This window comes from Comamonas sp. B21-038, from assembly GCF_022387135.1.
GTDB lineage: Bacteria > Pseudomonadota > Gammaproteobacteria > Burkholderiales > Burkholderiaceae_C > Comamonas > Comamonas sediminis.
In genome coordinates this window covers 3,878,374-3,936,044 of sequence record NZ_CP092462.1, presented here as the reverse complement: position 1 = coordinate 3,936,044, position 57,671 = coordinate 3,878,374, and the positions used below count along the sequence as shown (strand labels likewise).

Annotated in this window: 51 protein-coding genes and 1 pseudogene (2 of these 52 only partly in view); 24 read left to right on the top strand and 28 right to left on the bottom strand. The window is 62.5% G+C overall.

Translation table 11 applies throughout. From position 1 onward, the window contains the following. Positions 1-363, top strand: partial view of a class I SAM-dependent methyltransferase gene (locus tag MJ205_RS18020; RefSeq protein ID WP_239809714.1) — the 3' end only. It extends 903 nt beyond the left edge of the window; 363 of the gene's 1,266 nt are visible here — the last part of the coding sequence; the start codon falls outside the window, past its left edge; the stop codon is at positions 361-363. Between the two features lie 10 nt (positions 364-373). Continuing rightward, complete coding sequence (locus MJ205_RS18015; protein WP_116926167.1) at positions 374-709, top strand: DUF1840 domain-containing protein; 336 nt, start codon at positions 374-376, stop codon at positions 707-709. A gap of 84 nt (positions 710-793) precedes the next feature. Here the strand turns inward: MJ205_RS18015 and MJ205_RS18010 are convergent, their stop codons facing one another. From MJ205_RS18010 to MJ205_RS18000, 3 genes are all read right to left on the bottom strand, one after another. Beyond that, positions 794-1,780, bottom strand: coding sequence for a tripartite tricarboxylate transporter substrate-binding protein (locus MJ205_RS18010; protein WP_239809713.1), 987 nt, complete (start codon positions 1,778-1,780; stop codon positions 794-796). Positions 1,781-2,115: 335 nt separating this feature from the next. Beyond that, entirely contained in the window at positions 2,116-3,000 is an 885-nt protein-coding gene (locus MJ205_RS18005) for a response regulator transcription factor (protein ID WP_239809712.1), read from the bottom strand. Between the two features lie 2 nt (positions 3,001-3,002). Then, on the bottom strand, positions 3,003-6,383 hold the full coding sequence (locus tag MJ205_RS18000; RefSeq protein ID WP_239809711.1) for a hybrid sensor histidine kinase/response regulator: 3,381 nt from the start codon (positions 6,381-6,383) through the stop codon (positions 3,003-3,005). Between the two features lie 269 nt (positions 6,384-6,652). Between MJ205_RS18000 and urtA the strand changes: the two genes are divergently transcribed. The 15 genes and pseudogenes from urtA (at position 6,653) to MJ205_RS17925 (ending at position 21,585) form a co-directional block, all read left to right on the top strand. Further along, on the top strand, positions 6,653-7,900 hold the full coding sequence (gene urtA, locus MJ205_RS17995) for an urea ABC transporter substrate-binding protein (RefSeq protein WP_239809710.1): 1,248 nt from the start codon (positions 6,653-6,655) through the stop codon (positions 7,898-7,900). Positions 7,901-8,099: 199 nt separating this feature from the next. Continuing rightward, the gene (gene urtB / locus MJ205_RS17990) at positions 8,100-9,014 is read left to right on the top strand and encodes an urea ABC transporter permease subunit UrtB (protein WP_239809709.1); all 915 of its coding nucleotides are present in this window, start codon (positions 8,100-8,102) and stop codon (positions 9,012-9,014) included. Between the two features lie 23 nt (positions 9,015-9,037). Further along, complete coding sequence (gene urtC, locus MJ205_RS17985; protein ID WP_239809708.1) at positions 9,038-10,237, top strand: urea ABC transporter permease subunit UrtC; 1,200 nt, start codon at positions 9,038-9,040, stop codon at positions 10,235-10,237. A 14-nt stretch (positions 10,238-10,251) separates the two neighbouring features. Further along, a complete protein-coding gene (urtD, locus tag MJ205_RS17980) occupies positions 10,252-10,995 on the top strand; it encodes an urea ABC transporter ATP-binding protein UrtD (RefSeq protein WP_239809707.1) in 744 nt (247 codons plus the stop codon). A 10-nt stretch (positions 10,996-11,005) separates the two neighbouring features. Then, positions 11,006-11,695, top strand: coding sequence for an urea ABC transporter ATP-binding subunit UrtE (gene urtE, locus MJ205_RS17975; protein WP_133855172.1), 690 nt, complete (start codon positions 11,006-11,008; stop codon positions 11,693-11,695). Between the two features lie 75 nt (positions 11,696-11,770). Continuing rightward, a complete protein-coding gene (gene fmdA / locus MJ205_RS17970) occupies positions 11,771-12,994 on the top strand; it encodes a formamidase (protein ID WP_133855171.1) in 1,224 nt (407 codons plus the stop codon). A gap of 69 nt (positions 12,995-13,063) precedes the next feature. After that, a complete protein-coding gene (locus tag MJ205_RS17965; protein WP_239809706.1) occupies positions 13,064-13,432 on the top strand; it encodes a zinc ribbon domain-containing protein in 369 nt (122 codons plus the stop codon). A 947-nt stretch (positions 13,433-14,379) separates the two neighbouring features. After that, the gene (locus tag MJ205_RS17960) at positions 14,380-17,700 is read left to right on the top strand and encodes a hypothetical protein (protein WP_239809705.1); all 3,321 of its coding nucleotides are present in this window, start codon (positions 14,380-14,382) and stop codon (positions 17,698-17,700) included. 19 nt (positions 17,701-17,719) lie between these two features. Beyond that, positions 17,720-18,154 (top strand): hypothetical protein, encoded by a 435-nt coding sequence (locus tag MJ205_RS17955; RefSeq protein ID WP_239809704.1) that lies wholly within the window; start codon positions 17,720-17,722, stop codon positions 18,152-18,154. A 13-nt stretch (positions 18,155-18,167) separates the two neighbouring features. Continuing rightward, positions 18,168-19,196 (top strand): RHS repeat-associated core domain-containing protein, encoded by a 1,029-nt coding sequence (locus MJ205_RS17950; protein WP_239809703.1) that lies wholly within the window; start codon positions 18,168-18,170, stop codon positions 19,194-19,196. 3 nt (positions 19,197-19,199) lie between these two features. Continuing rightward, positions 19,200-19,493, top strand: coding sequence for a hypothetical protein (locus tag MJ205_RS17945; RefSeq protein WP_239809702.1), 294 nt, complete (start codon positions 19,200-19,202; stop codon positions 19,491-19,493). Between the two features lie 304 nt (positions 19,494-19,797). Continuing rightward, the gene (locus MJ205_RS17940; protein WP_239809701.1) at positions 19,798-20,193 is read left to right on the top strand and encodes an SMI1/KNR4 family protein; all 396 of its coding nucleotides are present in this window, start codon (positions 19,798-19,800) and stop codon (positions 20,191-20,193) included. A gap of 308 nt (positions 20,194-20,501) precedes the next feature. Next, a pseudogene (locus MJ205_RS17935) lies at positions 20,502-20,657 on the top strand (DUF2750 domain-containing protein); the annotation flags it as partial. A 179-nt stretch (positions 20,658-20,836) separates the two neighbouring features. Continuing rightward, on the top strand, positions 20,837-21,121 hold the full coding sequence (locus MJ205_RS17930) for a hypothetical protein (protein WP_239809700.1): 285 nt from the start codon (positions 20,837-20,839) through the stop codon (positions 21,119-21,121). A 104-nt stretch (positions 21,122-21,225) separates the two neighbouring features. Beyond that, entirely contained in the window at positions 21,226-21,585 is a 360-nt protein-coding gene (locus MJ205_RS17925; protein ID WP_239809699.1) for a hypothetical protein, read from the top strand. Between the two features lie 602 nt (positions 21,586-22,187). Here MJ205_RS17925 and MJ205_RS17920 read toward each other — a convergent pair. The 9 genes from MJ205_RS17920 to MJ205_RS17880 all read right to left on the bottom strand — a co-directional run bounded on the left by MJ205_RS17920 (position 22,188) and on the right by MJ205_RS17880 (position 31,944). Further along, positions 22,188-23,447 carry a phenylacetate--CoA ligase family protein gene (locus MJ205_RS17920; protein ID WP_239809698.1) on the bottom strand — a complete coding sequence of 420 codons (1,260 nt, stop codon included), beginning with the start codon at positions 23,445-23,447 and terminating at the stop codon, positions 22,188-22,190. A gap of 107 nt (positions 23,448-23,554) precedes the next feature. Continuing rightward, on the bottom strand, positions 23,555-24,394 hold the full coding sequence (locus tag MJ205_RS17915; protein ID WP_239809697.1) for an ABC transporter ATP-binding protein: 840 nt from the start codon (positions 24,392-24,394) through the stop codon (positions 23,555-23,557). Positions 24,395-24,524: 130 nt separating this feature from the next. Further along, positions 24,525-25,838 (bottom strand): ABC transporter substrate-binding protein, encoded by a 1,314-nt coding sequence (locus tag MJ205_RS17910; protein WP_239809696.1) that lies wholly within the window; start codon positions 25,836-25,838, stop codon positions 24,525-24,527. 77 nt (positions 25,839-25,915) lie between these two features. Continuing rightward, entirely contained in the window at positions 25,916-26,980 is a 1,065-nt protein-coding gene (locus tag MJ205_RS17905) for a branched-chain amino acid ABC transporter permease (RefSeq protein ID WP_239809695.1), read from the bottom strand. Between the two features lie 14 nt (positions 26,981-26,994). Next, positions 26,995-27,924, bottom strand: a complete 930-nt coding sequence (locus MJ205_RS17900; protein WP_239809694.1) for a branched-chain amino acid ABC transporter permease — start codon at positions 27,922-27,924, stop codon at positions 26,995-26,997. A 22-nt stretch (positions 27,925-27,946) separates the two neighbouring features. Further along, positions 27,947-28,729 (bottom strand): ABC transporter ATP-binding protein, encoded by a 783-nt coding sequence (locus MJ205_RS17895; RefSeq protein ID WP_239809693.1) that lies wholly within the window; start codon positions 28,727-28,729, stop codon positions 27,947-27,949. A gap of 25 nt (positions 28,730-28,754) precedes the next feature. After that, positions 28,755-30,701, bottom strand: a complete 1,947-nt coding sequence (locus MJ205_RS17890) for an AMP-dependent synthetase/ligase (RefSeq protein ID WP_239809692.1) — start codon at positions 30,699-30,701, stop codon at positions 28,755-28,757. Positions 30,702-31,074: 373 nt separating this feature from the next. Next, positions 31,075-31,329 carry an acyl-CoA-binding protein gene (locus tag MJ205_RS17885; RefSeq protein ID WP_021028674.1) on the bottom strand — a complete coding sequence of 85 codons (255 nt, stop codon included), beginning with the start codon at positions 31,327-31,329 and terminating at the stop codon, positions 31,075-31,077. Between the two features lie 87 nt (positions 31,330-31,416). Continuing rightward, positions 31,417-31,944, bottom strand: a complete 528-nt coding sequence (locus MJ205_RS17880) for a DUF4822 domain-containing protein (RefSeq protein WP_239809691.1) — start codon at positions 31,942-31,944, stop codon at positions 31,417-31,419. A gap of 152 nt (positions 31,945-32,096) precedes the next feature. On the opposite strand from MJ205_RS17880, the gene MJ205_RS17875 reads away from it, so the two are divergent. Beyond that, positions 32,097-32,837, top strand: a complete 741-nt coding sequence (locus MJ205_RS17875; protein WP_021028675.1) for a Crp/Fnr family transcriptional regulator — start codon at positions 32,097-32,099, stop codon at positions 32,835-32,837. A gap of 56 nt (positions 32,838-32,893) precedes the next feature. On the opposite strand, the gene MJ205_RS17870 is transcribed toward MJ205_RS17875, so the two are convergent. Beyond that, positions 32,894-33,121 carry a hypothetical protein gene (locus MJ205_RS17870; protein ID WP_239809690.1) on the bottom strand — a complete coding sequence of 76 codons (228 nt, stop codon included), beginning with the start codon at positions 33,119-33,121 and terminating at the stop codon, positions 32,894-32,896. A 332-nt stretch (positions 33,122-33,453) separates the two neighbouring features. On the opposite strand from MJ205_RS17870, the gene MJ205_RS17865 reads away from it, so the two are divergent. After that, positions 33,454-35,103 carry a pseudouridine synthase gene (locus MJ205_RS17865; RefSeq protein ID WP_239809689.1) on the top strand — a complete coding sequence of 550 codons (1,650 nt, stop codon included), beginning with the start codon at positions 33,454-33,456 and terminating at the stop codon, positions 35,101-35,103. Between the two features lie 76 nt (positions 35,104-35,179). Here MJ205_RS17865 and MJ205_RS17860 read toward each other — a convergent pair whose 3' ends face one another. The 8 genes from MJ205_RS17860 to MJ205_RS17825 form a co-directional block, all read right to left on the bottom strand. Beyond that, positions 35,180-35,638: a hypothetical protein gene (locus tag MJ205_RS17860; RefSeq protein ID WP_239809688.1), complete on the bottom strand. Its 459-nt coding sequence runs from the start codon at positions 35,636-35,638 to the stop codon at positions 35,180-35,182. A gap of 9 nt (positions 35,639-35,647) precedes the next feature. Beyond that, entirely contained in the window at positions 35,648-36,952 is a 1,305-nt protein-coding gene (locus MJ205_RS17855) for an amidase (RefSeq protein ID WP_239809687.1), read from the bottom strand. A gap of 103 nt (positions 36,953-37,055) precedes the next feature. Beyond that, the gene (locus MJ205_RS17850) at positions 37,056-37,718 is read right to left on the bottom strand and encodes a hypothetical protein (RefSeq protein WP_239809686.1); all 663 of its coding nucleotides are present in this window, start codon (positions 37,716-37,718) and stop codon (positions 37,056-37,058) included. Continuing rightward, entirely contained in the window at positions 37,715-38,530 is an 816-nt protein-coding gene (locus tag MJ205_RS17845; protein ID WP_239809685.1) for a hypothetical protein, read from the bottom strand. Before MJ205_RS17845 ends, MJ205_RS17850 begins: the two co-directional genes overlap by 4 nt. After that, a complete protein-coding gene (locus MJ205_RS17840; protein WP_239809684.1) occupies positions 38,527-39,018 on the bottom strand; it encodes a hypothetical protein in 492 nt (163 codons plus the stop codon). Before MJ205_RS17840 ends, MJ205_RS17845 begins: the two co-directional genes overlap by 4 nt. A 12-nt stretch (positions 39,019-39,030) precedes the next feature. Beyond that, positions 39,031-39,702, bottom strand: coding sequence for a hypothetical protein (locus tag MJ205_RS17835; protein ID WP_239809683.1), 672 nt, complete (start codon positions 39,700-39,702; stop codon positions 39,031-39,033). Further along, complete coding sequence (locus MJ205_RS17830; RefSeq protein ID WP_239809682.1) at positions 39,702-40,322, bottom strand: hypothetical protein; 621 nt, start codon at positions 40,320-40,322, stop codon at positions 39,702-39,704. The genes MJ205_RS17835 and MJ205_RS17830 overlap by 1 nt, the downstream gene beginning before the upstream one ends. Positions 40,323-40,416: 94 nt before the next feature. Continuing rightward, entirely contained in the window at positions 40,417-42,570 is a 2,154-nt protein-coding gene (locus tag MJ205_RS17825) for a hypothetical protein (protein WP_239809681.1), read from the bottom strand. A 404-nt stretch (positions 42,571-42,974) separates the two neighbouring features. On the opposite strand from MJ205_RS17825, the gene htpG reads away from it, so the two are divergent. The 4 genes from htpG to MJ205_RS17805 all read left to right on the top strand — a co-directional run bounded on the left by htpG (position 42,975) and on the right by MJ205_RS17805 (position 51,605). After that, positions 42,975-44,924: a molecular chaperone HtpG gene (gene htpG / locus MJ205_RS17820; protein WP_239809680.1), complete on the top strand. Its 1,950-nt coding sequence runs from the start codon at positions 42,975-42,977 to the stop codon at positions 44,922-44,924. 907 nt (positions 44,925-45,831) lie between these two features. Continuing rightward, entirely contained in the window at positions 45,832-50,058 is a 4,227-nt protein-coding gene (locus MJ205_RS17815) for a DUF11 domain-containing protein (RefSeq protein ID WP_239812787.1), read from the top strand. A gap of 173 nt (positions 50,059-50,231) precedes the next feature. Continuing rightward, positions 50,232-50,783, top strand: a complete 552-nt coding sequence (xrtH, locus tag MJ205_RS17810; protein ID WP_239809679.1) for an exosortase H — start codon at positions 50,232-50,234, stop codon at positions 50,781-50,783. Positions 50,784-50,876: 93 nt separating this feature from the next. Further along, positions 50,877-51,605, top strand: a complete 729-nt coding sequence (locus tag MJ205_RS17805; RefSeq protein WP_239809678.1) for an exosortase H-associated membrane protein — start codon at positions 50,877-50,879, stop codon at positions 51,603-51,605. Positions 51,606-51,613: 8 nt separating this feature from the next. On the opposite strand, the gene MJ205_RS17800 is transcribed toward MJ205_RS17805, so the two are convergent. Further along, a complete protein-coding gene (locus MJ205_RS17800) occupies positions 51,614-52,819 on the bottom strand; it encodes an MFS transporter (protein WP_446715035.1) in 1,206 nt (401 codons plus the stop codon). Between the two features lie 224 nt (positions 52,820-53,043). Here MJ205_RS17800 and MJ205_RS17795 point away from each other — a divergent pair, with 224 nt between their 5' ends. Beyond that, positions 53,044-53,550, top strand: a complete 507-nt coding sequence (locus MJ205_RS17795) for a hypothetical protein (protein WP_239809677.1) — start codon at positions 53,044-53,046, stop codon at positions 53,548-53,550. A 6-nt stretch (positions 53,551-53,556) separates the two neighbouring features. Here MJ205_RS17795 and MJ205_RS17790 read toward each other — a convergent pair whose 3' ends face one another. The 6 genes from MJ205_RS17790 to MJ205_RS17765 all read right to left on the bottom strand — a co-directional run. Then, entirely contained in the window at positions 53,557-54,609 is a 1,053-nt protein-coding gene (locus MJ205_RS17790; protein WP_230770934.1) for a serine/threonine protein kinase, read from the bottom strand. 165 nt (positions 54,610-54,774) lie between these two features. Beyond that, entirely contained in the window at positions 54,775-55,194 is a 420-nt protein-coding gene (locus MJ205_RS17785; protein ID WP_239809676.1) for an organic hydroperoxide resistance protein, read from the bottom strand. Positions 55,195-55,235: 41 nt separating this feature from the next. Beyond that, entirely contained in the window at positions 55,236-55,706 is a 471-nt protein-coding gene (locus tag MJ205_RS17780) for a MarR family winged helix-turn-helix transcriptional regulator (protein ID WP_239809675.1), read from the bottom strand. 158 nt (positions 55,707-55,864) lie between these two features. Then, positions 55,865-56,668 (bottom strand): HpcH/HpaI aldolase family protein, encoded by an 804-nt coding sequence (locus tag MJ205_RS17775; protein WP_133855145.1) that lies wholly within the window; start codon positions 56,666-56,668, stop codon positions 55,865-55,867. A gap of 38 nt (positions 56,669-56,706) precedes the next feature. Next, positions 56,707-57,081 carry a hypothetical protein gene (locus MJ205_RS17770; protein ID WP_239809674.1) on the bottom strand — a complete coding sequence of 125 codons (375 nt, stop codon included), beginning with the start codon at positions 57,079-57,081 and terminating at the stop codon, positions 56,707-56,709. A 36-nt stretch (positions 57,082-57,117) separates the two neighbouring features. Next, positions 57,118-57,671: the 3' portion of a 3-hydroxybutyryl-CoA dehydrogenase gene (locus MJ205_RS17765; RefSeq protein WP_342395185.1), read on the bottom strand. It continues 343 nt past the right edge of the window; 554 of the gene's 897 nt are visible here — the last part of the coding sequence; its start codon lies beyond the right edge, outside the window; it ends in the stop codon at positions 57,118-57,120.

Here is a 57,671-nt window from a genome sequence, read left to right as displayed (position 1 = left end):
GGCGGCGAGCTGATCCATGTCAGCGCCGTGCTCGAAGAGATGGCCCACGCGGGCTGGGAGATGGTGGACACCGACAACCTGCGCCCGCATTACGCCAAGACCTTGTGGGCCTGGTCCGATGCCCTGGAGGCGCAGCTGGACGAGGCGCTGGCGATCCTCGCGCAAAAGGGCGACTCCGCGCAGGCCGCCAAGACCCTGCGCGCCTACCGCCTCTACCTGGCCGGCTGCGCCACGGGGTTTGAGCATGGCTGGGTGGCGCTGCACCAGATGCTGGCTGTCATGCCCGATGGGTCGATGACGACAGGCACCATGCCTGGTGCACAATCACAATACCCGTTCACCCGGGACTATATGTATCGATAAGGAGAGCGCCGTGCTATTCAAATTCAAATCACAGGCCACTGCAGACATGATCATGCTGGAGCCTGATGCCCGCAAGGTGCTGCAGATCATCGGCAAGGACGCCTCGCCACGCGGCATCATCACCACGGACCAGATTCCCCAAGCGATTGCCGCATTGCAGGCCGCTGTGGCTGCCGAAGACGAACGCGCCCAGGCAGCCAAGACGCAGGACCTGGACCAGGACCCCGAAGACGCCGACGGCCAGGATGTGAAGGCCAGTGTCGGCCTCAAGCAGCGGGCGGTGCCCTTCATCGAGATGCTGCGCCGCAGTGCGGCCGAGCAGGCCGATGTGGTCTGGGGCGGCTGACCGCCCAGCAAGCGTCTGATCCAACGAAAAAAAGACTGCCGAGGCAGTCTTTTTGCGTTGAACAGGTTCTGAGGTGTCGCGCGATCAGTCGGCGAAGGTGCCGGCCGCCTTGATGATCGGCGTCCACTTGGCGATCTCGGCCTGCACAAAGGCCTTGTGGCCTTCGGGCGTGATGCGCTGGTCGTTGGCCACGACGGCGCTCAGGTTCTCCGACTTCTTGATGAACTCGGGGTCCTTCAAGGCCACCTTCAGCGCGTCGTTGACCTTCTTCAGGATGTCGGGTGGCGTGCCCTTGGGGGCGTACAGGCCGTGCCAGATCGTCACTTCAAAGCCCTTGAGGCCTTCTTCCTGCAGGGTCGGCAGGTCCTTCAGCGATGGCGTGGTCAGGCGCTTGCTGGTGGTCACGGCATAGGCCTTGACCTTCTTGCCTTCGATCTGGCCGGTGGTGTTCGTGGTCTGGTCGCACAGCACATCGACCTGGTTGCCCATCAGGTCGGCAATCGCCGGTGCGGCGCCCTTGTACGGCACGGCGGTCAGCGGGATCTTCAGGGTGCTTTGCAGCAGCAGGCCGCACAGGTGCGAGGCGGAACCAATACCGGCATTGGCCAGGTTGACCTTGTCCTTTTCCTTGTTCAGGTAGGCAGCCAGTTCCTTGTAGTTGTTCGGTGCCAAGGTGGGCTTGCCGATCAGGGTCATCGGCACGTCGTTGATGATGCCCAGGTACTCGAAGTCCTTGGTCACATCGAAGGACAGCTTGCGGTACAGGATAGGGGCGGTGGCCACACCGATGTGGTTGAGCAGCAAGGTGTAGCCGTCGGGCTTGGCACGTGCGGCCTTGGCCATGCCGATGGTGCTGCCCGCGCCGTCGGCGTTGTCGATGACCACGGTCACGCCATTGAGGGGCTTGCGTAGTGCTTCGCCCAGATCGCGTGCGACGCGGTCGGTGGGGCCGCCTGCCGTGAAGGGCACGACGATGGTGATGGGCTTGTTGGGGTAGGAGGCGTCGGCATAGGCGCCGGTCGCGGTGGCGGCCGCCAGGGCCAGCGCAGTCCATTGCATCATCTTGTTCATAACGGCTTGTCTCTCTTGAAGGGAAAAAGAGTGCCATCCTACCGAGATCAGGCAGGGGTTTTTTCTAAGGTAAACCCTTGTTTTTCCTGAGTGTTTATCGTTGTTGGCCAGGCTCTTTTCCCGGAACTTAAAGCCAAATGGCCGCCGGGGTCAACGATGGTTTGCGATAGATGCTATCAATATTGATAGTTGAAATGTCGTTAGCCGTCGGCGAAATGTCGTGCAGCCAGAGGCAGTGATGGACATTTATTTGCGCTGGCGCAAGCGGCAGGCGCCTTTGGGCGCCACGCCAGACCGCTGCAATATCCGTAGCTTTTCTATGGCTTACGCGAAGCTTACGCGGTCAGGGAGCCGCTGGCGATGGCCGCTGCCGCTGCCCGGGTCTCCACGCCCAGCTTCTCAAACACATGCTCCAGGTGCTTGTTCACCGTGCGCGGGCTCATGCCCAGGATCTGTGCAATGTCCCGGTTGGTCTTGCCCTTGGCCAGCCAGCCCAGCACCTCGGTCTCGCGCGGGGTCAGCGACGCATCCTGCAGGCGCTGGGTGCTGGCACGCAGGTTGTCGGTGCCCACGCGCAGCACCAGCATGCGCTCGCCAATGCCCACCTCGCCCACCGGCTGGGCCAGCAGGCTGCTGCCGCCCAGCGGGTGCTGGGCCGTCGTATCCCAGGCCGATTGCAGCCAGGCCGTTGCCGCCGCTGTGCTGGCGCCAAAGGCCTGCTCCAGCCACAGTGCCGCCTGCGGCGAGCGCCAGGCGATGCGGCCCTGGCGGTCCAGCACCACCACCCCCATGCCCGCCACATCCACCGCCGCCTGGGCCATGCGGCCCACATGGGCGTTGTGCATATGGCGGGCCAGCCGCGCCAGCACCTCGGGCAGCTTCAGCGGTTTGACGACATAGTCCACGCCGCCGCAGGCAAAGCCTTCGACGATATGGTCGGTCTCGGACAGCCCGGTCATGAAGATCACCGGCACATGGGCCCAGGCGGGGTCGGCCTTGATCCTGCGGCACAGCGAGAAGCCGGTCTCGCCGGGCATCACGCAGTCCAGCAGCACTGCATCGGGCGTCGCGATCTCCAGGCGTTCCAGCGCCTCGGCCGCATTGCGGGCCACCAGCACCGTGTAGTCCTGCTGGCTCAGTGCTTCGCAGAGGAAGCCGAGGGTCTCGATGGCATCGTCGACCACCAGGACGACGCCGGCATGGGATGTGTGATGAGGCATGGCTAGGTATCGGGCGAGGACGCCGCGAGGCTTTCCAGGATGAACGGGAAATCGAAACGCTGGGCAGCGGCATCGAGCGCCTGCAGCGCATCGCGGCTATCGGGATGGCTGGCCTGGGCCGCCGCCAGCAGCTTGCGCAGGCCGGCGCCATCGCCAAAGCGTGCCAGCCGCGTGATGTCCGATTGCAGCTCGGCTGGCAGCGGGCCAGGCTGCGGGGCGGAGGGCAGTGCCGCCGGGGGAGGGGATACGGCCTTGTCCTCCAGCCACTCCAGCTTCAGCAGCCAGGCCAGGCTGTCCATCAGCTCGGACTCCAGCACCGGCTTGCCGACAAAGGCCTGGCAGCCGGCGCGCTCGAGCTGCTCGGGCTGGTTCTCGAACAGGTCGGCCGAGACGATGATGATCGGCAGATGGGCGGCGCTGTACTGCTGGCGCACCAGCGCAGCGGTCTGCCAGCCGCTCAGGTCATCCATGCTCAGGTCCAGCAGGATGGCATCGGGGGGCGCATCGCGGATGATCTCCAGACACTCGTGGCCGCTGGCCGCTTCGAGCACGGTAAAGCCCAGCGGAATCAGCACCCCGGCGATCAGCTGGCGGTGGATGGGCTGGTCATCGACGACCAGCAGCGTTCTGCGCGGGCCCTGGTAGCCGCCGATGAAGGGGCGGGCCTGGGGTTGGCCGGCCAGCGCGCGGGGTGGGGTGTGGACCTCGCTCAGGTACAGGCGCACCGAGAAGGTGCTGCCCTGGCCAGGCGTGCTCTGCAGGCTCAGCTCGCCGCCCATCAGCAAGGTCAGCATGCGGGTGATGGTCAGGCCCAGACCGGTGCCGGTGCTCGCGGCCCGGCGCCCGGCACTGCCCCGTTCAAACGGCATGAAGATGCGCTCATGGTCCTGCGGCGCAATGCCGATGCCGGTGTCGCAAATATCAAAGCGCACCACATCGCTGTGGCAGTTGACCTGCAGGCGCACGCTGCCGCTGTCGGTAAAGCGGATCGCATTGCCCAGCAGGTTGATCAGAATCTGGCGCAGGCGCTTGGCATCGGCGCGCACCCACGGTGGCATGCGGCCCTGGGTCTGCAGCGCAAACTGCAGGCCCTTGGCTTCGGCCTGGGGCCGCACCATGCGGTTGACCGCTTCAAGAAACTCGGGAAACTGCAGCGGCGCCGGGTCCAGCCGCAGGCGTCCGGCCTCGATGCGCGCCAGATCCAGCAGCTCGTCGATCAGCGAGTGCATGTGCTCGCCACTGTGCAGCATGGTGGTGATGCTTTCATGCGCGGGGCCGGGCAGGTCACTGCGCCGCAGCAGCAGCTGGGCATAGCCGAGGATGCTGGTCAGCGGCGTGCGCAGCTCATGGGCCATGCCGGCCACATAGCGCGATTTGGCCTGGTTGGCCGCCTCGGCATGCTCCTTGGCGGCCTGCAACTGCGCATCGGTGCGCTGGTGGGCCTCGATCTCCTGCAGCAGCATCTGCGTCTGGCGCTCCGACTCCTCGCGCGCCATGCGCCGGCTGTCCTTGGCCAGCACCAGCCACCAGGCATAGAGCGCACACAGCAGCGCCAGCAGCGAGAACGCCCGCACAAAGGCCCAGCGCAAATCGGTCTGCCCCGGCGCCAGGCTTTGCTGCATGTAGACGATGAACAAGGCCAGCGCCATCGGGCTGGTCAGCAGCAGCACCGTGCCTGCATAGGACGCCAGCCGAAAGTTGATGCTGCGCTGGATACGCTGGGGCAGCAGGCTTTCGTAGAGGCTGCGCCACTGCACCTGGGCCCGCGCGGTGCTGGGTTTGCAGCGGTCATGGCAGCGCGAATCGAGCGAGCAGCACAGCGAGCAGATGGGCGCGCCATAGGCGGGACAGGCGGCCATGTCGGCGCGCTCGAACTGGTTCTGGCACACGGCGCATTGCAGCTCGGGCGCTTCGAACAGCGCGGGCGGGCGGGCGATATACCAGCGCCCGCGGGTGAACCAGGCCAGCAGCGGCGAGACCAGCAGCGCAATCACCAGCGCAATATAGGGCGCAAAGGCGCTGGCCAGTTCACCCAGCAGCCCGCTGTAGGCAATGCCGGCGGCCAGCGCGGCAATGCCCATCGCGCCCAGCCCGACGGGGTTGAGGTCATGCAGGTAGGCGCGCCGGAACTCGGTGCCCGGCGGGCTCAGGCCCAGCGGCTTGTTGATGACCAGATCGGCCACCAGCGCGCCGACCCAGGCGACGGCGATATTGCTGTAGATGCCCAGCACCTTCTCCAGCGCGCTGAACACGCCCAGGGTCATGATCAGCATCGCGATCATCACGTTGAACACCAGCCACACGACGCGGCCAGGGTGGCTGCGGGTGATGCGCGAGAACACATTGGACCAGGCCAGCGAGCCGGCATAGGCATTGGTCACATTGATCTTGATCTGCGCCATGATGACGAAGATGAGGGTGACCCAGAGGGCGATGCCCGGGTCCTGGACCATCTTGCCAAACGCGCTGAGGTAGAGGTGGGTGGGGTCCGAGGCCTCGGCCACCGTGGAGCCAAACTGCAGCGCCACATAGGCCAGGTAGGCGCCGCCCAGCATGCGCGCGGCGCCCATCAGGATCCAGCCCGGCCCGCCCATCAGCACGCAAAACCACCAGCGGCCCCGGTTGGCGGCCGTCTTGCGCGGCATGAAGCGCAGGTAATCGACCTGCTCACCCACCTGCACGATCAGCGCGAAGATCACGGTACTGGCCGAGCCGAAATACAGCCAGTTGAAATCGGCGCTGCCCGAGGTCAGGCCCGACAGGCCCGGCAGCTCATGCACCAGCTGCGGCTGGGTGAAGGCCAGCCACAGATAGGGCGTCAGCAGCATCAGCGCCCACAGCGGCTGGGTCCAGGCCTGCAGCTTGGAGATGAAGGTCACGCCATACAGCACCATTGGTATCACCACCAGCGCGCACAGCACATAGCAGACCACCAGCGGCCAGCCCAGCGCCATCTGCACGGCCAGCGCCATGATGGCCGCCTCCAGCGCAAAGAAGATAAAGGTGAAGGTGGCATAGACCAGCGAGGTGATGGTCGAGCCCAGGTAGCCAAAGCCGGCGCCCCGGGTGAGCAGGTCCATGTCCAGCCCATAGCGCGCCGCGCAGACCGAGATGGGCCAGGCGGTCAGAAAGATCACGATGCCCATCACCGCAATGGCCCAGGCCGCGTTGCTGAAGCCATAGGCCAGGGTGATGGTCGCGCCGATGGCCTCCAGCGCCAGAAAGGACAGCCCGCCCATCGCCGTGTTCAGCAGCTGCCATTCGCTCCAGCGCCGCGCCTTCTGCGGCGTAAAGCGCAGCGCGTAGTCCTCCATGGTCTCGTCGGCCACCCAGGCGTTGTATTCGCGGCGGATCGGGAAGATCTTTTGGGAGGGCTTGGTCATCACAGGCAGCGTGCAGGCACCAGGGGCAGGGGACCCCCAGACCAAGCAATATTCAGGCCACACGAAGGAGGGCGCGGCCGGCGAGGCGCGGCCGGCGAGGCGGCGCCTGCCGAATGCAGCGCCCGCCCCTGGCGCGCAGCCGAGCACGGGGCGTCTACGCAGCGGCTACGTCAAATGACGTATGGGTGTTTCGGGGCCGCACTTTTAGAGTGATCAACAGGTTTCAACCCGTTACCGGTTCAACGCCTGAACCACTTGAGGAGAAAAGCATGTCTCAGGAATTCCAACAGTCGCTCCGCCGCCGCCGTCTCTTGCAAGGCCTGGGGGCCATCAGCATCGCGGGTCTGCCCATGCTGTCCCGCGCCCAAACGCCGCCTACTGCGCAGGTCAATACCAGCAAGCTCGCGGTGACCGACACCGAAGTGGTGGTGGGGCAGCTGCACTCGTCGACCGGCACGATGGCGATCTCCGAGACCGGCTCCATCCAGGCCGAGCAGCTGGCCATCGACCAGATCAACGCGATGGGCGGTGTGCTGGGCCGCAAGATCCGCGTGATCAAGGAGGACGGCGCCTCCGACTGGCCCACCTTTGCCGAAAAGGCCAAGAAACTGCTCATCAGCGACCATGTGGCGACCGTGTTCGGCTGCTGGACCTCGGCCTCGCGCAAGGCCGTGCTGCCCGTCTTCGAAAAGGAAAACGGTCTGCTCTACTACCCCACCTTCTACGAAGGCCTGGAGCAGAGCAAGAACGTCATCTATACCGGCCAGGAAGCGACCCAGCAGATTCTGTACAGCCTCGACTGGGCCAAGAAGGAAAAGAACGCCTCCAAGGTCTTCCTGGTGGGCTCGGACTACATCTGGCCGCGCACCTCGATGAAGATTGCGCGCAAGCACATCGAGACCTTCCAGAAGGGCAAGGTCGTCGGCGAGGAGTACTACCCGCTGAGCAATACTAACTTCAACTCGCTGATCAACAAGATCAAGGTGGCCAAACCCGATCTGATCTTTGCCGCCGTCGTGGGTGGCTCCAACGTGGCCTTCTACAAGCAGCTCAAGGCGGCGGGCATCACCGGTGACAAGCAGTTCCTGGTGACCCTGTCGGTGACCGAGGACGAAATGCTCGGCATTGGCGGCGAGAACTTTGCCGGCTTCTATTCAAGCATGAAGTACTTCCAGACGCTGGACAACCCCAACAACAAGAAGTTTGTCGAGGCCTTCAAGGCCAAGTACGGCCCCAAGTCGGTCATCGGCGATGTGACCCAGGCCGGCTACCTGGGCCCCTGGCTGTGGAAGGCCGCTGTCGAGAAGGCCGGCAGCTTCGATGTGGACAAGGTCGTGGCCGCATCGCCGGGCATCGAGCTGAACACCGCTCCCGAAGGCTACGTGAAGATCGACGCCAACCACCACCTCTGGAGCAAGTCGCGCATCGCGCAGGGCCTGCCGGACGGGACCTTCAAGGTGGTGTCCGAGTCGCCCGAGCTAATCAAGCCTGATCCCTTCCCCAAGGGCTACCAATAAACGTGGCCAACACAGCCCTTGATACGTCGTTGCTCGGCCTTGTCGTACTTTTTGTACTGCCTGCGGCCTCGCGCCTCGTCTCAACCGCAAACCTTCGGTTTGCTGGGCTGTGTTTGCCACTTACAAGCAAGGAGCGGGCCCCGAGGCATTGCCCTTGAGGCCCGCGATGCCGCCGACCACCACCCGACAAGAGAGCGCCATGACTTTTTCTGAAATGATGAATATCGGGCTGATGCAGGGCTTCGCAGGCCTCAGCCTGTTTGCAGTATTGCTGCTGATGGGCCTGGGCCTGGCGATTATTTTTGGCCAGATGGGTGTCATCAATATGGCGCATGGCGAGTTCATGACCATCGGCGCCTACACCGTGTTCATGGCCTCCACCCTGGTGGAAGCCCATGCGCCGGCATGGATGCCGTACTACTTTCCGCTGTCGATCGTGGCGGCCTTTGTGTTCGCGTTTGTGCTGGGCTGGCTGGCCGAGTGGGCATTGATCCGCCACCTGTACAAGCGCCCGCTCGATACCTTGCTGGCCACCTGGGGCCTGAGTCTGGGACTGCAGCAGGTGTTCCGCTCGGTGATCGGCCCCAAAGAGGTGAGCCCTACTTTGCCTGACTGGCTGATGGGCTCCTGGTCGCCCAGCGAGGGGCTGGACATTCCGATCAATGGCCTGTTTGTGCTGGCGCTGGCGCTGCTGGTGACCGCCGGCGTGCTGATTGCGCTGTACCGCAGCCGTTGGGGCCTGCGGGTGCGGGCCACGGTCAGCAACCGGGTGATGGCCAACGCCATCGGCATCAACACCAAGAAGACCGACCGCCTGACCTTTGCGATTGGCTGCGGGGTGGCGGGCATTGCCGGCGCCGCCTTCACCACCATCGGCTCGACGGGGCCTACCTCCGGTTCGCTCTACATCGTGGATTCGTTCCTGGTCGTCACCTTTGGCGGCGCCGCCAGCCTGCTGGGCACCGTGGCATCGGCCTTTGGCATTGCCCAGGTGCAGTCCATCACGGAGTTCTTCCTCAGTGGCTCCATGGCCAAGGTGCTGACCTTGTCCTTCATCGTCGTGGTCTTGATGCTGCGGCCCCAAGGTCTGTTTGCCAGCAAGGTGCGCCGCTAAAGCCGGTGGAAAGGATGACAACCATGAAAGATATGCGTGTGTGGCTGGAGCGCACCGGCCTGGGACATGTGGCGCTGCTGGCCGTGGTGCTGCTGGTGGTGTTCCCGCTGGCGCTCGATTCCTTCCGCCTGAACCTGGTGGGCAAGTACCTCTGCTACGCCTTTGTGGCCGTGGGCCTGGTCATGCTCTGGGGCTGGGGCGGCGTGCTGAGCCTGGGGCAGGGCGTGTTCTTTGGCCTGGGCGGTTATGCGATGGCGATGTTCCTCAAGCTGGAGGCCTCCGACAAGGCCAGCACCAGCATCCAGTCCACACCGGGCATCCCCGACTTCATGGACTGGAACCAGCTCACCGCACTGCCGCTGTGGTGGACGCCGTTTGAGCACCTGCCCTTTGCGCTGTTTGCCGTGGTGGCTGCGCCCGCGCTGCTGGCCTTCATCATCGGTTTTGCCATGTTCCGCCGCCGGGTGGGCGATGTCTACTTTGCGATCATCACCCAGGCCGTGGCGCTGATTCTCACCGTGCTGATCATCGGCCAGCAGGGCTACACCGGCGGCGTCAACGGCATGACCGACCTGCGCACCCTGCTGGGCTGGGACATCCGCACCGACAGCGCCAAGTACATCCTCTACTACGTCTGCTGCGGCCTGCTGCTGCTGTCGGTGGTGGCCTGCCTGTGGATCCAGAAAAGCAAGCTCGGCACCCTGCTGCTGGCGATGCGCGACAAGGAAGACCGGGTGCGCTTCTCCGGCTACGACGTGTCGATGTTCAAGGTCTTCGTGTTCTGCCTGGCCGCTGCAATCTCGGGCATTGGCGGCGCGATGTTTGCACTGCAGGTGGGCTTTATGTCCCCGTCCATCGTCGGCATTGTTCCGTCGATCGAGATGGTGATCTTTGCCGCGGTCGGTGGCCGCATGAGTCTGGTCGGTGCCGTCTACGGCGCGCTGCTGGTCAACTTTGGCAAGACCTATTTCTCCGAGACCTTCCCCGATCTGTGGATGTTCTGCATGGCCGGCCTCTTCATCGTGGTGACCATGTTCTTCCCCAACGGCCTGGCGGGCCTGTATGCGAGCAAGCTCAAGCCCATGCTGGCGCGGCGCGCTGCCAAGCCCGCCAGCCCGACCGGCCCAGTGGCCACCAGCACGGCTACCAAGCCCGTTACCACCACCGCCACCAGCAAGGCGCAGGAGCCGGTCAGCGGCAAGCCTGCGGCCGAAGGCGTCTGAACCAGGAGTGCGCAATGAGCAATACCGACTTTGCACTGGCGGTGGAGGGTTTGACAGTCTCCTTTGACGGCTTCAAGGCCATCGAGGACCTGACCCTCTATGTCGACAAGAACGAGCTGCGCGTGATCATCGGCCCCAACGGCGCCGGCAAGACCACCTTGCTGGACCTGATCTGCGGCAAGACCAAGGCCAGTAGCGGCAGCATCAAGTTCCAGAACCAGGAGCTGACGGGCATGGACGAGTACCTGCGCGTGCGCAAGGGCATCGGCCGCAAGTTCCAGACCCCGTCGATCTACGAGAACCTGTCGGTCTTCAAGAACCTGGAGGTCTCCTACCCAGAGGGGCGCTCGGTGTTTGGCGCGCTGCGCTTCAAGTGCACCGAGGCCGTGCAGCAGCGCGTGCAGGCGGTGGCGCAGGAGATCGGCCTGGACCATGTGCTGGAGATGGAATCGGGCCTGCTGTCGCACGGGCAAAAGCAGTGGCTGGAGATTGGCATGCTGCTGATGCAGGACCCGGAACTGCTGATGCTTGACGAGCCGATTGCCGGCATGAGCGCGCGCGAGCGCGAGCTGACAGCCGATCTGCTCAAGCGCATCTGCGTGGGCCGCTCGGTGATCGTGATCGAGCACGACATGGAGTTTGTGGCCCGCATTGCGCACAAGGTCACCGTCATGCACCAGGGCAAGATTCTGGCTGAAGGCTCGATGGAGGCCGTGCAGTCCGATCCCAAAGTCATCGATGTCTACCTGGGCCACTGAGGAGCCGCACATGCTGAAAGTCAACGATATCCACGTGGCCTACGGACAGAGCGAGGCGCTGCACGGCATCTCGTTCGAAGGCCGGCCCAATGAAACCCTGGCCATCATGGGCCGCAACGGCATGGGCAAGACCACGTTGTTCAAGGCGCTGATGGGCGTGCTGCCGCTCAAGAGCGGCGCGGTGCAGGTTGCCGGGCAGGATGTGTCGCGCGACGAGAGCTATCTGCGCGTGGCCAAGGGCATTGCCTATGTGCCCCAGGGCCGCATGATCTTCCCGACCCTGAGCGTCGAGGAGAACATCGAGACCGGTCTGGAGAATGCCCGCGACCGCAAGATTCCCGACGAGATCTATGCGCTGTTCCCGGTGCTGTGGGATATGCGCCGCCGCAAGGGCGGCAACCTCTCGGGCGGGCAGCAGCAGCAGCTGGCCATTGCCCGCGCGCTGGTCACCAACCCCAAGGTGCTGCTGCTCGATGAGCCCACCGAGGGCATCCAGCCGTCCATCATCAAGGACATCGCCAAGGCGCTCAACGAGATCCGCAAGATGCGCGAAATCACCATCGTAGTCTCCGAGCAGGTGCTGCATTTTGCGATGGATGTGGCCGACCGGCTCTTTGTCATCGAGGGCGGCCGCATCGTGCACGAGACCGACCGCGCCAACACCAACGAGGCCCACATCAAGTCCTATCTGTCGGTTTAGGTCCTTGCGCGCCGGGCGGCTTGCGCTGCCGGCCCGCATTTTTCTGTTTCATTGACTGCATCACAGGAGCTGTACATGCCCGAAACCCTGATCAAGGTTGATCTGTCCCAACCGGCCCCCTCCAACGAGAAGGTGCACAACCGCTGGCACCCCGATATTCCGATGGCCTGCTGGGTGAACCCCGGCGATGACTTTGTGCTGGAGACCTACGACTGGACGGGGGGCTTCATCCAGAACAACGACAGCGCCGACGATGTGCGCGATGTGGACCTGACCACGGTGCACTACCTGTCGGGCCCGGTGGGCGTCAAAGGCGCCGAGCCGGGCGACCTGCTGGTTGTGGACCTGCTCGACATCGGCGCCAAGGACGAGAGCCAGTGGGGCTTCAACGGCTTTTTCTCGCAGAAGAACGGCGGCGGGTTCCTGACCGACCACTTTCCGTCCGCGCAAAAATCGATCTGGGATTTCCAGGGCATGTTCACCACATCGCGCCACATCCCCGGCGTGCGCTATGCCGGCCTGATCCACCCGGGCCTGATCGGCACCTTGCCCGATCCCAAGATGCTCGAGACCTGGAATGCGCGCGAGCAGGCACTGATCGACACCAACCCCGACGGCAACCTGGCCAACCCGCCGTTCATGGCCACGGCGCACATGGGCCAGCTCAAGGGCGAGGCACGCGACAAGGCCGCTGCCAGCGGCGCGCGCACCGTGCCCCCGCGCGAGCATGGCGGCAACTGCGACATCAAGGACCTCTCGCGCGGCTCCAAGATCTTCTTCCCGGTCTATGTCGATGGCGCGGGCCTGTCGGTGGGCGATCTGCACTTCAGCCAGGGCGATGGCGAAATCACCTTCTGCGGCGCGATCGAGATGGCCGGCTGGGTACACATGAAGGTGTCCATCATCAAGGGCGGCATGGCCAAGTACGGCATCAAGAATCCCATCTTCAAGCCCAGCCCCATCGTGCCGACCTACAACGACTATGTGATCTTTGAAGGCATCAGCGTTGACGAATCGGGCAAGCAGTACTACCTGGATGTGAACGTGGCCTACAAGCAGGCCTGCCTCAACGCCATCGAGTACCTGAAGAAGTTTGGCTACTCCGGCGCCCAGGCCTATTCCATCCTCGGCACCGCCCCGGTGCAGGGCCATATCAGCGGCGTGGTGGACGTGCCCAATGCCTGCGCCACCCTGTGGCTGCCCACGCAGATCTTTGACTTCGACATCAACCCGAGCGCGGCAGGGCCGGTCAAGTACCTGGACGGCAGCATCGATATGCCGATCTCGTACGACAAGTAAGACGAGCAAGACGCGCGTATGCGGGCCGCTGTGCCGGCCCGCTTTTATTCTTTTGTGCAGGAGACTTTGATGCCCACCTATGACTACGCCTGCCAGCACTGCGGCGCGTTCGACGCGCTGCGCCGCCTGTCCGACCGCAACCTGGCCTGCGCCTGCCCCCGCTGCGGCGCGGCCTCCGAGCGCGTCATCACCCAGGCCCCGCGCCTGGCCTGCACCTCCCCCCAGCAGCGCCGCGCCGCCGAGGTCAACGAACGCGCCCGCCATGCGCCGCGCATGTCGCGGGATAACGATCCTGCGGCGGGCAGCTATGGGCGGCTGCGGCATCCCAGTGGCTGTGGGTGTTGCAGCGGGGGCGCCAAGACCAGCAGCGCTGCGGCGGCGGCGCAGCCGGCGCTGAAAAGCCAGGTGGGGAATCGGCCTTGGATGATTAGCCATTGAGCACTTTTACCGGCTAATCGCCAACGTGGGCGATAGACGCGGAGCGGTGTATCAGCGAATCGAGTTTTTTGTAACCCATCTTTTCCGGAGGCAGAACTGAGCTACTGAGGCGCCCAATGCCACTTAGCAATACACTTACAGCTGCAAACCAATTTGTAATTTTATTCCGGTAGCTTATCGGTATAAACATATTGAATCTAGCGCAATATGGTTGCTATCGCAGGGCGCTGGGGCGACATGCTTTGCGTGGTAAACAAGATGGCTTATTGTTAATGTGGATTTATCAAGTTGGATAAGAAAATATCATATTAGTTTGATTAATTGATGTGGCACCTAAATTTGCATTAAGTTGCAGTTTTTTTTAATCCATTTGTGCGTTGAAATAAATCGAAATTCAAGAAATGTTTGTTTGCGTTTACTTCGATGGATGCAGTGGGAGAGCGCCCTCCCGCTTGCAACTTAAGTCCATTGCTGTCTCGTAGACATACATCAATCTGACACTTCTCCTAAGTAAATAGTGGTTAACGATTGCTAAAGACTGATGGCTTTTGGCAAAAATCGAACTGCTTCTTTACACCATACATGAGTGCGCCAACCGTATATCACACTCCGAAGCGAGTGGGAGTGGTTACGGTCTTGGCTGCCTCAAGAGGAGAAACTATGTCAGGGATATTTGATCGGGGCTCTCAAGGGGAAGTTAAAAAAACACCTGGATATCGTCAAAAAAGAGTTAGTCACTCAGCCATCTATGCTGCAGCACTAATGGTTGTCCAGGGCGCCTATGCTCAATCGGACGAATCAAGCCTTCCCAGTATCCCTGACTTTTTCGAAGAAAAAGCTGCGTCATTAGGTGGGTCTGTATCGCACTCTCCTAATGAGACGATAAGTACTTTTACCGGGAAATTAAGTTATACAGTCACCGACTTGGTAATTCCTGGAAATGGGGGATGGATCTTGCCATCCAACGTAGCTATAACAGTATCGATGATCCCTTCGCCACGACTTCGGCATGGACTGACTTTGAATACAGCCCTGTTGGGCTCGGGTGGACCATGCATATGGGGCGCGTGCTAAGAGGGTCCAATAAAGCTTTGTGTTCTTCTTCGTGGACAGTCGCTTCCGCCAACCCCGTATTCGAAAAATCGGATGGAAGCCGGCAAATTTTCTACGAGCAAGCATTTGATGGCCATTTGACTTGGATGACCAAAGATTTCTGGCGTGCCAAGTGTATTGAGGGCGTTTTTATTGTCCAATCTCCTGATGGTCACAGCTATCAAATGACCAAGAAAGGGAATTCCTTTGGGGCAGTAAGCAGCAAGCAAACGGCTTACTATCCTGAGAGAATCACCGATAGGAATGGCAACTGGTTCAACATCAGTTATCAATTTCTGGAAAACGGTGTCATGGCGATGACTAAGGTCGCAACAAGTGACGGACGGGGCTTGCATTTCAATTATGTCGATTCAAAGCTGTCCAAGGTCGTTGATGTGGGTAACTCGCGCGAGTGGGAATACACTCTTGCTCCAGGTGCAGGGTCTCGCAATTACTTGACGGCCGTAAAAAGACCCGATGGTCATTCCTGGAATTACAGCTATGAAGCTACTCCTGGCGTGGGGTCACTCAGCAAGGTGAGTTATCCGAGCGGTGGGACTATTGACTACCGCTACGGTCACGTTGACTTCTTGGCTGGAACACCGCGTAGTCGCCAAAGCACTGTAGTTACAGGGAAAATTGCCAAGGCTGGCTCAGAAGAGAGTCAGTCCGGGAATTGGAATTACGTTTATAGAGTCGCTGCTAACGAGCTGCCTGTGAATCGTGTTGGCACCTCAGTAACACATTCGTACAGCATGCCTCCGGATGACAGAAGCCAGGTCAATATTACCCAGGTTACAGATCCAGCTGGAAAAGTTGTTGAGCATTATCATGCAGGCTACCACTCTGTACGTCAGGCTCCAACATCTGTTGGCATCTATCTTGGACGTACCAGTGACCATGAAAACGTATTGCTGGCCTATCAGGATTTTGTGATCTCTAGCCAAATAGACGTAGTAGCCCAAAACTATACAAGCAACAGCTTTAATCCCGTGGCGCGTGTCCCTCGCATTGAGAGTAAAAGTCGGGTCGGGGAGCGCTTCACGCTAACGAAATCTGATTTCGATGAATATGGTAATGCACGTAAAGTGGTGGAGGTAGGGACGAATTTTGCAGACCGAACTTACACTAGAGAGAATACGCTCAGTTACCATGTTGATACGGATAAATGGCTAATAAATAGCATTGCAAGTGCTGTTATGGTCAGTGAGGGGGAGCGGCATGAAACCAAACGCCAGTTTGATGCGAATGGGAATGTGGTGTTGGAGAGTGTCGCTGGGGCTGTAAGCTCAGCAACATACCATTCAACAGGCGATGTCGCTACCAAGATTAATGCACTAGGGCAATTAGATAGCTTTTCTGATTATCATCGAGGTATTCCAAAAAAAGAAACATATGCTGATGGCTCCACTGTCAGTAGATCTGTCGATGACGCCGGTAATGTTATTTCTGAGACAGATGCCCGGGGGAATACTACCAAGTTTACCTACGATATGCTAAATCGTGTCACTTCGGTTGCAAAGCCAAGTGGGGCAGTGATATCCGTGGCTTGGACTCCAAATACCCGTGTGGTGGAAAGAGGTGGTATGACCGATGCCACCTCCTTTGATGGGCTTGGCCGTACCCTTCGTCGAGAGGCAAGTGCCCCAGGAGAGGTACCTGTCTGGGTCAACTACAGTCACAACGTGATGGGTGAACTCATCCATCAATCCTATCCCAACAGTATGATGGGGACGGGTTATGTCTACGATGGATTAAGCAGGGTTATCGCTACTCTCAATGGTAATCCGGTACGCACGACAAATGCCCAACATATCAACTACACCAGCTATGGCAACCTATATGTGGTGAACCAGGATTCCACGGGGCGTGCTTCGATCGACTATTACAGGGCTTACTCTGATCCTGATAAGCGTGAACGGGTCCGGCTCGCTGCAGGTGAATCGGTAAATGGAAGTTTGTTCGCGATTGCCGATGTACGCCAGACCAGGAATATTCTTGGGCAGCTAACGGCGGTGAGTATGGATGGAAAAACCCGCGGTTATGGCTATGACAGTCGCTATTTCCTGACTTCAAAAACTGATCCTGAAATAGGCACAACAACTTTTGAGAGGGATGCTATTGGGAACCTGATAAGCCAGAGGATCGGAACAGGCCCAGCAACCATATACGCTTACGACAGTCGCAATCGGCTGACAGATATCAGCTATCCCAGCTCGGAAGATGCGGCGGTGCCAAATGCCCCTGCAGTGAAGAATACCTATGATGCCAACGGCAATCTAGTTGTCTCACTAAGCGGCGATATTTCGCGCAGCTTCAGCTATGACGAAAACAACAAGATCACCAAAGAAAGCCTGAGCGTCGGTGCAAGCACCCAAACATTGGGTTATGCCTACGACAGCAATGAAGCGCTGGCGTCTATCACCTACCCATCAGGCAATCAGGTCAGCTACGAGCCTGATGCATTTGGGCGAGCACGTGCAGTACTGCCTTATATACATAGTGTGGACTACCACCCGAATGGAATGCCCAGCCAAATCAGCTATGCCAATGGCGTGGTCTCCACTATGGGCATCAATAGCCGGCAGTGGCCCTCAGATTTGACATATGGCCAAGGCTCCAGCCGATTTGTGAATAGCACCTATGTCTATGATCCCGTCGGGAACATGGTCAACATTAACGAACTGGCTGATGGCGTATACGCAAGGGCATTCGCATACGACAAGCTGGACCGCCTTATCACGGAGGCAACGACCAAAGTTAACCGCCAGTACTGGTACGACAGGACCGGAAATCTAACGTATTTGCGTACACCTACGGGTCTCAACACCTACACCTACGACACTGCAACAGGACTGCTCACAGGGGTAGCAGGTGGTTTCTCTCGAAGCTTTGAATATGACCGGGCGGGTAATGTGAGTGCCAACGGATACAACACATTTGGACACGACCGTGCTAACAACCTGCGCTGCACCGATTGTGGGACGGCACTGGAAAAGCTGCATGACTACGACGGCTCCAACATGCGGGCTCAGACCGTAGCCGCGCAGGGCACCACCCAGTATTTGCATGACTCACGAGGCTTGCTCATGCAGACCATGGAGTCGAGTCTGCGCAAAGAGCTTATCTATCTGGGGTGGCGCCAAGTGGCGGAACGCAGCATCGAGATGAACTAAACCACCAAGGATCTACGCCATGAATAACTCGCATACATCGCGGCCTATGTGCTCTCCCATCTGCACACACTTTGGATCTCTGGCCTTGTTGCTGTCGTTGAGCCTGTTTGCAGGTGCTGCCTATGCCCAGGCGGTGGTGGTTCCCGCTGGCAGCGGCATAACGATCGAGCTACCAGACAACAAGCCCTCTGCTCCTTTGCAAACCAGTGATCTGAAGGCGGCTCCTGAATCCATTCCCCTGCCGGTATGGGCAATACCGCATGGCATGGAGACAGCCAAGACCGCAGTCAATGCAGGGCAGATGAAATATGAGGCCCGCAAGCTCCAGGGCATCCCAAAACTGGTCGGTAGCACGGTAAGTACCCCTGAGACCTGCACCACCAGAGCCGTCACCCAAGAAGAGGCGCGGCAGCTGACAGACGAAAACCAAGTGCTTTGCACGCAAGAAAACTGAATGGAGCAGAACCATGGAACAGCACTTGAAGCAATCGTCCCCGATCGGTTTATTCCTCCGGTCGATCTCAGCCTTCTGGCAGAGAAGCACCACACGGCGCAAACCTAGTGTGTGGCTGAGAGCGATGTTAATCGTCGCCATCAGCAGCATGCTCTTAGCCACAGGTGGATTGGCCACCGCCAAGGAGACCGTCACCTACATCCATAGTGACATCAGCGGCAGCCCGCTTGCCGCAACCGATGCTGCCGGCAATGTGCTCTGGAAGGAATCATATTTCGCCTACGGCCAAAAGACGGAGTGGCAGCCAGAGAGCGAAGCGCAGACCCAGTGGTTTCACGGCAAAGAGCAAGATGCCGACACCACCATGCAGTATTTTGGAGCGCGCTACTACGATCCTGGGATTGGGCGGTTTCTTGGTATAGACCCGGTTGACTACCAGGACGGAAACCTGCACAGCTTCAACCGTTATGCGTATGGGAACAACAATCCCACTAAATATCTAGATCCGGATGGGCGCATTGCCTTTCTAATCCCCTTTGCGCTGACTGCAACGGCGCATGCTGCTAGAACAGTAGCTTTGAGGTTTGCCGTCACTGCTACTGTGAATGCCTCAAGGGTTGGCATCGTAGCTGGTGAGATTGCAGCAGGGGAGGCGTTAGGTGGCGCTGCTTTGGCGGGGGGAGCGGCTGCCGTCGGTGCTGCTGCCGCAAAGGGAACAACGACGCTCTATCGTGCTGTCGGGCCTGCTGAACTGGCTAACATCAATAAGACAGGTGCCTTCAACAACATCGCCGGAATTGAAGGTAAGTACTTCACGACTTCGGCTGCAGATGCTTCCGCTTATGCCAAACAAGCTGTCAGAGCGTTTGGTGATGCGCCTTACACGACAGTTCGGACCCAGGTTCCGAACAGCGTTTTCAAAGGCTTATCTCCAGCTACGGTTGATGGCGGCATTCCTGCTTGGGTTTTGCCGACAGACCGTTTAAAGGGTCTGACGCCAACCGTTGTGGATAACAGTGTTTTGCCACCCTTGGGGTTCTGATTTATGAAGCCTGACATCATCATCAGTGTGCGCTTCTTGCATACGTCCGAAGGTGGACGAGAGACTCCAGTCCAGGGGCAGTTCTACTCATGCCCATTGTTCGTTGACGGTGAAGGATTCGACTGTCGCTTACTTCTGGGTGGCCGTCGTCTTGAATTGGGTGAATGTTATGAAGTGCCCGTAAAGTTTTTGTACCGCGATAAGGCACTACCCAAGATGAAGCCCGGCACACCGGTGCATTTGTGGGAAGGGCGCAATATCGCAGATGCACAAGTAGTCCAAATCTTTGAAAGCTAAAAAACGAGGAGTGCCATCAGCGGCCCTTGTCAACCTGCGCGCAAGCTTAAGGCTTGCGAACGGCGACCTGGGCTGCTTGAGTTCTCCCACTCAATAAATGAACAGAGTGACTGCTAGGTGATCTGGCGCTTGGCCTTGGGGTCGAGCTGAATGATCTTCAGCGAGCGCCGCTCGGCGTTGCAGTAATGTGAGACCCGCTAGCTTGTTCCTCGTGCTGGGATTCCTCGTGATGTTCATCGTCAGCAAGTCACTATGGTGGAATTAACTAGTGAGAGACGTAGGCGGTCAATAACGGGATCGACAAATGAGCATTCAAAACGTATTGAAGGATGGACAACTGAACGAGAGAGCCTCTAGTGCGGCAATCCAGGCTGCTATTGCTGCCCTTGGTCGTTCATTGCCATCTGATTACTTGCAGTTCATCGGTGAACACGATGGAGGCGAAGGCTTCATTGGCGACAACTACTTGATTCTCTGGAAGTCAGAGGAACTGGCCACCTTCAATCGGCAATACGAAGTCGAAAAGTACGCACCTGGAATCGTGCTTTTTGGGTCTGATGGTGGTGGCGAAGGATATGGGTTTGATACGCGAGAGGCGACTATGCCAGTAGTTCGGATTCCGTTCATTGGTATGAATCTTCGATATGCCAAACGTGTCGCCGAAAACATCAATGATCTGCTTGTCCAGTTGGCAAAATGAAGAAGTCCTTTGATCCGCGTTACGTTATCTAAAATCCCCAGTTGACTGAAAATGGCAAAAGGGTTGTGCTCCAGGTTCGCAGTCAGGTTGCACACTCTGATACTTTGTCGTAGTGGCTAAAGGAGATAACTGCAGCCATGGTATTAAGTTCTAAGCAGATTGAGTCTGTTCTCGCACTGCCTGATAAGAAGCGTTTTGATCACTTTGTCAAAATTGTTGCCGATAGGCAAAAAGTCTAGGGTCTTTATCAAGGTGGGTGGGCTCTTGCCGCTACGAATGATGGTGTTACGGTATTTCCACTTTGGCCAGCCAAAGACTATGCGCTGTTATGTGCAGTCAGTGAGTGGGATGGTTATGAGCCACGTCTTATTACGCTTGCAGAGTTGATGGAGGATTTGTTCCCTAAACTTAAAAAAGATGGGGTATTGCCTGGGGTTTTTTCAAGCCTGAGGGTAAAGGGATGACTCCAGGTGTAGATGAGTTGAATGTGGTGCTTGATGGCGAATTGCAGAAGTATTGACTTCAGTCTTCATGTTTAAAATCATGGCACTTGTCATTTGTTTGATGGAAATATGCACGAATCAGATTTTTTGAGGACATAGCGGTATCAATGGAATCTTGGGTCAAGGCAGCGGGAGATGCCTTGACGAAACCTGAAACTGACTTGGTATGGGTGGAGGAGCAAGAGCCCTACCAAAATCTGCAACGAGCTCTTGCCGCAGCAGGAGTCGATGGGGACGATGTCAAAAAGGTATTTGCAGAGTGTCTGAGAGGTTTTGCTGTCTTTATTTTGACTTCCATCGATGGAGGAACTGCCTTGGCTGAGAAGGGCCGCGTGCATCTAGTGGATGAGGACGGCAATAACTTAGGTGAAAGTCTGCACGATGGCTTTGTGGGCTATCTGCTTGAATCCGGTCGTTTGAGATAGCGGGCAAAACGGTATTGGCACATACGGCTCTGGGCATCGATTTTGTTAGTTTCATAAATAGAGTTTGGCCGTCTGTGTGGTCTCTCCGACGGCGAGGAGGAAAAATGACATTGGCTGATGCAAAACATGTGCTCGGGTTGTTGGCGCAAGGGTTGGACCCAAAAACTGGGCATCTGCTGCCTGAGGACAACCCCATTCATAGCCCCGATGTCATTCGGGCGCTGAATATGGCGGTCATGGCGCTGGAAAAGACAGCTGAAAAGCCGTTGCGGCCCAAGATGGAGGGGGCGAGCAAGGCAGGGCAGTCCTGGTCGCCGGAAGAGGATGAGCAACTGCTTTCAGCTTTTGATGCGGGATCGGATGTGTCAGCGCTGGCAAAGGCACATGAGCGAACTCGTGGTGGTATCACATCACGTCTGCTTCGGCATGGCAGGTTGCAAGCAGATCGTAGGGAAGACGCATAGGCGCAAGCAGCGTTTGGAGCGCACTGCACGACTGAGAACTGCTTGAACACCGACTCTGTTTCTGTGGCCGCCAGAAGCGCAGACATCCAGATAGCGGCTTTGAGCTGGGTCAAGCGGGCGACCGTCGTTGCGCAATTGCGAGAGCGGCTTGGTGTTGATGCGGAGCATCCCCCACCTTGGGATAGCCGTTCCGCGCCTGAGGGGGTGTCCTCGAGCCGATGGCTGAGAGCTCATTTCTCAGTATGTTGGCCCCGCGCGCTGCATCATGTTCCTGCCGAGTGCGGCAGCAATTTGGCAGTGGCACTGGATTTCTAGGTGTGCGATGACGAAACGCGCTATTTGCCCTGCTGCAACGAACACGACATTTTGATCGGTTGGGGCATTGTCGCGCCATGGGTTGCGAGTCTGGCGCATGCCTAGCGTAGCGTGATGTCTAGGCGCGAATCAGCACAGCAGCGGCCTCCCAGGCAGTCCATGCGGCGATTAAAAGTGCTATTCACCGCATATATTGCGGTGAATAAATCAAACAAAGCATCGAATGGGGCGAGAGGCAGTCACCTCCAATGGCCTCTGCTCCGCCCACCCAATGCCTGACAGCCCACTCAATCATAACTCCGCGCATCCTCAATCACCTTGCCATCATTGGGCAGCTCGCCCGGGCGCAGCAGCGCGATATCGGCGCGCAGCTTGGTGACCTCGCGCACGGCGTCGGCGATCTGTTCGGCCAGGCCGGCGCCCAGCTCGGTGGTTTCCACCTGCAGGCTCATTTGGTCTTGGGCCATGGCGCCGCTGACGACCAGGCGCGCCTTTTGCACTTGGGGGAAGCGCTTGACGACCTCGGCAATCTGGCCGGGGTGCACAAACATGCCGCGCACCTTGGTGGTTTGGTCGGCGCGGCCCATCCAGCCCTTGATGCGGGTGTTGGTGCGGCCGCTGGGGCATTGGCCGGGGAGGATGGCGGACAGGTCGCCGGTGCCAAAGCGGATCAGCGGGTAGTCGGTGTTGAGGGTGGTGACGACCAGCTCGCCGACCTCGCCTTCGGCCACCGGGTCGCCGGTGCCGGGGCGCACGATCTCGACAATCACGTTCTCGTCCAGCACCAGGCCTTCGCGGGCCTCGGTCTCGTAGGCGATCAGGCCCAGGTCGGCGGTGGCGTAGCACTGGTAGGCGGCGACACCCCGGGCGCTGAACCAGTCGCGCAGCGACGGCGGGCAGGCCTCGCCGGAGACGAGCGCCTTGGTCAGCGATGCAATGCGCTGGCCCTGGGCTTCGGCCTTCTCCAGGATGATCTTCAAAAAGCTCGGCGTGCCGATGTAGCCATGCGGGTGCAGATCGGCCATGGCCTGCACCTGCTGCTCGGTCTGGCCGGTGCCGGCGGGGAACACGGTGGCTCCCAGCGCCTGGGCGCCCGATTCCATCATCGAGCCGGCGGGCACAAAGTGGTAGCTGAAGCTGTTGTGCACCAGCTCGCCGGCGCGAAAGCCCGCCGCATAGATGGCGCGGGCCATGCGCCAGTAGTCGGGGCGCTGGCCTTCGGGTTCATAGATGGGGCCAGGGCTGGCAAACATGCGCGGCATGGCGCGGCCAAACGGCGCAGTGTTGAAGCCGCCAAAGATGGCGCGGCCCGGGTGCTGGGCGCGTTCGGCCTTCTGGCGCTCCAGCAGCTCATGCTTGCGGGTGACGGGCAACTGCGCCAGCGCGGCGCGGCTGGTGATGCGGGCGGCATCGACGCCTTGCAGGAGGCTGGCAAAGGCGGGGGAGTGTTGCTGGGCGTGCCGAATCTGGGCGGGCAGGCGGGCCATCAGATCGGCTTCGCGGGCGGCGGGGGCGCGGGACTCCAGATCGTCGTAGTGCTGGCTCATGCGGTTTCTCCGGGACGTGTGATCGGTATTTTTTGGGGGCGAATCTGCCGCAGACGCCGGCATCGGGGCATCCGCCGGCGCGGTAGTCGGATCGTTGGGGGCGGGTTTCAGGCCAGCCAGCGTTTTCTGCGCTTGTAGCTCTTGACGTCCTTGAAGCTCTTGCGCTCGCCGCCGCCCATGCCCAGGTAGAACTCCTTGACGTCCTCGTTATTGGCGAGGTCCTTGGCGGCGCCGTCCATCATGATGCGGCCGCTTTCCATGATGTAGCCGTAGTCGGCGTACTTCAGCGCCATGTTGGTGTTCTGCTCGGCCAGCACGAAGGTGACCTTTTCCTTCTGGTTCAGGTCCTGCACGATGTTGAAGACTTCTTCGACGATCTGCGGTGCCAGGCCCATCGAGGGCTCATCGAGCAGCACCAGGCGCGGGTTGCTCATCAGCGCGCGGCCAATGGCGCACATCTGCTGCTCGCCGCCCGAGGTGTAGGCCGCCTGGCTGGTGCGGCGCGTCTTGAGGCGGGGGAAATAGTTGTAGACCTTGTCCAGGTTGGCGGCAATCTCGCCCTTGCTGGTGCGGGTGTAGCTGCCGGTCAGCAGGTTTTCTTCGATGGTCAGGTGGGCAAAGCAGTGCCGGCCTTCCATCACCTGCACGACGCCGCGCTTGACCAGGTCCGACGGGGTCAGCGCCTCGATGCGCTCGCCTTCGAGCTCGATGCTGCCCTTGGTGACTTCGCCGCGCTCGCCCTTGAGCAGGTTGGAGATGGCGCGCAAGGTGGTGGTCTTGCCAGCGCCATTGCCGCCCAGAATGGCGACGATCGATTCGCGCGGCACCGACAGCGAAACGCCTTTGAGCACCAGGATCACATGGTTGTAGATCACCTCGATGCCGTTGACGACCAGAAGCGGCGCTGCTGCGGATGGGGTGGAAGCTGTTTGCGGGGATTCGGTCATGCCGTCACCTGATCTCTCAACAAAATGGAGGGTGGGCGGCCCCGGGGGAGCGGGCGCCTTCCGCAGGGAAGGGCGCCAGGGGCCTGCCACGAGAGGCCCCGGGCCACAGAGGCCCGGGGACCATGCAGCCTTAGCTGCAGGAACGTGGCGTCACGTTCTTTTCCTTGGCGTACTTGTCGGCGTACTCCTTGACCAGCGGGTCGATCAGGCTCTTGTCCGATTGGTACCAGTCCGAGGTGACGTTGAACTTGCTGCCGTCCCAGGTGGCGATGCGGGCCCAGTCGGCACCCAGGTGGTTGTCACAGCTGGTCTTGAAGGGGCGGATGATCTTGCCAAAGCCCAGCTCGTTGAGGCGCTCCTGGGTCATGTTCATGTTCTCCAGGCCCCAGCGCACCTGCTCGGAGGTCATGACCTTGCCCTTGCCGTACTTCTCTTGCGCGGTGCGGATGGCTTCGACCTGCAGCATCGCGATCACCATGCCGCGGGTGTGCGCCAGCTGGCCCAGTTCCTTGGGGTCGGACGCGGTACCCTGGCCCTTGTCGTACAGCGAGGCCTTGACGTCGTCATGCACCTTGTCGCGCTCGGCGGTGTTGTGGATGGTGACCGTGTTGTAGCCCTTGGCGCCAGCGCCGATATCCTTGACGTCATGGTCGGAGCCGCCCCACCAGATGGCATACATCTTCTCGCGGGGGTAGCCGGTGGCCTGGGCTTCGCGCACGGCGGTCGGGGTCATCACGCCGGCCGACCACAGCAGCACATAGTCAGGGCGGTTCTGGCGGATCTGCAGCCAGGTGGACTTCTGCTCCACGCCGGGGGCGGTCACAGGCAGCAGCATCAGGTCAAAGCCTTCCTTGGCAGCGCGCTTTTGCAGCAGTGGGATGGGCTCCTTGCCATAGGGCGAGTCGTGGTAGACCAGCGCGATCTTCTTGCCCTTGAGGTTGCCTTTTTCCTTCTTCAGGATGTCCTGCACGATGGAATCGGCCGCGGTCCAGTAGTTGCCCAGCAGCGGGAAGTTCCACTCGAAGACCTTGCCATCGGCCGATTGCGACAGGCCATAGCCGGGGGTGATGACGGGCATTTTGTCGCCCGCGGCCTTGTCGGTCACCGCAAAGGTGATGCCGGTCGATTGCGTGTCAAAGCCGGCAGCGCCGCCGTCGCGGCCCTTGAGGCGCTCATAGCATTCCACGCCCTTGGCGGTGTCGTAGGCGGTCTCGCACTCTTCGAACTTGATCTTCACGCCGTTGATGCCGCCCTTGGCATTGACGAGCTTGAGGTAGTCCTGCTTGCCGTCACCCCATGGGATGCCCAGCGGCGCGAACTGGCCGGTGCGGTAGACCAGCAGCGGAACGAATTGCTCCTGGGCTTGTGCGGCTGGGGCAGCCATCATTGCGCCCAGACCCAGGGCTGCCGTAGCAGCGGCGATCACAGCTTTCTTGAAAGACATGGTTCTATCTCCTTAGGGTTGTTGGGGCTGGTGACCCCCACTTGCGAACACTCTGCGTTGCTCTCGGTAAAAAACACTCAATGCGGGAACGGCCACAGACGCAGCTTCTGGCGGGCCGTGGCCCACAGCTTGGCCAATCCATGGGGCTCGACAATCAGGAAAAACACGATCAGCGCGCCAAACACCATGTGCTCCAGGTAGGTGGCGGTGGCGGTCGAGATCGGCAGGCCCAGCCAGTGCGGCACCTGGGTCAGGAAGATGGGCAGCAGCACAAAGAAGGCGGCGCCAAAGATGCTGCCAACGATGGAGCCCAGGCCACCAATGATGATCATGAACAGCAGCTGGAAGGAGCGGTCCAGGCTGAAGGCGGCGGGCTCCCAGGCACCCAGGTGGACGAAGCCCCAGAGCGCACCGGCAATGCCGACGATGAAGCTGCTGACCGCAAAGGCCGAGAGCTTGGCGTACATCGGGCGGATGCCGATCACGCTGGCGGCCACGTCCATGTCGCGCATGGCCATCCATTCGCGGCCCACGGCGCTGCGCACCAGGTTCTTGGCCATCAGGCCGAGCACGCAGAGAATCACCAGGCAGAACAGGTACTTTTGCACCGGGGTTTCGATCGCCATGCCAAACACCGAGAGCTTGCCAGCGCTGACCGAGCCGGACGAGGAGTAGTTCGTCACCCAGGCGGCACGGCTGGTGAGCCAGTCAACGAAGAACTGCGCTGCCAGCGTCGCGACGGCCAGGTACAGGCCCCGAATGCGCAGGCTGGGCAGGCCGAACAGCACGCCGATCAGCATCGACACGAGGCCGCCACCGATCAGCGACAGGATCAGCGGCATGCCTTCAAAACGCACATGGAAGTTGTAGGCGGCATAGGCGCCTGCGGCCATGAAGGCGCCAGTGCCCAGCGAGATCTGGCCGCAGTAGCCCACCAGAATGTTGAGTCCGATGGCGCCCAGCGACATGATCAGGAACGGAATCAGTACCGCCTTGAAGGTGTAGTCGCTGAAACCGAAGGGCACCAGCACAAAGGCCACCAGCAGCAGGGCCAGCATGGCCCACTTGTCCTGCAGCACCGGGAAGATCTGCTGATCGGCCGCGTAGCTGGTCTTGAACTGGCCATTTTCACGATAAAACATAGGTCAGTCTCCGTTTACACGCGGTCAATGATCTTGTCACCAAACAAACCTTGGGGACGGAACAGCAGGAAGCACAGCGCCAGGCCGTAGGCGAACCAGGTCTCGATACCGCCGCCCACCGTGGGGCCCAGGTAGACCTCGGAGAGCTTCTCGCCGACGCCGATGATCAGACCGCCGACGATGGCGCCGGGCACCGAGGTGAGGCCGCCCAGAATCACGACGGGCAAGGCCTTCAGCGCGACCAGCGACAGCGAGTACTGCACGCCCAGCTTGGAGCCCCAGATGATGCCGACCACCAGCGCCACGCAGCCGGCCACCGACCAGACAATGACCCAGATGCGCGAGAGCGGAATGCCGATGGACTGGGCGGCCTGGTGGTCGTCCGCCACGGCGCGCAGCGCGCGGCCGGTCTTGGTCTTTTGGAAGAACACGCTCAGCACTAGCACCAGCACGGCGGCAATGCCGGCGGCATACAGGTCTTCCTGGCTGATCAGCACGCCGCCCTGGAACAGGCTTTCCATGACGAACATGGGATCCTTGGGCATGCCCACATTGATGCTGTAGACGGCCGAGCCAAAAATCATCGGGCCCAGGCCGTCGAGGAAGTAGGCGATGCCCAGCGTGGCCATCAGCAGCGCGATGGGTTCCTGGTTGACGAGGTAGCGCAGTGCAAAGCGCTCGATCGCCCAGGCCACGCCGACCATGATGACCATGGCAACGACCAGCGCCAGCGCAATGCTGAGCACGCCGGGCTCCATGCCCAGCCACTCCGGGATCCATTCCGAAAAGCGGGCCATCGCCAGCGCGGCAAACAGCACCATCGCGCCCATGGCGAAGTTGAAGACGCCCGAGGCCTTGAAGATCAGCACAAAGCCCAGCGCGATGAGCGCGTAGAGCATGCCCACCATCAGGCCACCAAACAAAGTTTCAAGAAAAAATGCCATTGCGGTCCCCTGGGGTCTGTGCTCAGTGGCCCGCGCCCAGATAGGCGCGGATCACATCTTCGTTATTGCGGACTTCTTCGGGCGTGCCATCACCGATCTTCTTGCCGTAATCGAGCACCACCACGCGGTCGGAGATGTCCATCACCACGCCCATGTCGTGCTCGATCAGCACGATGGTGGTGCCGAACTCGTCGTTCACATCGAGGATGAAGCGGCACATGTCCTGCTTTTCCTCGACGTTCATGCCGGCCATCGGCTCATCGAGCAGCAGCACCTTGGGCTCCATCGCCAGCGCGCGGCCCAGGTCGACCCGCTTTTGCAGGCCGTAGGGCAGCTGGCCCACGGGCGTTTTGCGGTAGGCCTGGATCTCCAGAAAGTCGATGATGTGCTCGACAAACTCGCGCTGCTGGATCTCCTCGCGCTGGGCCGGGCCCAGGCGCAGCGCCTGCATCAGCAGGTTGCTTTTGATCTGCAGGTTGCGGCCGGTCATGATGTTGTCGATCACGCTCATGCCCTTGAACAGCGCCAGGTTCTGGAAGGTGCGGGCCACACCCATTTCCGCCACCTGGCGGCTGTTCATGTGCGCAAAGGTCTGGCCGCGAAAGCTGATCGCGCCTTCGGAGGGCGTGTAGACGCCGTTGATGCAGTTGAGCATGGAGCTCTTGCCCGCGCCGTTGGGGCCGATGATGGAGCGGATCTCATGCTCCCTGACGTTGAAGGAGATATCCGTCAGCGCCTTGACGCCGCCAAAGCGCAGGCTGATGTTCTTGATGTCCAGAATGACGTCACCGATTTTTTTGCTCATGGGTGGCTTTCTCTTGGCTGGGCGCTCAGGCAACCGACTTCAGCGGTGCAAAGGTCTTGGCGTCGGCGATCTTCAAGGTGGCGCTGACGCTGCCGGTACGGCCGTCTTCGAACTTCACCTGGGTCTCGATGAACTGCTCGCTACGCCCGGCGTAGAGCGCATCGACCAGCACGCCGTACTTGTCGGCGATGAAGCCTCGGCGCACCTTGTTGGTCCGGGTCAGCTCGCCGTCATCGGCATCGAGCTCCTTGTGCAGGATCAGGAAGCGCGTCACCTGGCTGCCGGCCAGCATCGCATCGGTGGCCAGGTCGGCATTGACCTTCTCGACGCAGTTCTGGATCAAGGTGTAGACCTGCGGCTTTTGCGCCAGGTCGGTGTAGCCGGCGTAAGGCAGGTTCTGGCGCTCGGCCCAGTTGCCGACGGCCTCGAAGTCGATGTTGATCATCGCGCAGACCTTCTCGCGCCCATCACCCAGCGCCACGGCCTCCTTGATGAAGGGGAAGAACTTGAGCTTGTTCTCGACATACTTGGGCGCAAACATCGCGCCGTCGTTGCTGCCGCCCTTCAAGCGGCCCACGTCCTTGACGCGGTCGATGATCTTGAGCTGGCCGCTCTTGTCCATGAAGCCGGCATCGCTGGTGTGGTACCAGCCGTCCTCGCTCAGCACCTCGGCGGTCGCCTTGGGGTTTTTGTAGTACTCCTTCAGGAGGCCGGGCGATTTGACCAGGATCTCGCCGTTCTCGGCCATCTTGATCTCGACGCCGCGAATCGGATTGCCCACGGTATCGGCAAACACCTGGTTGTCGGGCTGGATGCAGACGAACACGGCGGTCTCGGTCGAGCCGTAGAGCTGCTTGAGGTTGATGCCGATGGAGCGGAAGAAGCTGAACAGATCGGGGCCGATCGCCTCACCGGCCGTATAGGCCACGCGCACGCGGCTGAAGCCCATGTTGTTGCGCAGCGGGCCAAACACCATCAGGTCGCCGAGCTTGTAGCTGATCTTGTCGAGCAGGCTCACCGGCTTGCCATCGCGCAGCGCCGGGCCCACGCGCTTGGCCACCGCCATGAAGTGGTGGAACATCTTGCGCTTGATGAGGCCCGCGTCCTCCATGCGGATCATCACGCTGGTGAGGATGCCTTCAAACACGCGCGGTGGTGCAAAGTAGTAGGTGGGGCCGACTTCCTTGAGGTCGATCTGCACGGTGGCGTTGGACTCGGGGCAGTTCACCACATAGCCGCAGGCCAGCCATTGCGAGTAGCTGAAGATGTTCTGCCCGATCCAGGCCGGGGGCAGGTAGGCCAGCACTTCCTCGCCATGGCCGAGCTTCTCAAACTCGGCGCCGGCCGAGGCGCTTTCCAGCAGCGAGCGGTGGGTGTGCACCACGCCCTTGGGGTTGCCGGTGGTGCCGGAGGTGAAGAACATCGCCGCCACATCGCCGTTGTTCGTGGCCTCGACCTGCTGCTGGAACCAGCCGGGGTGGGCCGCCACAAAGCCCGCGCCGCTGGCGATCAGGCTGTCGAGCGAGGCCAGGCCGGGCTCTTCGTAGTTGCGCAGCCCCCGAGGGTCGTCGTAGTAGATGTGGCTGATCTGCGGGCAGTGCTCGCGCAGCTCCAGCAGCTTGTCGACCTGCTCCTGGTCTTCGACCAGGCAAAAGCGCACCTCGGCATTGTTCAGCGGGAAAACGCATTCGGCCGCCACCGCATCCTGGTAGAGCGGCACAGGGATGGCGCCTATCGACTGGGCGGCCAGCATGCTGGCGTAAAGCCGGGGACGGTTGGCACCCATCAGCACCAGGTGCTCGCCGCGCGCCAGGCCCGCTTGCGACAGGCCTGCGGCGATCTTGGCGACCATCTCGGCCAACGCGGACCAGCTGTAGCTCTGCCAAATGCCGTATTCCTTTTCACGCAATGCTGCGGCCTGGGGCCGCTGGGCAGCGTGCTGCAGCAATAGCTTGGGAAATGTCGTTGACATGGTTGTCTCCTATGCCGTTTTTGTAGATCACAAGTGCCATGCCTTGCGTCCTGTTGAAACCGAATGTAGGTTCAGCTTTGACGTTGTTTTGTCTTTATGACGACAATCTTCGGGAAAACGCTGTAGGTACTTTCCTGCGGCCTGCCGATTTGCCGGCCGTATGCGCGTGGCGCAGCCTTGGCGCTGGGCCAGGCAGTGGGGAGGCAGGGAGATGCGCGGGTGCCGCGGTATCGGAGGACGGGGGCCCGAAGCCGAATGCGCCATGCCGACAGGGGCAGGGATTCGGAGGGCGTGCCGCCCTGCTGCGGGCGCAGGGGCGGCAAGGCCATGCAGGGCTGGCGGGCGCGGGCCAGCGCCTGCAGGCGCGGAATGCTTAGAGCAGTTCCTGGATCATGTCGATGTATTGCTGCTTGGCATCGTCCTGCGCCATGCCTTTGCACTGGTTCCAGGCATTCCATTTGGCCGAGGCGACAAAGTCGGTAAAGCCGGGCTTGGGCTCGTTGTTGTCGCCATGGGCGCCTTGCTTGTACAGACCATAGAGCTTCAGCAGGGTCTGGTTGTCGGGGCGCTCGCTCATGTTCAGGGCGGCTTCCTTGGCGGCTTCAAAGGCGGTGTTCAGATCGGACATGGGGACCTCTTGGTGTGTGGTTGGGTGCGGAGTACAGGGCTGCCAGTTTAGCCTGCGATGGAGCGCTGCGGAGGGGCGTTGCAGCGCCTACTTGGAGCCCATGCCCGCGCTGGGCTGCACCTGGAAGGCGCCGGTATAGGGCGTGTGCACGACATGGATGGTGACCAAGGGCTGGCCCTCGCGCATGTCCTTGGGCACCTGGCGCGAGTAGGTGAATTCGGTGGGGTGGATCACCTCCATCTTGCGGCGCAGCTGCGTGCCGTTGTCCGACACCGTGTGCTGGTACTGGCGGTCGCCGGTAAAGAAGAACCAGCCGGCGCCGCCTTGCTGGCTGCGCGAGCGGCCGGTGGCAGGGTCAAAGTACTCGTAGCGGTTGCTGCAGGCATCCCACAGCGAAATGCCGACAACACCCGGGTAGCGTTCCACCTGATTGGTGCTGCGGTCATCGCCTTCATAGACGGCGGTGGTGAGCCAGGTTCTAGCGGCCAGCACCTGGGCATCGGGCGAAGCAGCGGCGCAAGCTGGGGCAGCGAGCGCATGCCCAGGGGCCAAGAGTGCGGCGGCCAGCGCCAGGGCTGCGATGGTTGGGGAGTGGGATTGGTTCAGATCGGACATGGCGGATTGGATAGTCATTGAGCGATGAACGCTCCAGTCTAGCGGGCCGCCTGTTGCGCAGAACCTACTTGCTGCGCAGGTGACAAGTGCAGGGCCCACCCTGGTAGCGTCCCTCTTTGCAGCCCGTGCCGGCTCGGGCATTCTTGGCCGCCATGAGCCCGCATGCCTCTCTCTACCAACGCCGCCGTGCCCCGCATGCTGCGGAAGTGGCCGATATCCCGTGGATCCCTGTTCTGCAACCTGCCGAGCGCGACTATGCCGTGCGCCAGCTGATGGTGACCGAGGCCGAGCCGGGCGAGTATGTCTGCCGCGTCGGCAAGCCGGTAACGTACTGGTTTGGTGTCATCGAAGGCCTGCTCAAGATGAGTGCCGAAGACAGCGAAGGCCGCACGATGACCTTTGCAGGCCTGCCACGCACGGGCTGGTTTGGCGAGGGCACCGCGCTCAAGCGCGAGATCTACCGCTATGACATCCAGGCGCTGCGCAAAAGCTCCGTCTGCGGCATTCCGGTCGATGCCTTCCACTGGCTGCTGGACCATTCGCTGGGATTCAACCGCTTTGTGATGCACCAGCTCAACGAGCGGCTGGCGCAGTTCATCAGCGCCCGTGAGATAGACCGCTTGAATCGCCCCGAAGAACGGGTGGCCCGCACCTTGGCCGCGCTGTTCAACCCGGTGCTCTGTCCCGGTGTCAGCGATGTGCTGCGCATCACGCAGCAGGAGCTGGCCTACCTGGTGGGCCTGTCACGCCAGCGGGTGAACGAAGCCCTGGCCGCGTTGCAGCACCAGGGCTTTATCCGTATTGAATACGGCGGCCTGCGCGTGCTCGATCTGCAAGCGCTGCGCGGGCAGGGCTGGCTGGTCAAGCCGCAGCGGGCGGATTTCGATCTGTAGCCTATAGAACCTGTTTAAAGTCTCCTCGCGCCGCGACAGTGTCTTTGAACGGGTTCTTAGGGCTTGGTGGCCGGTGCGGCTGGCGCGTCGGGCGTTGCCCCTGCTGGTGGCGGTGCGGGCATTGAGCCACCGGGCGTGGTGTTGTCCGGCGTGGCGCGTGGCATCGGCGCGTTGGAGGCGCCCTTGTCGCAACCGCTCAAGGCTGCAGCGCCGAGAACCAGGGCAGCAGCGGGCAGCCAGTAGAGTGCAGTGCGAGGTGAGTTGTGGGTGGTCGTGGACTTCATGGACATCTCCTAAAAATGAATAAGTCCATGCTACGCCTCAATAATTGCTGTTATGGCGCGTGCTTGCACTGCTCACATCTATATGCATTCCGATGCATATCGCGCCAGGCCGCATGGGCAGAGGCTTGGCGGGCTTTGGGGGCGAGCGGTCACATGGACAAGAGGCGGCGCATGGCCAGCGCGCAGGCATTGACGTAAGGAAGGGATCAAGTTGTAAGCACTGCTGAAAAAATCAGCAGCGTGCGTTGCCTCTCTTTGCGCACAGACTTATCCACAGCTGCCATAGCCGTGCGCCTCGCTTGGAATGGCAAGACACGCGACAATAGCGGGCTATGTCAAATCCCCGCCCTCCAGCTGATTCTCCTGCCGCCGACGATGGCGAAGGCCGCAAAAAACTCACCCTGACCCGCAAACCCGCGCCTGCGCCCGCTCCCGTCGCGCGTGGCCGTGACGGAGGGCCGGGTGCGGACCGTCCGCGTTCCGCTGGCGGCCCACGCCCTACAGGCCCTCGTTCTGGCGGCGACAGCCGATTCAGCGACCGAGGAGGCCGGGACGGGCGTGATGGCCGCGATGGTCGTGACGCACGCGACAGCCGGGGTGAGCGTGGCAGCCGGGATAGCTGGCCGGGCCGCGATCGGTCGGGCCTCGATAGGCCGGGCCGCGATAGCCGAGACGGCGGTTTTGGCCGTGGTGAGGCACGCGGCGGTGGCTTTGGCCAGGAACGCCGTTTTGGCGACCGCGCTGATGGTGGCCGCCGTGACGATGCACGCCCTTATGCAGGTCGCCCGGATGCCGGTGGCCCTGGTGCTGGCCGCCCCTACGCCGGGCGCCCCTACGCCGGGCGCCCCTATGCTGGGCGCGGTGACTTTGTCTCGGTAGGTGCCGGATCGCGCGACCCGCGCCAGGACGACCGCCGCCCCGCAGGCCCACGCCAGGATGACCGTCGCAATGACGGCCCACGTAGCTTTGGCCCGCGCCAGGATGACCGCCGCAACGAAGGCCCCCGTGGCTTTGGCCCCCGCTCGGAAGGCTCTCGCTCTTTTGGCGCAGGCCCACGCCAGGATGGCTTCCGCTCGGAGCGTCCACGCGACGAAGCACCACGCTGGGATGCCCCGCGCCGGGATGCCCCGCGCCGCGAGATGCCATCCAACGTATGGCGCGCCGATGGGCCCCAGCGCACGATGCAGACCGCCAAGGCCCAGGCCCAGAATGAGCAGCTGAAGGCCGAAGGCCAGGTGCGCGTGAACAAGCGCATGTCTGATCTGGGTCTGTGCTCGCGCCGCGAGGGCGATGCCTGGATCGAGAACGGCTGGGTGCTGGTCAACGGCGAAGTCGCGACGATGGGCCAGCTGGTGGAGCTGACCGACAAGATCGAGATCCGGCGCGAGGCGCAGGATTTGCAGGCCCAGCAGGTGACGATCCTGATCAACAAGCCGATGGGCTATGTCAGCGGCCAGGCCGAAGACGGCCATGAGCCGGCGGTGGTGCTGGTCAACCCGCCCAACCACTGGCGCGAGGACCACAGCAAGACGCGCTTCAACTTCAGCCAGCTCAAGGGCCTGGCCCCTTGCGGCCGTCTGGACATCGACTCGGTCGGCCTCCTGGTGATGACCCAGGACGGACGCATTGCCAAGCACATCATTGGTGAGGATTCCGACGTCGAGAAGGAATACCTGGTGCGCGTGACCTATGGCGCTGTCGAGCAGGATGTGCAGCAGCACTTCCCTGAAGACAAGCTGGCGCTGCTGCGCCACGGCCTGTCCCTGGATGGCGAAGCCCTGCTGCCCGCTGGTGTGGAATGGCAAAACCCCGAGCAGCTGCGCTTTGTGCTGCGCGAAGGCAAGAAGCGCCAGATCCGCCGCATGTGCGAGGCCGTCGGCCTGTTTGTGGTGGGCTTGAAGCGCATCCGCATCGGCAACGTGGTGCTGGGCAATCTGCCGGTGGGGCAGTGGCGCTATCTGGGCGAGAACGAGCAGTTCTAAGCCCATTGTCAGCCGCTCTCGTGACGAGGGCGGTGGCTTGGAAAAGCCCTCTCTGGCCCGACGGGTCAGAGGGGGCTTAGTTTTTGGCGATTGGCGGTTTGTGCGGGCGGGCCGGGGCAATGCCCCGGGCCATGCGTGCATTGCGCACCGCTGCCAGGCTCAGGCCCAGCTGCGCGGCCACATCGGCATCCGATGCGGTGCCCAGCAGCATCACCTCGTTAGGTTGCCAGCTGTGCTGGCTTTGCTTGCCCCGGCTGCTGTCCTGCGGTGCTATGCCCAGCGCCCCACGCTTGGCCACCACGCTGGCCTTGCTGATGCCCCACTGGGCAGCCAGGCTGGCATCGCTGTGCTGGCCCAGTGCGGCCAGCATCTCCGCTGTCCATTCGACATGGCCAAAGGCGGCAATCCCCAGGCTGTTGCGCTTGAGGTTCACCGTCTTGGCGCTGGTGCCCCAGCGCTCTGCCAGCACCGCATCCTTGTCTGTGCCCAGGGCGGCCAGCATCTCGTCGGTCCATTGCAGGCTTGCGCGTCCCATAGCGCGTCCTTAGCGCTGGGCCAGCGCCTGCTCGGCGGCGGCGGCCAGGGCCAGCAGGTTCGCATCCTGCATGCGCGCGCCCACCAGCATCAGCCCCACCGGCAGGCTGCCGGCAACACGCGGCAGCGGCAGCGAGATGGCAGGCAGGTCGTAGAAGTTGAAGATCGAGGTGTTGCGCAGAATCAGCGCATTGGCGGCGAAGAAGGCGCTGTCGTCTTCCAGCAGTGGCGCAATGCGCGGCGCGGTAATGGCGACGGTGGGCAGCAGCAGCAGGTCGACCTCCTGCATGGCGGCGTCAATCCTGGCGGTCCATTGCTGGCGCTGTTGCAGCAGCTGGATGTAGTAGGGCGCCGTCAGCGCGCGGCCCTTGTCCATGCGCGAGAGCACGCGCGGGTCAAAGGCGCCGCGCGTATCCACCAGCGCCTGCTGGTGGATCGCGGCGGCCTCGGCCGCAATCAAGGTGCCCTCGCTTTGCAGCTGTGCGGGGGCGGCCATCAACGCTTGCCAGGGCAGCTTGCGGATGCTGGCGCCGTGGGCCTGCAAGCTGGCGATGGCCTGCTCGGTCTGGGCCAGCACCTCGGCGCTGCAATCGGTCCAGGGCAGGCCCTGGGGCAGGCCGATGCGCAGGCCCTGCAGGCTGCGCGGGGGCAGGGCTTGGGGGATGGCGCCGGCCATGATGGCATCGGCGGCCGCGCAATCAGCCACCGTCCGGGCCAAGGGGCCCAGCGCATCGAGGGTGTAGGACAGCGGAAAAGCCCCGTCGCGCGTAACCCGCGCCTGCGTCGGCTTGAAGCCGGTGACGCCATTGAAGGCGGCGGGGATGCGCACCGAGCCGCCGGTATCCGAGCCAATGGCGATGTCGACCAGGCCCCGGCCCACGCTGACCCCGGCGCCCGACGAGGAGCCGCCGGGGATGTGCTGCATATCGGCGGCATTGCCCGGTGTGCCGAAGTGGGGGTTGATGCCCACGCCCGAGAAGGCGAACTCCGTCATGTTCGTCTTGCCGACGATCACCGCACCGGCAGCGCGCAGGCGCTGCACCACCGGCGCGTCTTGTGCGGCCGGAGCGCTGTCGCGGCGCATTTTCGCGCCAGCGGTCGTGACCTGGCCGGCCACATCCAGCAGGTCCTTGATGGAGACGAGCTTGCCGTCCAGCGGGCCCAGCGACAGGCCGCGCGCTGCGCGCTGGTCTGCGGCCTGCGCCGCTTCCTGTGCGGCGTCGGGGTAGAGCTGGGTGAAGATGCGCTGCGCTTCGTCACCCAGCGAGGTCAGGGTCTGCAGGCTGTGGGCAAGGCGTTCGGCGCTGGTGGGCATGGCGGAATCATTCAAAAATCAGATGGGATTGCCATCGTAACCAATAACCAGGCGCTGGTCCGCCTGGCGCAGCAGGGATGCCTGCCGCCCTCCTGTCTGGAACTCACGGCACGGCGGCGGTAAAGCTCAGCTGCCCGCTGTAGTTGCCGGCCGTGCGGCTGACGGCGCTGTTGTAGGCAAAGGTCCAGTTGGCCGTGCGGATGGTCACCAGGCTGTTGACCGTACCGGTGCCGCCGCCGGTGACATTGACGCTGGTGCCGGTGCCGCTGGCTGGAATGGCGGGCGCCGGCAGCGCCGAATCGCTGCTGGTGACGCTGACCACATTCATCGGAATCGTGTTGGCGCCGCTGGTCAGTGCCGTGGTCACGGTCGCGAACACGCTGACCTGGCCGCCATTGCTGCGCACCTCGACCGGCAGCACATTGCCGCTGGCGGCGACTGCAAACGTCGGGGCGGTACCGTTCCAATTGACCGGTGTGTTGTTGCCATTGGCGGGCGTGGTGGGCACGGCCGGGATGCTGGGACTCAAGCTGAAGCCGACCTGCGATGTAGTGCCGCCCGGTGTGGGCCAGGCACCGTCACCGACGCGAAAAAACAGGTACTTGTCGATCTGGATGGAAAAGTTCAGCGCGACCGCTGGCGTGGTGCGCGGCAGGTTGCCGGTACCCGACGTGGCACTGCCCGCCTGCGCAGCCGCAGACACAGCCGCGAGCGCCAGCGCCAGCAGCGGGCGCATCCGTGTCCGTGGGCCGCGCAGTGGGTTCATGGGAACTCCGCATTCAGCTTGAAGCTGCCCTTGTCCCAGTCCAGCATCCCGCTCGCCTTGATCGGGTAACGGGGCTGAATGGCAGGCTGGCCATCTTCTCCCTTGGGGACCAGCGCCAGATGCCGGGTCTGGCCGGGCATGATCGGCGTGCCTTCAACGGCCAGCATGAAGTCGCGGCCTTGTGCATCCTTGGCGTCCACCGTGCCTTCGAGCCGGCCATGGGCATCGCCGGTGTTGCGCACGGTCAGCGCAGGGCTGCGCTTGCCGGCGATCTCGTGCATGCCGATCTGCTGCACTTCGAGCTTGGGCTCGGCGCCGCCGAGCATCACATAGACGGCCACGGCGATGCGGCCGGTGACCGGCAGGCTCAGGTGGGCGCCCCCGCTCTGGATGATGGTCTGCTGGGCCGGCTCCACCCCTTCGACGGCGATCATGAAGCGGCATTCGCCGCGCGGCGCATCGGCCGGTGGCGTGACCTGGAAGCGAAAGGCCTGCTTGGTCTGCGCCGGTACTTTGACGGTGCGGCGCTCCAGCGCCACCCAGGGGCGGCAGCTGCCGGGCAGCAGCTCGTCGTGGTAGCTGATCTGGCCCTCGGCCGAGTAGCTCCAGTCCAAGGTGCGTACCGACAGCGCAGTAGCGGCTGCGCCCAGGTTGTGCAGATCGATGGACTGGCCCAGGCGCTCGCCGCTCTTGGCCGTGAGCTCAAAGCGCGAGGGGGAGACCGCCATCTCGAACGGGGCCGCCTGGGCCAGGCAGGTGGCCAGGGGCAAGGCCAGCGACAGGGAACGTTGGAAGAAGCGGATCAGGGTCATGGCTGGGTCTCTATCTCAAAGTAGGATTCAAAGCGCAGGCTGCCACCCCGGCCCATCTGCAACTGGCGCTGGTCCAGGCGCAGCTGCAAATCAAAGCTTTCGGTGATCCAGGGCGCACGCACGGTGCCGGTCCAGACCAGCACCCGGTCGCCGGGGCGGCCCATGCCGCCTTGGAACAGCCCGCTGCTGCGCCACTGCACCTGCATACCCATCGGTGAGCGCAGGCCGGCCACCGCCAAGGGGATGACGTAGTAGATGCGTGCCTGCCTGCCCATATACGCGGCGGTGGCCAGGCGGTATTCCACGCGTCCGAAAGGCAGGCTGATGGTGTGGGGGTCCAGCATCTGCGCGTTGCGGAAATCTGCATGGATTTGCGCACGCGGAGAGCTGGAATCGTCCAGCCGGGTAGGCTGGGCGTGCGCACTCTGGCCCCAGACGCCGGCCAGGGCCAACAGCGCAGCACAACAGCGAAGGCGAAAGCTGGGCATGGACCTGTTTCCTTATTCCATCGACGCGGTGAAATACACCGTGCCCAGGTAGGTGCCTGCCGGGTAGAAGGTGTCATTGGCATAGCGGAAGGTCAAGCGCGTGGCACTCAGGTTCCGGGACTGGTAGGTCCAGGTGCCCAGGCAAAGAACGATGATTGGAATAGAGCAGACGTTGGCATTGGCATTGAAGTTGGCCAGCTGCTGGTTGTTGGCACCGCTGAACTGGCCGTTCTGGATATCACCAGCGGCCGAGCCACTGCTGTTGCTGACCGTCCAGCTGATCTTGCTGAACGGGATGATGGTGCTGCCGCAGGAGCTGCTCTGGCAGATCAGCCCGGTGCCGGAATCCACCCGCAATGTGACGGGCCGGGCCACTTCCGAAGAGACGATCGGGCGCACCGGTGTGACCGAGATATCGATCGCGGGTGATCCGGTCACGGCCGTGGGCGTGAGGCCCGCATTGTTGCCCGTGACATTGAACTGCACCGTGTCGGTCCCTGCAGCGGACCCCACCTGCAGCGACAGCGCGTAGTTGCTGGTGCTTGCGTTGTCGCTGACCGTGATGATGACGGCGTTGGCGGGCCCGATGATGCCGCAGGCGAGCAGCACCAGCCCCGCGCCGAGCGGTGCGCATGCGGTCCGCAGGGCAGCATGCGCGGTGGTGGTTGCATCGCGCTGGGGCATCAGACGCCTGTGGCCGTGTAGGTGACCGAGCCGGTGTAGGTGCCGGCGCTCCAGGCGGTGGCGGTGCCGGTCAGTGCATAGGTCCAGGTGCCGCTCAACAGGGTGTTGGGCGTGAGCGTGGTGGATGCGCACGCGCCCAGGTTGGCGCCCGGATGGGGCACCGGCGTGGCGCCTGCGGCCACCACGGTGAAGTTGGCGTTGGGCGGGCCGCCGGCAGCAGGGCTCCAGGCTCCCACGGCGCAATTGATGTTGGCCGTGCCGGCATTGGTCCAGGCAGACACCGCCAGCACATTGCCCGTGGGGGTGACCGCCACGGTCGGAGCGGTGCCATCCCAGGGAACCTGCACGTTGTTGGCGGTGGCCGTGGGCGTGGTGCCGGGCGTGGGCGGGATGGTCAGCGCCGCATTCCAGCTGACGGTGTCCTGCAGGGCATTGCTGGAACCGACCTTGAGCAGGATCAGCTTGGGGATGACCACGCTCAGGTTGACCTTGGCGGTGGCCGTCACGGTGCCGGTGCCGGCCGAGGAAAAGCCATATTGGCTCTCCGCCAGTGCATGGCCGGTGCAGGCCAGGGCGAGGGCAGTGCCCAGCGCGAGTGCATTCAGTTTTGGGTGTTTCATGGTTGTCGTCTTTCAAGGAGCAAGCGCCGCAGCGCCGGGAGTCGGCCGCCACGATGCACGGCGTGCAAGCGGAGGCCCGGGTTCTGCTGCATGGCTAGTCCTCCACCTTGGTGATGGGGATCTCGGCGTGGGCTTCGCCACGCAGCGGAACATCGACACTCAGTACCGCTCCATCGGCAGCACCCCAGGGCAGGGGCACGCTGTCGAGCGTGATGCTGAGTTGATGGCGGCCTATGCCGACCATCGGGAACAGGAAACGGCCTTGCGCATCGGTGGTGGTGCGGTAGCGCCCATCGAGCACCACCTCGATGCCCTGCGCGCCCGACTCGTCCGGCTGGATGCGTCCATCCTTGTTGGCGTCATAAAACACCCGGCCGCCGACGCTGCCGCTGCCATTGCCGGGCGTGCCTGCGGCCACCGGAAAGGGCCGGCCGGTGCCCCCTTCCCAGCGCAGATAGACATACGCGGTCTTGTCGTTGCTGCGGTAGATTTGCGGGCTGGTCCAGTCCAGCACCTGCGTGGTGACCAGGCGCGCCTGGTTCAGCAGCACGCCCATGCCCATGCTCCAGCCATGGCCCCATTGCTTTTCCGCCAGCAGGTTGCCCGACAGGCCCCGGCTGGTGAAGAGGCCGCCGCTTTGCGAGGTGTAGCGCAGGTTGCCGGAAAAGCTCAGGCTGTTGCTGGCCCAGTAACGGCCTTGCAGGCCGGCCGTCGGGTAGTGCTGGACGCGGCCGTTGCTGCGGTCATCGGCCCAGCCCAGGGTGGTGACCAGCTCGGGGCGCATGGTCTCGCGCTGGGCGCGGATCCAGTCCTGCTCCCACTGCAGCTCGCGCCCGGTGGCGGTGCCATCGCCCAGCACGATCTGCTCATTGCTGCGCAGGCTCAGGCTCAGGCGCGAGCGCGGCAGATCGCCAAAGCGGGTCTGGTAGTAGCCATAGGCGTAGAGGCTGCGCATCCTGCCCTTCAGGCCACCGCCCTGGCTGTCTCCCGCATAGCGGGTCTGGTACAGGTTGAGGTTGCCGCCCAGCGCGGTTCTGCGGTCCATCTGGTAGTGCAGGTTGCCGCTCAGCCCCACGCGGGTCTGGCCCTGCTGGGCCGGCCAATTGCTGGCGCGCATGCGTTCGGCATCGAGCCCCGCCCCCCAGCTCAGGCGGCTGGTGTTGTGGTCCAGGCGCCAGTAAGCGCCCTGGGTGCCGGAGGGCAGCAGGTAGTCGCCAAAATGCAGGTTGGGCCGGGTCACATAGGCGCCCCAGGTATGGCGGTAGCGGCCCAGCTTGGTGTCTGCCTCCAGGTACAGGCCTTGCGCGCTGCCGGAAGGCGCTTGTGCCGAATTGCTGCGGGTGGTGCTGCCCAGCGCGGTGAGCCGGCCGCGCAGCGCGCCATCCTGCTGCGTGGGCGAGCCATAACCGAGCGCGGCGGCCCAGCTGCTCACCCTTTTGCTGCCGCTGCCCGGCTCGTTCCACAGGCCATAGTCCACGGCGGCCACATTGTGCGCCTGGTTCAGTTGCGCGGCGGCATACCAGGCACCGCCCAGGCGCTGGGTGGCACCCACCCAGGCCACGCTGCCCTGGCTTTTCTCGAAACCGGGGTAGGGCCCTCCCAGCAGGTCGCCGCGCTGGCCCATGCCGGCGCTGATGTCGAAATCTGCACCACCGATGCGGGTGGACAGGCCGCGCAAGGTGCTGGTGCCCAGCATCAGGCGGTAGTTCTGGCCCAGTCCTCGGGTGAGCTCGCTGTAGCTGTCGCCGATCGTTGTGTCCATGCGGATGCCGGGTGTCACCGGCATATCCAGGTTCTGGACCGTGATGCGCTGGCTGCTGGACCTGCGGGCATAACCGAGCGCGCCAATGCCGTTCCAGGCATCCTGGCCGCCATGCATGCTGCGCACATCGGCCTGCAGCATCCATTCGCCGTGGTTGAGGGTCTGCTGGCGGTACAGGATGCGCTGTCCCAGCTCGGTGCCACGCTGCTGGCCCTGGCTGCCGTGGTCGGACTGGCCCAGCCCCAGGCGGCTCTCCAGCGCCCAGCTGCGCAGGCCCAGCGGCAGGGTGCTGGGGTCCACGTCCGGGGCTTCTCCCGCCCGCAGGGCTGTCAGTTCATCGGCGCTCATGAAGTGGTCCTCGTAAGCGGCCGGTGCGGCCTCGATGACGGCCCGCAGCCGTGCCTGCTCTGCCTGTGCGGGGCTCAGTGACTCCACCCGGCTGCTGGCGCCTGCCTGGTCCTGCGCCAGTGCTGCGGTCGCTTGCAAACCGATTCCCAGCACCCATGCCCCCTGAGCCGCCCACCCTGCCAGCGCCTGGTGGAAACCAGTACTGCTGAAGAAGGGAGACCGCTCAATCACATTCATTTGTAATTAGGAGTTAACTGCCGTTGCATTGATTTTGCGTGGCTGCTACCAATCAATTGTCAAAATTTGATACATAACGTTAAGTGTGTCAGAGGAGATCACAAAGTTGAAGGGCGCTCTTTGTAAAGATAATTGAAGCTAGCCTCTGCGGTTCATCGTCATCATTTATGAGCGGTCCATGTCATAAATCTATCGTTGATATTGATCAAGTGGATAAGCAATTCCAAAAGCACCGCCCGACCTTGAAGCGGCGCGCCCTGCACCCATATAGGCCCTTGTTCTGTGTTGATGAAGATTGACCTCCCATGACCAAAAAAACCCATTCCTTTCAGGCCGAAGTGGCCCAACTGCTCCACCTGGTGACGCATTCGCTGTATTCGAACCAGGAGATTTTTTTGCGCGAGCTGATCTCCAACGCGTCGGATGCATGCGACAAGCTGCGTTTTGAAGCGCTCAATGACAGCGGTCTGTACGGTGACCAGCCGGATCTGGAAGTGCGCGTGTCCTATGACACCAAGGCCAAGACCTTGACCATCACCGACACCGGTATAGGCATGACGACGCAGGAGGCCATCGACAACCTGGGCACGATCGCCAAGAGCGGCACCAAGGCCTTCATGGACAAGCTCAGCGGTGACCAGAAGGCCGATTCGCAGCTGATCGGGCAGTTCGGCGTGGGCTTCTACTCCGGCTTTATCGTGGCCGACAAGATCACCGTCGAATCGCGCCGCGCAGGCGCCGAGGCGACGGAAGGCGTGCGCTGGACCAGCGGCGGCATGGGCGACTTCGAGGTCGAGCAGATCGAGCGTGCCCAGCGCGGCACCAGCATCATCTTGCACCTGCGCGAAGACGCGCAGGACTTCCTCAACGGCTACAAGCTCAAGGAAGTGATCGCCAAGTATTCCGACCACATCAGCCTGCCCATCCTGATGGAGAAGGAAGAGTGGAAAGAGGGCGAGAACGGCCAACCCGGCGAGATGGTCAAGACGGGCGAGTGGGAAACCGTCAACAAGGCCAGCGCGCTGTGGACCCGCGCCAAGAAGGACATCACGCCTGAGCAGTACCAGGATTTCTACAAGGCCATCAGCCATGACTATGAAGATCCGTTGACCTGGAGCCACAACCGCGTCGAAGGCAATACCGAGTACACGCAGCTGCTCTACATCCCCGCCAAGGCGCCGTTCGATCTGTACCAGCAGGGCAAGCATGCGGGCATCAAGCTGTACGTCAAGCGCGTGTTCATCATGGACGATGCCCAGGCGCTGATGCCCCAGTACCTGCGCTTTGTCAAAGGTGTGATCGACTCGGCGGACCTGCCGCTGAATGTGAGCCGTGAGCTGCTGCAGGAAAGCCGCGATGTGCGCCTGATCCGTGATGGCTCGGTCAAGCGGGTGCTGTCGATGCTCGAAGACCTGGCCCGCCATGACAAGCCCCAGGCGGCTGCCGAAGGCAGTGACGGCGTGGTGGACGTGGTCAGCGAAGACGACAAGGCCAAGGAAGGCAAATACAGCCGCTTCTACAGCGAGTTTGGCGCCGTGCTCAAGGAAGGTCTGGGTGAGGACTTTGGCAACAAGGACCGCATCGCCAAGCTGCTGCGCTTTGCATCGACCACGCACGAAGGCCTGAACACCTCGTTTGCCGACTACAAGGCGCGCATGAAGGAGGGCCAGGAGGCCATCTACTACATCACCGCCGATACGCTGGCCGCTGCCAAGAGCAGCCCGCAGCTGGAAGTCTTCAAGAAAAAGGGCATCGAGGTGCTGCTGATGACCGACCGGGTCGACGAGTGGGCGCTGAACTTCCTGCAGGACTTTGACGGCACGCCGCTGCAATCGGTGGCCAAGGGCGCCGTCGATCTGGGCAAGCTGCAGAACGAGGAAGAGAAAAAGGCTGCCGAGGAAGCGGCCGAAGCTTTCAAGCCCGTGCTGGCCAAGCTCAAGGATGCGCTCAAGGACCGTGCCGAGGATGTGCGTGCAACCAGCCGTCTGGTGGATTCGCCCGCCTGCCTGGTGGTCTCGGACAGCGGCATGAGCCTGCAGCTGGCCCGCTTGCTCAAGCAGGCTGGCCAGGCCGCCCCCGAGAGCAAGCCGGTGCTCGAGGTCAATCCAGAGCACCCGCTGGTCCGGAAGCTCGATGGCTCGGTGCATTTCCATGACCTGGCCCAGATCCTGTTTGACCAGGCTGTGCTGGCCGAGGGTGGCCTGCCGGACGATCCTGCCGCCTATGTCAAACGGGTGAACGCACTGCTGGCATAACGCAGCGGCCCTCCCAGAAAAATCCCCGCCGGGTAAAAAACCCGGCGGGGATTTTTGTTTATCTGCCGCTTGAACGCCGGGAAAATCCTTGCTCCTGGAAGACGGTTATCGCACGGCACAGCGGCAATAACAAGACCGGTCTATGCCGGGGAACCGGTATTTATGAAGAAAGGGAAGTGCTTACTTTCGACGGCGGATTATCCTGCAATACCCTGATAAATCACAATTTAGAATTGTTAACATATCGAAACACCATTATTTCGGTGGTGGGCCGAGGCCGCGCCCAGCTGCGCCGATGATGTGTCTAATTGTTTCAATATGCCGGTGCAGCCGGCCCCTGCGGCGGAAAAGGCGGCTGCAGCAAGAAGACCTCAGAAGCCCTCACGCTGACAGAGGGAGGAGGGGGACAGCCCAGCGCTGCGTGGCTTTCCTTCGCTGCGCAGCCTCTTCAGATTGGTTATTTGTCAAATAAATCAGTCCATTGGAGGTATGCCATTGCGGGTGGGCGCAGCCGCTGCGGAGCATCGCGGGGGGCTGCACGCCTCAGCGGTGCTGTTGTATCCCGATGCTGGCAGGGGGGCGGCAGGCTTCGCTGGCGGCGAGGCCGGTTCGTAAATGCTATGGGCAGCTCTGCATTGTTTTGCTGCATCATTTTTATATAGCTAATAAATTTATTGAAAGTTTATTGGACATATACGCCGGATGCCAGTGCTACATTCGCAGCCCTTGTTGTCAGGTACAGCAGGTTATTAAGGATCCGTTACTACCACTGGGTGTTATCTCGGCGCTCGCCGGGAAAATCTTTGGTAAGTAGCAAAAATCTTTTATTTCACTGAACACGCAAGCCGTTATCTCTGTTTTTTGAGGAGAGGGCGGAGCTTTGCCTTTTTTAAGCAGGACGTTGAAAGTGTTACTCCCGTATCGATCACCGCCGCTACGCACCACGGTGCGTGGCAGCGTTGCCCTGGCCGTGTTGGCTGGTCTGATGCCGGCCGTGGTGGCCGCCCAGTCGACCCAGTACGACATCTTTGTGAACCACGACGCCTTTGTTGCGCAGACCGGCGCCGTTGCCGAGAGCGGATCGGTGGATGGGCCGGTGGGCGCGGACTTTGTCTACCGCGCCAAGGTCAAGCTCAATGGCGGCACCGGCGAGGTATCCAACGTCCTGTTGCTGCAGCAACTACCAGCGGGCGCCATTTTTCAGGGCATCGTCGCGCCTGCTGGCGTGCAGTGTGACGAGCCCCTGCCCAAGGCGGGCGACACCATCCAGGCCGGCTCTGCACTGAGCTGCCATCTTCCGCTGGTAACGGCGGCCGATTTCGTCGCGGTGGACTTCCGCGTCAAGCTGCCCGCCGCTGCCACCGACTGGACGGCGCAGGCCTCTGCCTCCAGTCCCAACAACGTGGATCCGGATGCGGGTGAACAGGCCCCGAACCACAGCCGCATCGAACGCACGATCACCACCTATGAGCGTGCTGATCTGGCCGTACAGATCCTGGCACCTGTGAATGGCGCCACGCATACGCAGGGCGACAAGGTCGACTACCAGCTCCAGGTGCGCAACGCGGACTCGCCCTATGCCTTTGCACTCAAGGCGGGCGAAAAGGCGACCGTGCGTTTTCCACAGCCCGAGGGAACCGAGTTCCAGGGCAGCCCTGGCGGCAATGGCTGGGCCTGCCAGCTGGTGGACGACACCAGCGCCAACCAGCCCGTGCCGGTATGGAGCTGCAGCTACACCGTGCCCGCCGGCCAGTCCGTCGGCCGTGGCCAGGATTTGCCGCTGCTGAGCGTGCCTGTGCTGGTCAAGGCCAGCGGCGGCCAGGTGGCCAGCGCGGTGTCGGTGGCGGGTGAAACCGCCACGGGCCAGCTGTTTCTGGATGCCGACCCTGACAACAACACCGATGATGTGCAGATCCAGGTGCAGCCCAATGTGAACCTGGACATGGCGCTGACCAAGGTCGTGAATCCGAAGGTGGTGGACAAGAAGGCCACCGCACCTGTGCCGGTGGTCTACACGCTCAGCGCTAAGCGGGTCGCTGGCGAGCTGGTGCCGCAGGACATCGAGGTGACGGACACGCTGCCCGCCGGTGTCAGTTTCGTCTCTGCCAGCGGTACCGGATGGGACTGCAGCAACAATGCGCAGGTCGTTCGCTGCCGCTACAGCGGTGCATTTACAGCGACCCTGCCCCAGATCACGGTCCATGCCACCGTCGATACGGCTTCCGTGGCCGCCGAAAGCGTGGTCAACAACGCCGCCCAGGTCTCGGCCAGCAATGAATCGCCTGCGAATGTAGGCGACAACAACAAGGCGCAGGCCAGCGTGCTGGTCAGCAACCAGGTGGACCTGGCCGTGAGCAAAAGCACCACGGCGTCGGTGATAGCCTCCGGCCAGCCGTACCAGTACGCGGTCAAGATCAAGAACAATGGCCCGCTGGATGTGCTGGAGGGCCAGACGATCACGGTGACGGACCAATTGGATGGGCAGTTGCAGTTCACCGGGGTGCCCGCAGGCTCTCCGTGGACGTGCAGCCCCGAAAGCACGACGGCCACTGAACTGGGCCGGCTGCTGACCTGCACCTTCACGGGAGGCATCGCCGCGGGCAAGACCTCGGAGTTGCTGCTCAATGTGGTCGCGCACATCGATCCGGGCCAGGGCAAGTTTGCCACCATCAAAAATGGCGCCCAGGTGACAGGCGTGGACGGGCGGGGCAGTGCCGCCATCGGCCATATTGCCGACAGCAACAGCGTGAACCTGTCGGAGGCCAAGGCCGATCTGTCGATCAGCAAGTCGGCTGCGGTCACCGGCGCATCGGCGGCGTCCGGTGCCGAGGTCGTCTACCGCTTGCGCGTCAAGAACGATGTGCCCGCTGACGCCGGCAATGTGGACCTGCAGATGGCCAGGACCGTCAAGGTCACGGACACCGTGGGCAACCTGCTGACCTCCTACAGCGCAGGCGTGCTGGGGGTACAACCCTATGCCAACGGACGCTATCTGACGGCCGAAGTCACCATGCCTGGCGGCAATGGCGCGGAGTCGGATGCCTGTTCGATCTCGGGCGACAACAACCAGAAGTCCGCCACCGTGACCTGCAACTTCCGCAACCTGCCCGCCGATCCGGCAGCGGAATACCTGGTCGTCATCCAGGCGCGCCAGTATGTGGATCCCAAGGACGATGCCACGCAGACCAACACCATCGTCAATGTGGCGGATGTGAGCTCGCCCGATACGGCGGAGTTCAACACCGGCAACAACCGCTCCCAGGCCTCGGTGGAGCTGGAAGCCCTGACCGATCTGACCGTAACCAAGCAGGCTGCGCCCGAGAGCGCTGCCGCCGGCCAGGCGATCACCTACACCTTGACCGCCAAGAACAGCGGCCCCTCGCAGGCGCGCAAGGTCAGCGTGACCGATCAGTTGCCGCTGAACACGATCTGGGTGGGCGCTGCGCCCAGTATTGCCCGGGGCAGCTGCAGCTTGAGCGGCGGTGCCACGTTTGCAGCAGGCTTGGAGATCACCGAAGCCAACCGCACGCTGACCTGTACCTGGACCGACGCCGTGGCCGAGAAGGCGCAAAAGACCGTGACCTACCAGCTGCGCTCGCGTGCCAAGGACTACCCGGCTCAGCTGGACAACCGCGTGGTGGTGGCGTCGGTCACGCCGGAGACGGATCTGAGCAACAACAGCGCCCACGAAACGGTGCCGCTGAACACGCCCCAGGTCGATGTGCTGGTGAACATGCGCCACACCAATGACGGCATTCCGCTGGACACCGGCAAGACCCAGTACACGATCACGGTCACCAACAGTGGTGCCTCGCAGTCGTACGCAACCGGCGTGCAGATGGTGGACCAGTTCCCGGCAGCCGGATCGACGGCCGACTTCCGCTTTGTCTCGCTCGACAGCGTGCAGCTGGCCAATTGCGATGCCCGCTTCAGTACCGACAGCTGTAGCGTGCCTGCATCCGGCGCGCTGGCGGGCAGCCTGGTCTGTGATTTCCCCTGGCTGGCGCCTGGCGAATCCGTGGCGATCAAGTTCACGATGGAGCCAGCCTCGCTGCTCGATGGCCGCGCCGTCGGTACCATCAACCACCGCGCCAGCGTGAAGGCCGATGTGGAAGTGCTGGAGGGCGTGGATGTCAGCAAGAACAACCAGACCACGGACCGCACGTCGACCTATGACCCGGCCCAGGTCTCGCCCGGGGACCTGGACAAGCTGCGCTATGTGGACCTGTCGCTGACCAAGACCGCGTCGGCGGGCGATGCGGTGGATGTGGGCGATCTGATTGCCTACACCTTGACGGTGAAGAACGAGGAAGACCCGGCCGCCAACCCGCGCAATGACCTGGTGGATGGCCATGCCGTCGTCAGCGATGTGCTGCCCGAAGGCCTGGCGCTGGAAGGCGCAGCGCCTGATGGCTGCAGCTATACCGAGGCGACGCGCAGCCTGCGCTGCGAGATCACATCGCTCAATGCCGGGCAGACGCGGGACTTCCGCTTCACGGCCAAGCTGCTGTCGCGCCCGCAGGCGCAGACCAGCGTGGTCAACAGTGCCAGCCTCTCCAGCCCGGGTGATACGGATGAGTCCAACAACGACAGCCGCACCGAGACGCCACTGGCGCTGGTGGATCTGGCCCTGCGCAAGACGGTCGACAAGGACCAGGCGGCTGCAGGCGATGCATTGACTTACACCTTGACGGTTGTCAACAACGGCCCGGCAGCAAGCCGTGAAGCCAGCGTGACCGATGTCTTGCCCCAAGGCCTGGTCTTTGTGCAGGCGTCGCCCGCCTGCCGCTTCGACGCCGATAGCCGCACACTCCGTTGTGCGCTGGAGCCGCTGGCCGCCGGTGCGTCCGTGGCATTGACGGTCGAGACCACCGTGGATGCGGCGCTGCAAGGCCCGGCCAGCCTGGTCAACACGGCTGCCGTAGACCTGGCCGGTGATTCCGATCCAAGCAACAACGAAAGCACTGCGACAACAACCATCCCTGGCAAGGACAGCGGGGGCAACGAAGGCAAGCCCGATGGCAAGCCCGCCGTGCCGGTGCCCGTGCCCACCCTGGCACCGGCTGGCCTGCTGCTGATGGCGTTGGCGATGGCTGCGCTCGCAGCGCTGCGACTGGGACGCCGCAACCGTTAAGCGCGCATCCCGGATGCACCTCCGCCCCCAAGCCGCGCATCGCCATGCGCGGCTTTTTTACGTGGGGGATTTGCCGCATGAACACCAGTTGTTGACAGAGGCATTTCCCCCGCTCAGAACTTTAACGGCTATATTTGCTCCTACGTCCACTTCGACGACAGCAGGCACTCACCATGGTTCGCTTCTTTTTTGTATTTCTGGGGCTGCAGCTCTCCTTGTTCGGTCTCAACATGCTGAGCTGGGTGCAAAAGCACCTGGTCGAGCCGTGGACAGCCATGCTGGCGCAGATCTGCGCTTTTTTGGTCACCTGGTTTGACAAATCGGCAGTGGCAGAAGGCAAGGTGCTGTGGAACCATGCCACCAACTTTGGCGTGTCCATCGAGGCCGGCTGCAACGGCATCGAGGCGTGCATTGTGTTGTTTGCCGCCATCATGGCCTTTCCATCCAGCTGGCGCCACAAGCTCATCGGCCTGGTGCTGGGCTTCATCGCGGTCCAGGCCGTCAATATCGTGCGCGTGATCAGCCTGTTCTATCTCGGCCAGTGGAACATGTCGGCTTTCAACTTCGCCCATGAGTACCTGTGGCAGGCGCTGATCATGCTGGACGTGCTGGTGGTCTGGCTGGTCTGGGTGCGTGCAGGCCAGCGCGCCAAGCGGGCCGAGGATGGCTCGGACGCGCCACCCCCTTCAGGCTCGGGAGCGGGCCCGGCGCTGGCCGCGGCCTGACCTGCACCGGCCAGCAGTGTGCGCACTGCTGGCTTTTTTCCATTCACCGCACTAGAAATACATGGCCCCCAGGGCCGAGACCGAGGAAGAGGGATGAAGCGCTTGAACCCGATACAGCGATTTGCGCTGCTGGCCTTCGCCGGCATCATCGTGCTGACCACGTTGTGGGTGCAACTGTCTCCGTGGATGGGCTACCCGGTGGCGGTGATCTCCAAGGAAGGCATGCAGGACCTGGCATCGGGCTGGGTCAAGCAGGTGCACATCGCGCCGGGCAAGATCGAGGTCGACACCTCGGTCGGCGTCGCCAATGCCAACACCGGTGGCCGCTGGGCCGAGATCTCGGTCGATGGCGACCCGGGCCGCTATGCCTACGGATTTCCGATCTTCTTGGCGCTGTTGCTGGCCGCCTGGCGCAAGGGGCGTGTCTGGCGCGCGGTTCTCGGTTATGTGATCTTGCTGCCGTTCCAGGCCTTCAGCATCTCCACCAGCCTGCTGATGCAGGTGGTGCTGGCCACCAACCTGGACCTGCGGCTGCTGAAGATTTCGCAGACCCAGCTGGATCTGCTGGCCTATGGCTACCAGCTGGGCAGCCTGGTGCTGCCGACCCTGGTGCCGTTTTTGCTGTGGCTGTGGCTGGACCGGCAGTTTGTCAACGAAGTGCTGGTCGAGGCCTGGAAGAAGAACATCCAGCCCAAGCTGGTGCCGCGCCCCACCGTGGTGCGCCCACCGCCACCACCGCCGCCAGAGCAGGTGATCCGCCCGGCAGAGAGCGGGCCCGAGATCTCGCACGAGATCAGCATCACCTTGCCACCGCGCAAATAAGCGAGCTCCTATTGCCGGGGGGCTGGCACTTGCGTGCGCCAGGTGGCTAGCGCCAGCGCCGTGGCCAGCAGCGCAAACACCGCGCAGAATGCCAGCAGCGCGCGTGACAGGCCCACCTGGTCGGACAGCCAGCCAATCCCCAGAATGGGCAAGATTGTGCCCACATAGCCGGTGACCAGGTAGGTGGCCAGCAGGCCGGCCCGGTTGTCGGCCCGTGCCACCTTGTTGACCACCGAGATGCCGCCCAGGTTGCACAGGCCATGGCCGAGTGCGGCAGTCAGCACGCAGAGCAGAAACACGCCGGCCGAGCTGGCAAACACGTTGACGATCAGCAGCAGGTTGCACAGCGCCAGCGATGCGTAGCCGGTGATCAGCACCTTGCGGGTGACAAAGCCCTTGGCGGCATACTGAGTTGCCGCCGACAGCAGCAGGATCAGGCCGATCGATGGCCCGCTGATCGCCGGCCCATGCCAGGGCAGCATGCTTTGCATGAAGCTGGGGGCGAGCGATGCGAACAGGCTGAACATGCCAAAGGCGCAGAACGCGCCCATCGAGGCCAGGCCATAGCGGCGCAGCGCAGCGCGCTCCGGGAAGGTCAGGCGCGGCATCAGCTGCCGCAGGCCAAAACGGGTGCTGGCAGGCGCGGGCTGCAAGTGGGCCGGCAGCTGCACCTGGAACAGCGAATAAATCGCCAACGCACTCAGCAGCAGCGATGGCAGATAGGCGCTGCGCAGCGGAAAGGGCGCCCATTGCGCCACCAGGCCACCGACGATGGGCCCCAAGCCAAAACCAAAGGCAATCGTCAGACTGGTGGTGGCAGCGGCGCGCTGCGTGTCACCGCTGGTATTGAGCTGGGTCAGGCCCAGCGAGGCCGAGGTCGTGATCATGCCCGAGGCCAGGCCAATGATGATGCGGCTCAGGCCAAACACCTGCATGTTCCAGGCCAGTGCCGACAGCAGCACGCCGCCGCTCATCAGCATCACCCCCGCCCGCAGCACCTTGAAAAAGCCATAGCGCGTCGTGATCGCGCCCAGCAGCATCAGGCTGGTGAGCGCTGCGGCCATGTAGAGCACAAACACCTGGGTGATGGCGCTGGGCGGCAGCTGCCACTGCGCCTGGTACAGCGGGTAGAGCGGGCTGGCCAGCGCCGTGCCCATGACGCCGACGCACATCGAGAAGCACACCCAGAAATAGGGCGGCCAGGGGTATTTCATTGCAGGACTTGGATCTGGGCTGCGGTGGCTGCAGCAGGCCAGCGGCGGGTAGCGGCTGGCCGGTAAGGACGGTGGGCTGGATTGTAGGCAGCGGGGCCGCGCATGTCGCTAGGCGGCGCAGGTGCCCATGGCCTGGCGTAGGACATAGGCAGACAAAGTCCATGGCAATGCCCTTGTAGCAGGGGGCCGTGGGGCAAAGGCTGTTAAAAATAGCCATGATCCGAATGTCCACGCTGTCCTTTTCGCCCTCCCGCCACTGCCGCGCTGCGGCTGCCGCTGCCATCGCGGTGGCCTGCGTGGCTGCGCTGTCCGCCTGCTCACCGTATGTGGGTGTGGGCGTGCCGTTGGGGCCGTTTTCGGTCGGCGTCGGTGTGGGCAGTGGCGGTGTCAGCGCCGGGGTGGGCACGGGTGTGGGCCCCGTCGGTGTGGGTGTGGGGGTCAACCAGCGTGGCCAGGTGACCGGCAATGCGGGTGTCGGCGTGGGCACCTCCGTCGGTGGTGCGAATGTGGGCGTAGGGGTGGGCACCGGCACGGTGCTGTATGACCCCGCTGCGCCCGTGGCGCCTGCATCGGCCCCCGCAACGGCACCGGACTATGCCCGGTCCGCACAGCCCGGCGTGGTCGTACCAGGGGTCGTCAGCCCACCCGCGGGCGAGCACGATGCCAACCTGCAGTGGCGCGGCGCTGACGGCCAACTGCTGCCCGACTGCCGGCTGAACAACCGCTGTTAACCGGTTCTACACATACAGCGGCGGCTCGTCCATCGCGATGCGCTGGGCCTGCAGCAGCTGCGTCTGCTCCTGCCAGTAGGCCTCGCTGCCAAACCAGGGGAAATGGATCGGGAAGATCGGGTCGTCAAAACGCCGGGCCAGCCAGGCGCTGTAGTGGATCAGGCGCAGGGTGCGCAGCGGCTCGATCAGTACCAGCTCGCGCCGGTCAAACGGGCGGAACTGCTCATAGCCTTCCACGAGGGTCGACAGCTGCGCGCTCTGCTGACGGCGGTCGCCTGACAGCAGCATCCACAGGTCCTGCACAGCGGGGCCGCTGCGCGTGTCATCCAGATCGACAAAATGCGGGCCGCCGCCCTGGTTCTCCGGCGGCACCCACAGCACATTGCCCGGGTGGCAGTCGCCATGCAGGCGCAGGCTGCGAAAGCTGCCTGCGGCAAAGTGGCCGGTCGCGCTGCCCGGGTCGATGATCTCGCAGATCTTGTCGGTGGCGCGGCGGCAGGCATCGCTCCAGGCGCTGCGCTGGCCGGGCGGGATGGCGCCGTGCGCCATCAGCCAGTCATGGGGTTCGCGGGCAAAGTCCTGGGCGTTGATGCTGGGGCGGTGCGCAAAGGGCTGGGCTTCGCCCACGGTGTGGATGCGGGCCAGAAAGCGGCCGACCCATTCGAGCACTTCCCAATCGTCCAGATCGGGCTGGCGCCCGCCCCGCCACGGCGAGACCGAGAAACGAAAACCGCCATGCTGCAGCAGGCTGTGGCCGCCCAGTTGCAGCGGTGCCACTACCGGCACTTCGGCATCGGCCAGCTGCTGGGAGAAATGGTGTTCCTCGGCAATGGCCGCATCGCTCCAGCGGCCGGGGCGGTAGAACTTGCAGACCACCTTGCTGCCGTCTTCCAGCCAGACCTGGTAGACCCGGTTCTCATACGAGGACAGCGGATTGAGGCGGCCATCACCCCACAGGCCGACCGATGCCAGCGCATCGAGCACCAGATCGGGGGTCAGTGCGGCATAGGCATGTTCCTGTTGCGGGCTGCTGGGCGGGTAGTCATCGTTGTCGTGCATCCTGCCATTGTGCGCCCATCTTGTGACGGCCATGGAGAGGGCAGGGACGCAAAAAAAGCCGGGCATGCAAGGCATGCACCGGCTGTACTGGAGAGGGTCAATCGTTGCGCTGTGTAGCTTAGAACGTCTTTACGATCTCTATACGAGGAGATCGTAAACACGTTCTTACACCACCACGGTCAGGGTCTTGTCGATATTGCCGCGGGTGGCATTGGAGTAAGGGCAGACCAGGTCGGCGTCATGCACCAGCTTTTCAGCGGCGGCCTTGTCCATGCCGGGCAGGTTGACCGTCAGGCGGGCTGCAATGCCGTAGGCGTTCGGGATGGGGCCCAGGTCCACTTCGGCGTCGATCGACAGGCCATCGGGCAGTGCAAGCTTTTGCTTGCCGGCGACCGCCTTGATCGCGCCGATGAAGCAGGCAGAGTAGCCTGCGGCAAACAGCTGCTCGGGGTTGGTGCCCTGGCCGCTGGTACCGGGCGAGGACAGTTGCACGTCCAGGCGGCCATCATTGGTGCGCGATGCGCCGTCGCGGCCGCCGGTGGTGTGTGCGTGGGCGGTGTACAGAACTTTTTCGAGAGTAGCCATGGTGAACTCCTGGTCAACGGTGGGACAAAAAAACTGCTTCTTCAAGAAGCGGCGGGCAGCGGCGCGGCCAATCGGCTGCGCAGCTGTTGGATCTGTTGGGTCAAGGCCTGCAACTCCTGCAAACTGCATTGGCTGCGCTCCAGCACACAGGCGGGAACGGCGGCTGCTTGCTCGCGCAGTTGCCGGCCGGCATCGGTCAGGTGCACGCGCACGCGGCGCTCATCGTCGCTGTCGCGCTGGCGCTGCAGCCAACCGGCAGTCTGCATGCGCTTGAGCAGCGGCGTCAACGTACCCGAATCCAGGTACAGGCGCTCGCCCAGCTCGGAGACCATGCAGCCATCGCCTTCCCACAGTACCAAGAGCACCAGGTACTGCGGGTAGGTCAAACCCAATGGTTCGAGCAGGGGCTTGTACAGCTTGGTCATTGCCAGTGAGCTGGAGTACAGCGCAAAACACAGCTGCTGGTCGAGCAGCAGCGCGTTGTGGGCAGTGGCAGGGTTGGCGTTGGGCATGGGTCGAATTATAGTGCTCAATTAAATTGTGCACAACTTAATTGGGAAAACACCTGCAGGCAACAGGGTGTTTGCCCAGGCCGGTGCATGGGCCCTGGCTTCGTCTGAAAGGCAGGCAGCCCGCGCCGCAGATGGCGGCTGGGTTGCGCCCCGTCCATTCAATACGCGGTCTGCACCACCTGGCCGCTGCTGTCCTTGAACTTGGCAGCCACCGCATCGGCAGCGGTGCGCAGCAGGATCAGGTCCATCGAGACGGCGACAAACTGCGCGCCCAGCGCCAGGCATTCGCGGGCGCGGGCTTCGTCCACCATCAGGATGCCGGGGGCCTTGCCGGCCGCGCGGATGCGGGTGATGGCGTCATCGATCGCGGCATTGACCACCGGGTGGCGCGGCTGGCCGGGGTAGCCCATGCTGGCCGACAGGTCGGCAGGACCGATGAAGATGCCGTCCACCCCATCGACGGCGGCGATGGCCTCGATCTGGTCCAGCGCCTGCGCGGTTTCCACCTGCACCAGCAGGCACAGCTCCTTGTCGGCATCGTCCACATACTGCATGTCGCGGCCAAAGTTGCTGGCGCGCATCGAGCCGCCCATGCCGCGAATGCCCTTGGGCGCATAGCGCATGGCCTGCACGGCGGCGCGGGCCTCGTCGGCGTTCTGCACAAAGGGGATCAGCAGCGTTTGGGCGCCAATGTCCAGGTAGCGCTTGATGAGGACCGGGTCATTCCAGGCCGGGCGCACGACGGCGCTGGTGGGACGGGGCTGCAGCGCAGCTTCTACCGCCTGCAGCTGCTGCAGCACCTGGGGCACATCGTTGGGCGAATGCTCGGTGTCGAGCATGATCCAGTCGTAGCCGCTGCCGGCCAGCAGCTCGGTGATATAGGGCGAAGGAAAGGCCGACCACAGGCCGATCTGTGCCTGACCGGCGGCCATCGCTTTTTTGAAGAGGTTCGGAGTGGGCATGCTTGTCTCGGTGGTGTGGTGTTTTCTGTGTGGTGGGGTCAGGGCAGGAGGTGGATCTCGTCGTTGCTCAGCGGCCAGCGGCAGCTGCCTGCCAAGGTGTGCCATTCGCTGGCGCCCAGGTCCAGCGCCTGCTGGTCTGCCATGGCCGTCACGCTGCGGCAGATGGGCTTGAAATGCCTGGCGGCCACCGTGTCGCGCCCGTAGCGCTGGTAATAGCGTTTCAAGTGCAGATCGGCAGCCGGCACCCGGGCGGCGACATAGGCCAGGTAGTCGCGGTAGAGCGCATCGACCGGCGCATCTTCGAGCTGCTGCTTCCAGATGCGAAAGCCGGCCAGGCAGGCCACCAGGGCCAGCACCAGCGCGGCCACAGGCAGGGCCTTTTTCCAGATCGGGGTGCTGCGTGGCGCGGGCATGGGGCAGGGGTCGCTGGGCAGCGCAGGCGCCCGCGCTCAGGCGTAGCTGTAGACGCCCTTGCCGGTCTTGCGGCCCAGCTGGCCGGCGGCGACCATTTCCTTGAGCAGCGGGCAGGGGCGGTATTTGCTGTCGCCAAAGTCTTTCAGGTAGACCTCCATCACGGCCAGGCAGACATCCAGACCAATCATGTCGGCCAGCGCCAGCGGGCCAATCGGGTGGCTGCAGCCCAGCTTCATGCCGTCATCGATGTCCTGGGCAGAGGCAATGCCTTCGGCCAGCACATAGAAGGCCTCGTTGATCATCGGCACCAGAATACGGTTGACGACAAAGCCGGGCGAGTTTTTCACGCTGATCGGCGACTTGCCCAGGCTCTCGGCCAGTGCCTTGACGGCGTCATGCGTGGCGTCGCTGGTCTGCAGGCCACGGATCACTTCGACCAGCGCCATCATCGGCACCGGGTTGAAGAAGTGCATGCCGATGAATTTGTCAGCGCGCTTGGTGGCAGCAGCCAGCTGGGTGATCGAGATCGACGAGGTGTTCGATGCCAGCAGTACGGACGGGTCGAGCAGCGCATCGACCTGCTGCAGGA

Bases quoted from the DNA above. Each gene is read 5' to 3' on its own strand.
- MJ205_RS17915 (WP_239809697.1), bottom strand. From the start codon at position 24,394: ATGACCGAATCCCCGCAAACAGCTTCCACCCCATCCGCAGCAGCGCCG.
- MJ205_RS17865 (WP_239809689.1), top strand. From the start codon at position 33,454: ATGTCAAATCCCCGCCCTCCAGCTGATTCTCCTGCCGCCGACGATGGC.
- MJ205_RS17945 (WP_239809702.1), top strand. From the start codon at position 19,200: ATGAAGCCTGACATCATCATCAGTGTGCGCTTCTTGCATACGTCCGAA.
- MJ205_RS17920 (WP_239809698.1), bottom strand. From the start codon at position 23,447: ATGAGCCAGCACTACGACGATCTGGAGTCCCGCGCCCCCGCCGCCCGC.
- MJ205_RS17780 (WP_239809675.1), bottom strand. From the start codon at position 55,706: ATGCCCAACGCCAACCCTGCCACTGCCCACAACGCGCTGCTGCTCGAC.
- MJ205_RS17965 (WP_239809706.1), top strand. From the start codon at position 13,064: ATGCCCACCTATGACTACGCCTGCCAGCACTGCGGCGCGTTCGACGCG.
- MJ205_RS17830 (WP_239809682.1), bottom strand. From the start codon at position 40,322: ATGAAACACCCAAAACTGAATGCACTCGCGCTGGGCACTGCCCTCGCC.
- MJ205_RS17910 (WP_239809696.1), bottom strand. From the start codon at position 25,838: ATGTCTTTCAAGAAAGCTGTGATCGCCGCTGCTACGGCAGCCCTGGGT.
- MJ205_RS17955 (WP_239809704.1), top strand. From the start codon at position 17,720: ATGAATAACTCGCATACATCGCGGCCTATGTGCTCTCCCATCTGCACA.
- MJ205_RS17875 (WP_021028675.1), top strand. From the start codon at position 32,097: ATGAGCCCGCATGCCTCTCTCTACCAACGCCGCCGTGCCCCGCATGCT.
- MJ205_RS17845 (WP_239809685.1), bottom strand. From the start codon at position 38,530: ATGACCCTGATCCGCTTCTTCCAACGTTCCCTGTCGCTGGCCTTGCCC.
- MJ205_RS17925 (WP_239809699.1), top strand. From the start codon at position 21,226: ATGACATTGGCTGATGCAAAACATGTGCTCGGGTTGTTGGCGCAAGGG.
- htpG (WP_239809680.1), top strand. From the start codon at position 42,975: ATGACCAAAAAAACCCATTCCTTTCAGGCCGAAGTGGCCCAACTGCTC.
- MJ205_RS17855 (WP_239809687.1), bottom strand. From the start codon at position 36,952: ATGCCCACCAGCGCCGAACGCCTTGCCCACAGCCTGCAGACCCTGACC.
- MJ205_RS18010 (WP_239809713.1), bottom strand. From the start codon at position 1,780: ATGAACAAGATGATGCAATGGACTGCGCTGGCCCTGGCGGCCGCCACC.
- fmdA (WP_133855171.1), top strand. From the start codon at position 11,771: ATGCCCGAAACCCTGATCAAGGTTGATCTGTCCCAACCGGCCCCCTCC.
- MJ205_RS18005 (WP_239809712.1), bottom strand. From the start codon at position 3,000: ATGCCTCATCACACATCCCATGCCGGCGTCGTCCTGGTGGTCGACGAT.
- MJ205_RS17800 (WP_446715035.1), bottom strand. From the start codon at position 52,819: ATGAAATACCCCTGGCCGCCCTATTTCTGGGTGTGCTTCTCGATGTGC.
- xrtH (WP_239809679.1), top strand. From the start codon at position 50,232: ATGGTTCGCTTCTTTTTTGTATTTCTGGGGCTGCAGCTCTCCTTGTTC.
- MJ205_RS17840 (WP_239809684.1), bottom strand. From the start codon at position 39,018: ATGCCCAGCTTTCGCCTTCGCTGTTGTGCTGCGCTGTTGGCCCTGGCC.
- MJ205_RS18000 (WP_239809711.1), bottom strand. From the start codon at position 6,383: ATGACCAAGCCCTCCCAAAAGATCTTCCCGATCCGCCGCGAATACAAC.
- MJ205_RS17950 (WP_239809703.1), top strand. From the start codon at position 18,168: ATGGAACAGCACTTGAAGCAATCGTCCCCGATCGGTTTATTCCTCCGG.
- urtD (WP_239809707.1), top strand. From the start codon at position 10,252: ATGAGCAATACCGACTTTGCACTGGCGGTGGAGGGTTTGACAGTCTCC.
- MJ205_RS17880 (WP_239809691.1), bottom strand. From the start codon at position 31,944: ATGTCCGATCTGAACCAATCCCACTCCCCAACCATCGCAGCCCTGGCG.
- MJ205_RS17870 (WP_239809690.1), bottom strand. From the start codon at position 33,121: ATGAAGTCCACGACCACCCACAACTCACCTCGCACTGCACTCTACTGG.
- MJ205_RS17940 (WP_239809701.1), top strand. From the start codon at position 19,798: ATGAGCATTCAAAACGTATTGAAGGATGGACAACTGAACGAGAGAGCC.
- MJ205_RS17895 (WP_239809693.1), bottom strand. From the start codon at position 28,729: ATGAGCAAAAAAATCGGTGACGTCATTCTGGACATCAAGAACATCAGC.
- MJ205_RS17900 (WP_239809694.1), bottom strand. From the start codon at position 27,924: ATGGCATTTTTTCTTGAAACTTTGTTTGGTGGCCTGATGGTGGGCATG.
- MJ205_RS17960 (WP_239809705.1), top strand. From the start codon at position 14,380: ATGGATCTTGCCATCCAACGTAGCTATAACAGTATCGATGATCCCTTC.
- MJ205_RS17850 (WP_239809686.1), bottom strand. From the start codon at position 37,718: ATGAACCCACTGCGCGGCCCACGGACACGGATGCGCCCGCTGCTGGCG.
- MJ205_RS17885 (WP_021028674.1), bottom strand. From the start codon at position 31,329: ATGTCCGATCTGAACACCGCCTTTGAAGCCGCCAAGGAAGCCGCCCTG.
- MJ205_RS17785 (WP_239809676.1), bottom strand. From the start codon at position 55,194: ATGGCTACTCTCGAAAAAGTTCTGTACACCGCCCACGCACACACCACC.
- MJ205_RS17890 (WP_239809692.1), bottom strand. From the start codon at position 30,701: ATGTCAACGACATTTCCCAAGCTATTGCTGCAGCACGCTGCCCAGCGG.
- urtC (WP_239809708.1), top strand. From the start codon at position 9,038: ATGAAAGATATGCGTGTGTGGCTGGAGCGCACCGGCCTGGGACATGTG.
- MJ205_RS17805 (WP_239809678.1), top strand. From the start codon at position 50,877: ATGAAGCGCTTGAACCCGATACAGCGATTTGCGCTGCTGGCCTTCGCC.
- MJ205_RS17795 (WP_239809677.1), top strand. From the start codon at position 53,044: ATGTCCACGCTGTCCTTTTCGCCCTCCCGCCACTGCCGCGCTGCGGCT.
- MJ205_RS17775 (WP_133855145.1), bottom strand. From the start codon at position 56,668: ATGCCCACTCCGAACCTCTTCAAAAAAGCGATGGCCGCCGGTCAGGCA.
- MJ205_RS17790 (WP_230770934.1), bottom strand. From the start codon at position 54,609: ATGCACGACAACGATGACTACCCGCCCAGCAGCCCGCAACAGGAACAT.
- urtB (WP_239809709.1), top strand. From the start codon at position 8,100: ATGACTTTTTCTGAAATGATGAATATCGGGCTGATGCAGGGCTTCGCA.
- urtA (WP_239809710.1), top strand. From the start codon at position 6,653: ATGTCTCAGGAATTCCAACAGTCGCTCCGCCGCCGCCGTCTCTTGCAA.
- urtE (WP_133855172.1), top strand. From the start codon at position 11,006: ATGCTGAAAGTCAACGATATCCACGTGGCCTACGGACAGAGCGAGGCG.
- MJ205_RS17770 (WP_239809674.1), bottom strand. From the start codon at position 57,081: ATGCCCGCGCCACGCAGCACCCCGATCTGGAAAAAGGCCCTGCCTGTG.
- MJ205_RS17860 (WP_239809688.1), bottom strand. From the start codon at position 35,638: ATGGGACGCGCAAGCCTGCAATGGACCGACGAGATGCTGGCCGCCCTG.
- MJ205_RS17905 (WP_239809695.1), bottom strand. From the start codon at position 26,980: ATGTTTTATCGTGAAAATGGCCAGTTCAAGACCAGCTACGCGGCCGAT.
- MJ205_RS17835 (WP_239809683.1), bottom strand. From the start codon at position 39,702: ATGCCCCAGCGCGATGCAACCACCACCGCGCATGCTGCCCTGCGGACC.